The following is a 57,671-nucleotide window of genomic DNA, read 5'->3' on the forward strand; positions in this document are numbered from 1 at the left end:
GTTTGCTATTTTTAGCGGTACATTGTTATCAACGCTGGCGGTATTTTGCGGCCAAACGCGAAGCGTTAACATTGCTCGACAATATTAGTAACGATGCGTTAGCGGCAGCTAGCATCAACCAATTATTAAAACGGGTAACACAGCATTATCAGCCTCACCACCCAGCGTTAAGCCTAAGCATAACGCAATGGCAACATTGGCTCAGCACTGAATGTAACCAGCCCCTGCCGGATTTAAGCCTGCTATTGTATCAACAAGGCCACCATGCTGAAGCGGTAACTCAGTTTCAACAGTTTGCTAAAGCGTGGTTAATAAAATATCGCGGTGCAGCGCCAACCTCTGCCGTCATATCGGAGGTAAGCCATGCTTGAATTTGGTTATCCTTGGCTCGCTTTATTGGTGTTTCTACCTTTATTACTGCGCATAAAGCGCAGTGCGCAAACCGAAGCGGCAATAACATTACCAGCGCTAGCTAAACTTACCGATGCCTCAAGCCAAACGAGTCGGCATTGGCTTAGCCTAAACTCAGTGCTCGCATTATTAATTTGGTTACTGCTAGTCACTGCGGCTACGCAGCCTCGCTGGTTGGGCGAGCCTATTACTATGCCGCAACAAGGTCGAGATCTTATGCTTGCGTTAGATTTGTCTGGCTCAATGGAAATTGCCGATATGCTCTATAATGGTCAGAGCATGAACCGGCTTGATGCGGTAAAACAAGTGGTTAGTGATTTTTTAAAACGCCGTCAAGGCGATAGAATAGGCCTCATTTTATTTGCTGATGCGGCCTACCAGCAAACGCCGTTAACCTTCGATTTAGTCACCGTACAAAAAATGCTTGATGATAGCGTACTACGTTTAGTTGGCACCCGCACCGCAATTGGTGAAGCTATAGGTTTAGCGGTAAAGCGACTTAATACCTATGAAAGCTCAAACAAAGTACTTATTTTACTTAGTGACGGTGCTAACACCGCAGGTAATATTCAACCGTTAGAAGCACTGCAACTGGCCAAAGCTGCAGGAGTGAAAATTCATACCGTAGGCGTGGGTGCAGAACAAATGATCCAACAAAGTGTGTTTGGTCAACGTATTATTAACCCGTCACATGATCTGGACGAGCCACTACTTATTCAACTAGCCGAAGAAACCAACGGCCGTTATTTTAGAGCTCGCGATTTAAACGAGTTGAATAAAATATATCAACTTATTGACCAGCTAGAACCGATAGAGCGTGACGGCGTAACTTACCGGCCACAGCGCAGCTTACTGCATTGGCCGTTAGGCTTAGCCCTAGTGTTATCATTTGTACTTGCTGCCTTTAGCATTAACTGGCGTGGAGTAGCTAAACATGCTGGCTGATTTTCATTTTTTACGCCCATTATGGTTATTCTCATTGCTACCGGCGTTATTACTAGCGGTATTAGTGTACTTTTATCGGCGTGAACAAAGCCCTTGGCATAATCTTATTGCCCCACATTTACAGCAGGCGCTATTAGGTGGCCAGTTGCTGCTAAAACGTCAGCCCATGGCGCTACCTTTATTAGTGGTGTGTTGGTTTATTACTAGCATTGCGCTAGCCGGCCCTAGTTGGCAAAAACTACCCCAGCCCGCATTTGCGCTAAAAAAAGCCAGTGTCCTAGTGTTAGACATGTCACTGTCAATGCGTGCGACCGACATGGCGCCAGATCGTTTAACGCAGATGCGCTTTGCCGCATTAGATTATACCGAGCAGGTAAAAGAGGGGGAGCTAGCACTGCTTAGTTTCGCCGGTGATGCTTATGTTATTTCGCCACTGACACCAGATAACAACAATATCCGTTTACTTATTCCAGACTTAAAACCGGAGATAATGCCGGTACAGGGCTCTAACTTACTCGCAGCATTGCAACAAGCTGATAAATTACTGCTGCAAGCCGGTTACCCACGTGGTGACGTAGTGGTTTTTACTGACGGTTTTGACCGTGAAAGTTACCAAGAAATACTCGATCTTATTAATAAATGGCCTCATCGTTTATCTATTGTCGGTTTTGGCACTGAACAAGGTGCACCCATCCAGCTGGAAACTGGTGAGTTACTAAAAAACCGTAGCGGCGCGGTGGTTATTCCCAAACTGCCACAAGCTCAACTAGCTGCTTTAGCTAAGCGCAGTGGTGGTGTATATACACAAGCCAATATCAACGCTGATGCGCTAGACAGCATTATTAACCAGCCGGCACTGTCCGCTTTAGACCAAGCCGATACCAGTAAGCAAATACAGGGCGATCAGTGGCAAGACAATGCTATTTATTTAGTGTGGTTGTTACTACCTCTGCTACTGCTAAGCCGCAAATATAGCAGTCTGTTGGCTATCGGCTTTATAATGCTGCTGCCCCACCCGGCCAAAGCCATTGAATGGCGGGATATCTGGCAAACTAAACAACAACAAGCGCAGCAAGATTACGCCAATGGTCATTACAACCAAGCACAGCAAAAATTCACCGATCCACTATGGCAAGGCAATGCGGCCTATAGAAATAGTGATTTTAAAGCCGCTGAACAGGCCTTTCGTGATGCGGCAAAAACGAACCCTTCTGTTGATGCCTTGCATAACTTAGGCAATAGCCTAGCACAGCAGCAACGTTATCAAGAGGCGCTAGATGCCTATCAGCAGGCGTTAGAACTTAACCCCGATTTCACTTCAGCCGCCAAGAATGCGCAACTGATGCAGCAACTGCTTGAACAGCAGCAAGAGCAACAACAGCAAGACAAGCAGCAACAAAAACAACAGGATGGTGAAAAACAACAGCAACAAAAGTCTGACGAGCAATCAAAAAGTGAAGATGGTAGCGACTCAGACACTGACAACAATGAAAGCTCTCAAACACAACAAGCTGAGCCTGAACAAAATACCGAGCAAGAACAACAAGCTCAGCAACAAGAGGCTCAAACGCAACAAGCTGCACCAATCAGTGAGCCAGAGCTAACTGATGAAGAGCAACAACAGCAAAAAGCGATTCATGAAACTTGGCCTAATGCCACCAAAGAGCAGCAGCAACAGCTAGATAACTTGCTACGAAAAGTACAAGACGATCCCTCCCTGTTGCTACGGAATAAAATGTATTTAGAATATTTAAAACGGCAGCAACAGCGCTTGCCAACCGGAGCTAATGAACAATGGTAAAAACGTTACTGCTGACGGTAGCCCTACTACTAAGCTTACCGCTACATGCGCTAACTAAACTTAGCGCCAGTGTGGATAAAAACCCAGCGCTTCGAGGCGAAGCTGTAACATTAGAAATAACTGCCGATGCCAAAGTAGCCACTGATGCACTTAACTTTCGGGTGTTAGAACAACACTTTACGGTAATGCTGCCGTCAATTAGCACTAGCACGCAAATTATTAATGGCCAAGCCAGCCAGAGCACGCGTTGGCGCGTGGTGTTACTACCCAAAGCCAGTGGTGACTTCACTATTCCCGCATTTACGTTACAAGGCTTAACTACTGAGCCTATCAATGTGCAAATACTCGATGGCTCGGTAGCAAAAAATGCCAATAATAACCAGCAACTGTTTCTTGAAGCCGAATTAGAACCGCAACAACTCTATGTGCAGCAACTGGGCTATTATCAGGTCACTATTTATTTTAATGGTGATTTACAGCGTGGTTCTTTATCAGAGCCTCAACTGGATGACGCCAGTATTAGCCAAGTGGGCCAAGATGTCGAAGGCTCAAAACTGGTGAACGGCATTCGTTATCGCACTATTACTCGTCGCTATGCTGTTACGCCGCAGCGCAGTGGTAACTACACTATTTTACCCCCCACTTTTAGTGGCGAAATGCTTGACCGCGACAGTGCCCGTTATAATTATTTTGCCGCGACCAAAACGGTACTGCAACAAGCACAACCAATAGACGTTAAAGTTAACGCAATACCCGACAGCTTTCCTGGTGATTGGTTAGTTGCCGGCCTTGTTACTTTAACTGAAGAATGGAACCCCAATATTGACGAGCTAAAACAAGGCGAACCCGTTACACGGATTATTACCTTATCCGCGGTCGATGTAGCAGAAAACCAACTGCCTGAACTAAAGCAAGGCTTCCCCGATGGCCTGCGCTTATATCAAGAACAACCGCAAGCGAAAAGTGCCGAACGAAGTGGCCGTTTAGTGGCGCAAAAAATATTTACTACTGCCGTTATTGCCAATAAAGCCGGTGTATTAGAATTACCCGAAGTTGCACTGCCATGGTGGAATAGCCAAACCAATAAGCTTGATTATGCAAAATTACCCGCTCGTACGTTAACGGTTGCCGCCAGTGCTGTTAGCTCAAGTAACAACGCAGATGTGGCTGACTCGCAACTAACGCAAACAGATAGCCAATCAGTGATCCCAGTTTCGCAACCTAACTACGGTGTTGAGGCGTCATCGTGGCAATGGAACTACCTAACAACGCTAATGCTAGCACTTTGGTTATTAAGCCTATTTATTATCTACGTATGGTTGCAGCTAAAAACACCGGCAAAACAGCAACTTAACTTGCACAGTCGCGTTGCTTTTAATAGTAATGTTTTAAAGCGCGCCTGTGAGCAAGGCGATCCTCAACTTGCTAGAGATGAGTTACTACGGTTCGCCCATCAACAGCTCGATACGCGCTGCTTATCAATTAGCGAACTAAGTAACATCATTACCGCAGCCGAGTTAAAGCAACAATTAACCAGCTTAAATAGTGCGCTCTATGGCAACAGCAACGAAAAATGGCAAGGTGCGCAGTTATGGCAGGCTTGGCAGCAATACCACACCACAAAAACCGCCACCGCACTAAAGAGCAGTTTGCCACCGCTTTACCCAACTTAATTCGTCCCATTTAAGTGGTTATCTAACTTTATGCAGCGCATGCTTTCCGCTTAATACTGGTAAGCATGCAAACAACTTGTTAGCATAAGCTCGACCTCAAAACCTGATGTTATATCAGGTATTTTTTTTACTGAGTTTTGGTTAGACCCGCGTTAACCAAAGCTTAGCGGCTGCTATAAGGAGAAACTGTTTTGGAAACAGGCACACTAATTTCATTAGGTTTATATTTCATTGTTATGCTGGCAATTGGTTTATACGGCTATAAAACCTCAACCAACGACGTATCTGGCTATATGCTAGGTGGCCGCAAATTAGGCCCTGCGGTAACGGCGTTATCTGCTGGCGCTTCAGACATGAGTGGCTGGATGCTAATGGGTGTGCCTGGTGCTATGTATTTATCTGGTATTAGCAGTGGCTGGATTGCGCTTGGACTGCTGGTTGGCGCTTATCTTAATTATGTTATCGTTGCACCAAGGCTAAGAATTTATACTGAAATAGCCAATGACTCGATAACTATCCCTGATTACTTTGAAAACCGTTTTGCTGATAAAACTCGCATTTTACGTATTGTTTCTTCTATTGTTATTGTGTTGTTTTTCACACTATATACCTCATCAGGTGTTGTTGCCGGCGGTAAACTATTTGAAAGCTCTTTTAGTTTAAGTTACGAACTAGGGCTTTATGTAACCGCCGGTGTCGTGGTTGCTTACACCTTATTCGGTGGCTTTTTAGCTGTTAGCATCACCGACTTTGTTCAAGGCTGTATTATGTTAGTTTCACTGGTGCTGGTGCCAGTAGTTGCCTTTGATCACCTTGGTGGATTTAGCGAGGTAATGACCCAAGTTAGCGCAATTAAACCTGAACTTCTAAACCCCTTTGTTGATGCTAACACCGGCAAAGCAATGTCAATCTTAGCTATTATTTCGCTATTATCTTGGGGTTTTGGGTATTTTGGCCAACCGCATATTATTGTGCGCTTTATGGCAATTCGCTCGGTAAAAGATATTAAAATGGCACGTAAAATTGGCATGAGCTGGATGTTTGTCACTTTGTTAGGCGCAGTAATGACGGGCTTGGTCGGTATTGCTTATATTGCCAACACTAAGATGTCATTAACCGATCCCGAAACTATTTTTATAGTATTTTCACAGTTTTTGTTTCATCCGCTTATTTCTGGTTTTCTATTAGCCGCAATATTAGCGGCAATTATGAGTACTATTTCATCTCAATTATTAGTTACCTCAAGCTCGTTAACTGAAGATTTTTATAAAACCTTTGTAAAACGTGATGCATCACAGCGCGAACTGGTTATGGTCGGTCGTCTGTCAGTATTAGCCGTAGCCTTAGTTGCAATTATGCTAGCTTATGATAGGGAAAGTTCTATATTAACCTTAGTTAGTAATGCTTGGGCCGGGTTTGGCGCGGCTTTCGGCCCGTTAGTGGTGTTTAGCTTATATTGGAAACGTATGACATTTGCTGGTGCACTAAGTGGCATTGTCAGTGGTGCCATAACTGTACTAATCTGGATTTACGCGCCGATACTGGATAATGGCGCAACGCTAAGTAGTTTGGTTTACGAAATTTTACCTGGTGTTATTATTAGCAGCCTATGCATTGTTATTGTTAGTAAACTAACCTCTGCGCCGGCGCCAGAAATTACAACCCTATTTAATAACATGCAGCAAAAACTAAAACAGGTTTAAATATAATTAACCGGCGAGGCAAGCTAAAAATTAGTGTACCTCGCTGTTATATTTTTGCTAGATTAGTACTCTGGTGTTCATTTTTGAGATAGAACATTTATGTATTTTTATGCAGCTAGACAGCCAATATTAGATCGCAATAAGCAACTTTACGCTTACGAATTATTATTTCGTGATGGTTTAGAAAACGCATTTCCTGAAATAGATGGTAATGAAGCAACATCTCGTATGGTAGAAGGCAGCCAATTTAGTTTTGGTTTAGATGATTTCATTGATGATAAACTTGGTTTTATAAATTTCACACTGGAAACCTTAGTTAAAAAGTACCCCACTATGCTGCCTAAAGAGCAAGTGGTAGTAGAAATTTTAGAAACAATCCAACCTGGAAAACGCTTACTAGCCGAATGTCAGCATTTAAAGGAACAGGGTTATACCCTAGCGCTTGACGACTATATTCATCAAAATGTTTGGCGCCATTTTTACCCCTATATTGATATTATCAAAATTGATTTTCGCACTACTACTACAGACACGATCAACGAAATAAAGCTAGCTTTAACAGATTTTCCTCATATTAAATTGATAGCAGAAAAAGTTGAGACTAACGAAGAATTCCAACTCGCGATGGAATTAGGCTTTAGCTATTTTCAGGGTTTTTTCTTTTCTAAACCGGAAATGATGCAAAGTAAGGCATTGTCACCTGCACAAATGACGCTGGCCGAATTACTGTATGAAACCTCAAAACCAGAAGTGGATTTAAATAAAATTACTGATGTATTTCAACGCGATGTACATTTGTCGTATAAATTATTGCGCTACAGTAACTCAGCTGTTTTTAAGCGTCGAACCGAAATTGAAACCATTAAACAGGCGTTGGTGGTATTAGGGCAAGCTGAGCTAAAGAAATTTTTATCATTATTATTCACCGCACAAATTAGTAGCGATAAACCAGCAGAATTAATGCGTATGTCAATGACCCGCGCTCGCTTTGCCGAAGGCTTAGCGCAACTGCACGGTAAAGTAGATACCGCTAAGGCATTTTTAACCGGCTTAATGTCATTAATGGATGCTATTTTAGATGAACCCATTGATAGCGTAATGAGTAAACTTCCTCTAGCTAAAGAAATCAAAGCCGCGTTGGTAGAAAAAGAAGGTGTACTTGCCGACTACGTTCAACTGATTAAATTCTATGAAACAGCGCAGTGGCAAGAAGCTAGTCAGGCTATTAGTGCACTGCAGTTACCCAGTGAACAAGTACCCAATGCCTACCATACCGCAGTGCAATGGGCTAACGAACAAATGAAAGCCCTGGGAGACTAGTTCCAGGGCTTTGTTGTCGTATTGCGTTAATTAAAACTCATATAAGGGCTTATTTTAGCCGCCAACTTGTCACCAATACCTTTTACTTTAGTTAACTGCGCTTGATCTTTTATCGGGCCATTTTCCGCAATATAATCTCGTATCGCTTGAGCTTTCTTTTTACCTAAGCCAGGTATTGCTTCTAACTGCTCTAACGACGCAGTATTTACTTTTACTTTTTCTATCTTATGTTCTGCTGCACTCACCTTAGTTAACTTATCAGGTGCCGGCGCATTAGCCATGCAGACATTAGCCGTTAACGTTAATGCGGTCATACCTAAAGCTAATAGTAATCTTTTCATATTAATCATCCTTAAAGTGGCTCTCTTTCCCTGATGACAACCTAACCACCAGCTGGCTTATCTGGGTTGGCGCAGTAACCAAAAAGACAAACTATAACAATCAGTACCAGAGAGCCCTACTGCCAACAACTTTAAAATAGCCAATATCCTTACATTTGCAATATTTTAATAACATTGTTGCGCTAAAATATTAAAAGAACATTCAGCGCTAATTAAGTCTTAACTGGTTATCTTTCCATAAAATAAACCCCGTTATTTTAACCTCACGGGCATTACATCTTAGACACGCCACCTAAGATAATTGCTGCTTCATTAATAGTTAGGTAAAGTACGGCTGTATATTGGAGAGAACAATGCTTAACATCAGAGTTTTTTTGCTTGCAATAGTGCTATTGTTCGCTAGCTCGCCGCAAGCCAAAGGGCAAGCAGATAAGCCAGCAGTGAGCCGTGAACAAGCTGCAGCGTTAGCGCAAGAACGCTATCCAGGTAAAATTGTTAAAGTGCAAACCGAAAATAAACAATATCGGATCAGAGTGTTACAGGCCGATGGTCGAGTAGTAACAGTATTAGTCGATGGCCAATCGGGCCGGGTTAAAAGGGATGGAATTTAATGCGTTTACTTGTAGTTGAAGATGAAAGTCTATTAGCGCAAAAAATTAAAGAGCAGTTACAACAACAACAGTTCAGTGTTGATGTTGCTGTTGATGGTGATGATGGTTGGTTTAAATTGTCAGAGTATCCTTATGATCTCGCCATTATTGATATTGGTTTACCCAAGATGGATGGCCTGTCGTTAATACGTAAAGCTCGGCAAGCCGGAATAAAAGCACCCATTATTATACTTACTGCTCGCGGTAGCTGGCAGGAAAAAGTGGAAGGCTTAGATGCCGGTGCGGATGACTACCTCACTAAGCCTTTTCATACTGAAGAGTTATTAGCCCGCTGTAACGCCCTAATCCGAAGAGCAGCAGGACAACCCGAGCCAACCTTATCATCCGGCCCTATTTCATTAAACAGCCGCACACAGCAAGTATGGCATAAAGAAGATGAAGTAAGCCTAACAGCCTATGAATACAAAGTACTAGAGTACTTTATGCTGAACCCAAACAAAGTAATTTCTAAAACCGAGTTAACCGAACATATTTATGATCAAGACTTTGATTTAGATAGCAATGTAATTGAAGTTTTTGTTTTACGTTTACGTAAAAAGTTGGATCCTGACGGCGAGCTGAAACCCATTGAAACGCTGCGCGGTCGAGGCTATCGTTTTACGCTAACAGTAGCTTAATATGTCGTTATCTTTAAAGCTGCGGCAGATATTGGTCAGTATTTTTTTACTGCTGTTTCTGCTGCCTAGTTCTTTCGTTGCCATAGACCGTGCATTTTATACTCAGCTATTAACCAGCGCTGAGCAAAAAATGGAAGTGCATATGTACGCTATTTTATCTGAACTTAGTGTGTCAGAAGATAAAGTAGAATTATTAAATAATGCACTTACTCCGGATTTTTATCGGCCAGATTCTGGCCTTAGCGCTTACATTACTCATGAACAAGAAGTTGTATGGCAATCTGATTCGTCATTAAATCAGCATTTCTTCCCGCCAGTAGAAGGCTTGCCACCAGGCGAGCATTTATTCCAGAACATGCAGCAAAATACTAACGATTATTGGGTATTATCTATTGCGCTTTTATTTGATGCAGAAGAATACACCCGACCATTAACCGTACACGTTGTACAAACGAATCAACGGCTGATAGCACCACAATTAGCGTTTAGAGCCACGTTAATTCAATGGTTTATCGGTATAGGACTAATGCTATTATTATTAATGCTATTGGCTTATTACTGGACAACTAAACCACTTTCACGCTTAGACCATGAGATCCGTCGCGTTGAAAATGGTAGCCAAGAACAGCTAAATGCAAACTATCCAGCAGAGCTTAGTATTATTAAAGAAGATCTTAATTTATTACTAGCAAACCAAAATAGGCAAAAACAACGTTATCGTCACCATCTGAGTGACTTGGCCCATGCACTTAAAACGCCAGTAGCGGTGTTAAATACCTCGGCGCTAAGCCAACAACCTGAATTAAAAGAGCAACTCGATCGTATTACTGCGATGATCGAGCATCAGTTAAAGCGAGCTGCAAGCTCTGGACAAGATATTTGGAAAAAACAAATAGCCATAAAACCGCTAGTTGAAAAATTAGTGTCGGCCCTGAGCAAAATTTATCGAGATAAGAATGTGCACATACAAGTTAATTGTGCCGACGACTGCATGTTTCGTGGTGATGAAACCGATTTAATGGAAGTTCTAGGTAATTTATTAGATAACGCCTATAAAGCTTGTCGCCATAACGTTGCCGTTAATATTAGCCAAAAACCACAATTAGTGTTGTGTATTGAAGATGACGGCCCTGGTGTTGCAGTAGAAAAACGCAAGCAACTATTTGAACGCGGTACCAGGCTAGATACTTATCATGAAGGCCATGGCGTCGGTTTAGCCATTGTTGCCGAGTTAGTAGAATCCTATTCGGGAAATATTCAACTAGATAGTAGCGATTTAGGCGGTGCGCGCTTTCGTATACAATTTAATTAAGCTTTACTAGCCCTTCTGATCGAAATATCTGATCCTTACGTAAAGCATTGCTAGCATTAATATTTAGTGGAATTAAAAATGGAATTAAATAATTTAGCCGTAATTAAAATTAAAAATTTACGTTTACGTACATTTATTGGCATTAATGAAGATGAAATAAACAATAAACAAGATGTAATTGTTAACGCTAAAATTCATTACAGCGCAGTAGCCGCAGTCACCACAGACAATATGGATAACGCGTTAAATTACCGTACTATTACAAAAAAAATTATTGCGTTAGTTGAACAGCAACGTTTTTCATTACTTGAAAAACTCACTGCCGATGTTCTAGCCATTGCTTCTGAGCACCCTTCAGTGCGCTACGCCGAAGTTGAAATTGATAAACCTTATGCGCTTCGCTTTGCCGATTCAGTATCACTGACACTCTCCGTAAACAAATAAGCTCTATACTACAGCTTAGGTAAACGTCTATTTAAGGCAACGGGGCTAACATGCACATATTACTGACCGGTGGCAGTGGCTTAATTGGTAGCCATTTGGTGAAACAATGGCAAGGCGTACATAAGCTTACTGTACTAAGTCGTTCGCCTGAAAAAACAGCAAGTCAACTGGGTAGCAATATCATCGTCGTGTCTAGTTTATCTAATATCAACCTCAACCAGGTTGATGCAGTAATAAATTTAGCCGGCGAACCTATTGTTGGTAAACGTTGGTCAGAGCGACAAAAGAAAGTGTTATGTGATAGCCGCTGGCATGGCACTGCGCTGCTTGTCTCTGCCATAAAGGCCGCGAGTACCCCTCCGAAAATATTTATTAGTGGCTCGGCCATTGGTATCTACGGTGCCCAAGACGCGCAGCTTATTACTGAAGACTATACCCATTACCATAATGATTTTGCTCATCAGCTATGCCAACAATGGGAAGCCCTCGCTCTAGAGGCTGAAAGTCCAGCGACGCGCGTTTGTATACTGCGCACCGGTATAGTATTAGCAAAACACGGTGGCGCATTGAAGAAAATGCTATTGCCATTTCAATTAGGCCTTGGTGGACCAATTAGCAGTGGCGAGCAATATATGTCGTGGATCCATATCAATGATATGGTAAGACTGATTGATTTTATGTTAAACCACCCTACCTTACAGGGTATATTTAATGCGACAGCCCCTACACCAGTAACCAACGTCCAGTTCAGTAAAACCTTAGCTAAAGTGTTACATAGGCCCGCGTTATTGCCTATGCCTGCATTTATGCTGCAGTTGATATTCGGCGAAATGGCAGAGTTATTATTAACTGGCCAGCGCGTAATACCGAGCAACCTAAGCAAGGCCGGTTATGAATTTCAGTTTTCTGAACTAGAACCGGCACTATGCGCGTTACTAAGATAAACTGTTTAGACTTAACCTTGTAATACCCGACGTATTAACTGGGCACTCGGGATACGTAATAAGCGTTTTAACTGCCACCAGCCCAATGCTGTTACCAATACCACACCTAACATTGGCCCTATCCACCATAAATTATAGTGTAAGTTAAAGGGCAAATTAAACACCCGTTGTTGCAGAACAAACAACATTATTTCGGCCAATATTGTGGCAAACAGCCCAGCCATTGCACCCAAGAACACGAACTCTAGCACTAACGCGTTACGTAAAAATATATAACGCGCCCCCAGAGTACGTAATATTGCTAGCTCTTGTTCGCGTTGTTCTAACGTTGCCTGTACCTGAGCCACTAAAACCAATGCTGCAGCCAAACCGATAATAAGCAATATAAAGCTAAGCGCTATGGTTACTTGGCCAATAATGCTATTTACCTGAGCAATAATACTATCTACGCTGATCACTGTTACTGTAGGTAATAGGCGTACAAGCTGATTAAGTAACACACTTTGCTCTGGCGCCAGATAAAATGCATTGATATAAGTTGCTGGGAAATTTGCCAACAAATCAGGGCTTAAAATCATATAGAAGTTTGGCTGCAAGCTATTCCAGTCAACTTTTCTAATGCTGCTTACGTTTGCACTAAGTTCTTGACCACCAATAGAGAACGCTAGTGTATCGCCTAGTTTTATCGCCAGCCTTTGTGCAACCTCCGCCTCAACAGATACTTCGGCGTTAGCTTGCACGGCAAACCAGTGCCCAATGGTTAGCTGATTATTTTGTGGTAAATCAGATAACCACGTTAAATTAAGTTCTCTACCAATACCAACACGCTGCGCCGAACGATCGTCTTTAGTAACTTCCTGTTGTACCTGTTCATTATTGATAGCCGTTAAGCGACCACGAACAACCGGATAATACTGTCCAAGCTTTAATTGATGCTGCTTAGCAAAACTATTAAGCGTATCGCGCTGCGCCTCGGTTATATTAACTAAAAAATGATTAGGTGCGCCTACAGGGATTTGCTTCTGCCACTGTTCAATCAATTCTGAACGCAAAAAATATAGCGATAATGCTAAAAATATCGCCAAGCTAAAGGTGATTAACTGAAAACTATTCGCCCATAAACGCCGTCTTAAATTTGCCATTGCTAGCTTGCGCGCGCTGCTCTGCCCTGCAGCAACCGGTTTAACAAATTTAACTAACACCGCCGCAAAAACCATAAGTACCGCAGCGAATACGGCACAAATCACAAACAAACCAATACTGAGTACCAATTCGCCACTAAATAGCCACATTAATGCCCATATTGCCGCCGCACCTACAACCCACTGCACAACATCAAAGCCTAAGCTAAGCGACGGCTGTTTTAATACATCTATTGCCGCTGTACTAGCTAAGCGCCACATAGGCCTTGCTGCAAATAATAGGGCGCAAATAACGCCGGTTAAACAACCTAACCATAATGGCCGCCAGCTAAACTCAGCGTGATAATCATTTAGGTAATATTTTATTCCCCAATGCGCAGCGTCAATGGCTAACTGCCCCGCTATCACACCTGTTACTAAACTAAATAAGATAACCAAAAATAAATGGCTACCATAAAGTAGGCGTACTTGCTGAGTTGTTGCGCCTAAGGCTTTAATTACTGCCACAGCTTGGGTATTGCGCTGGCTATAACGCGTTGCTGCAACTGCTGCGGCACAAGCGGCTAAAATAATGCCGAGCAACCCAGCCAACAATAAAAAACGCTCTGCGCGTTCTAGCGCGCTGCCAATAGCAGATTCATTATCAAGCTTCTGCCAACGCTGATGTGAACTAAGGTTCGGGGTTATTGCTGATTCAAACTTAGCTAAGTTCGTTGCATTACCAGCGAACAAGTAACGATAGGTAATTCGGCTACCTGGTTGAACAATTTGTGTCGCAGCCACGTCATCGATGTGCATTAAGACGCGCGGTGCCCCGCCAAATACACTTAACGGCGCATCAGGTTCATTCGCTATAACACCACCGACCGTTAACTTAGCCATGCCCAATTCAATCTGATCACCCACTGATAGTTTAAGCAGATCAAACAAGCGCATTTCTAAGTACACGTCACCTTTATTAAGCGATACTGTTTTACCTTCAGCTATTCGAGAGGCGCGCTTCAATAACAACTCGCCCCGCAACGGATAGCTATTATCAACCGCTTTTATTGTCACCAGCTGCATAACATCAGCGGCAAATAGCATTGAATCAAATTGCATTTGTCGCGCAGTTTGCACCTTTAAATTTTCAGCTTGGGCAAAAATAGCCTGATCAAATGGCTGACTAGAACGCAATACACTGTCGGCCGCGGAAAACTGTGCACTTCGCTGCATAAGTGCGCTTTTTACCCCTGTGGTAATGCCGCTTAAGCTAACGACTGAGCCAACAGCTAAAAACAGTGCAAATGCAATAACCCAAAGCTCACCGCGGCGTAGCTCGCGCCAAAATAAACGCCAAGCAATTTTAGCCAACATGTTGTGACCCTTGCATATCCGTTTCAATAAAACGTCCCGCTTGCATTTTATATTGCCGCTGACAGCGCGCAGCTAAATCATTATTATGCGTTACTAACACTAATGTAGTGCCCTGCTCGGCATTAAGCTTAAACAGTAAGTCTTCTATTTTTAACCCTGTAGTCGCATCTAAATTTGCCGACGGCTCGTCAGCAAAAAGCACATCCGGCTTAGTGATAAAGGCTCGTGCTATCGCAACTCGCTGCTGTTCTCCGCCTGAAAGTTGAGCCGGGAAAAAGTCGGCTCGCTCGGCTAAACCAACTTGCTGCAGTAGTGCTAACCCCCGCGCAGTTGCATCTTTAATGCCTGCGAGCTCAGCCGGTAGTGTAATATTTTCTAGTGCGGTTAGGCTGGGCAATAATAAAAATGATTGAAATACAAAACCGACATGCGCTGCTCGCACCCCGGCTCGTTCGTCTTCAGACAGTAAATGTAACGGATATTCAGCCAAAAACACTTCACCTTGGCTTGGAACGTCTAAACCAGCTAACAAACTAAGTAACGTTGATTTACCCGAACCAGAAGCACCAACAATAGCAACCGATTCACCACGATTGATCAACAAACTGATATCATGCAGTATGGTTAATGAACCGTCAGCAACTTTGACACTCTTAGTCAGTCCAGTCGCTTTAATATGAATTTCAGGTGCTATTATCATGCGTATTATCTTCTTTCTCGTTTTAGGTTTATTTAGTCAAGGCGCTATTGCACAAAAACTGCTGATCCTTGGCGACAGTTTAAGTGCTGCATACGGCATGCAACAACAGCAAGGTTGGCCACAGTTATTACAAAGTAATACTGACTGGCAATTAGTTAACACAAGTATTAGTGGCGAAACAACGGCGGGAGGTTTAGCTCGCCTACCAGCGCTGCTTAAACTACATCAACCCGACGTAGTACTAATTGAACTTGGTGGTAATGATGGTTTGCGTGGTTTTACTATTGATTCCATTCAAACAAATTTAAGCAAAATCATTACACTTACGAAGCAGCATAAAGCTACGCCAATATTAATGCAAATACGCATACCACCTAACTATGGACCACGTTATGGTCAACTATTTAGTGATATTTATCCACAGTTAGCAGAAAAACATAAACTTAGGTTATGGCCGTTTTTTATGGATAACATTGCCGTTGATAATACATTGATGCAAGAAGACGGAATTCATCCGAATAGCAAAGCACAACCGCTAATTAGCGATTTTGTTGGAAAGTTATTATTAGATTTGAAAACTGAGTAACAGTGGGATGTGTTTTTAATTAACTAATCAAACTTAATTACTGCGCTAGTGACGCTAATGGCGTCCCCTAGGGGATTCGAACCCCTGTTACCGCCGTGAAAGGGCGGTGTCCTAGGCCTCTAGACGAAGGGGACACAGTAGATAAAGCGTTGAATGAGATGAATTGGCGTCCCCTAGGGGATTCGAACCCCTGTTACCGCCGTGAAAGGGCGGTGTCCTAGGCCTCTAGACGAAGGGGACGCTGTGACATTCATTCAAAAAAGTGTGCAGATTTATTGGCGTCCCCTAGGGGATTCGAACCCCTGTTACCGCCGTGAAAGGGCGGTGTCCTAGGCCTCTAGACGAAGGGGACGCACTGTAAAATCTTGGTGGAGCTAAGCGGGATCGAACCGCTGACCTCTTGCATGCCATGCAAGCGCTCTCCCAGCTGAGCTATAGCCCCACACTTTTATATTCATAACTAATTACATTAGTGCTGAACACGGGGCGCATTCTAGGGTGCCACTCAAAATGTGTCAACAGTTTTTTCTCCGTCACTGTTTGTTCGCACGTTTTTTAAACGCAAAGATTATATTGTCAGCAAAAAATTCAAAAACAGCTGTTTTCTAGTGGCTTAGCTAGCTAAAAATTAAGGTATTGCCTCGACCAGAATAAAAAACTCAACCATGATAAGATAGCATATCTCGTGTTAAGGTCAGTTTTTGTATAAAATAGCACTGCCCTACCAGCCTAAATTTGTAAGCTAGCTATTATTAAAGGATTATCAGTAATGTACGAGAAGTACTACGGACTAAAGGACCGGCCATTTCAGCTCACTCCGCACCCTAATTGGTTTTATGCTAGTAAGTTGCATAAACGTGCGCTCGCCTACCTGCAGTACGGTTTATCGCAAGGTGAAGGTTTTATCGTTATTACCGGCGATGTAGGCACCGGTAAAACTACCATTGCTAACCAATTAGTCAGTCAGCTAAATCAAGATGAGATAATAGCCAAGCAAATTGTAACCTCAAAGTTAGAACCCGATGATCTGATTAGAATGATTGCATCCAGTTTTAATCTAGCTGTAACCGAGCACACCAAAGCAAATTACTTAGACGCGATATACAATTATCTAAAGCGCTTACACTCGCAACACCGACGCGCGCTGCTACTGGTAGATGAAGCTCAGAATCTACCTTTAGACTCTATTGAGGAGCTGCGCATGCTGTCTAACTTTCAATTTAACGGCAAACCGTTACTACAAAGTTTTCTATTAGGCCAAAATGAGTTAAATGCTGTTATCCAGGCTCCTAATATGGAACAATTTAGACAACGTATTATTGCTTCATCAAATTTATCAGCGTTACAAGCAGATGATACTAAAGCCTATATAGAGTATCGCTTAGTTCAAGCGGGCGGCGACAGTTCTATAATCCAAGAAAATTGCTACCCGTTAATTCACCAGCAAAGCCGGGGTATTCCAAGAAAAATTCACACCTTAATGGACCGAGTATTACTATATGGTTACTTAGAAGATAAACGTCAATTAACGATGAGTGATGTGCAGTTAGTTATAGATGAAATAAACCAAGAAGTTGCCAACCTAAGTCCCAATGTCAAACCGGTTGAACAGCACGTAGATCACTATCAAAATAGTATTTCTGCTGATTTAAACAAAGCAATTGAAGATAAATTGAAATTGTTAAAAGAGATGGATGAACTACTGAATAAACAATATAAGGCATTACAACAGCCTGATAATAAACATCAATAATCAGGCTGTTAACTATTTACTACTTACTTAAAAACGATAGGCGTAACTTAACCAAACTCGGTTTTCTTGCATATCAAACTGTGTTTGATTAGAGTTACGCTCTACTCTCCTGATATTAACAGCTAAATCAGAACGCTCATTCAGCTCAACCTTAACTCCTGCCTTTAACTGCATGTTTTTATCTGTTCGTTGCTCTACAGAGTACTCAAGCTCATACCAGTTAATTTCTGAGGTTAATGTCATCAGAGGCGATAAACGCCACTTAGCATTAAGTGACATCGCTCTTGTTCGATTTAACCTATCACTTTCAACATATATATCCTCGGTCCGTGTTACATTTAAACCTAAGGTTAAACGACTTTTATCGTAAGCTAAATTTAACGAGCCGCCTTTACGCAACACCACGTTCTCGGTAATTTCGATATCGGCAACAACAAAGTTTTTCAACGACTCTCCTGCTGCTAGCTGATAGTTTGCTGACGGTGGCACAAAACAATCGCCGATGTTGGTAAAACTACCAGGACAAACGAAGAAGCCTAAATCAACCAGTTCTTGCTCTAGACCATTATTTACGGTGACGCGCTCGTTATAGGTTAATCTAGCCGATAAATGTTGCAGTCTATAGTTGCCTGAAACTTCAACTGAACGGCCGTAATAGCGTCGATCTAGTGTCACCTGTAATGATGAACGGCGCGTTGGAGCCAACAACATATCAAATGCCCAGTAACCATCACTAGTTTCTTCAAGTTGCTGTTGGGTATAGCGGTTATAAGTGGCGTTAACATACGACACATTACCAAACCTATACTCAAGCCCGGTGCCTATAGAACGAAATTCATTGGTATAACTTGTTAAATCGTTGGTTTCATACCTTGCTCGATTTACCCATGAAACACTGCGATGTAGAGGGAGGCCCACACTAACATCAGCATTTTTCGAGGTCAAATTACTACCAATATCTCTTTCGTTTTGTGAATACGAGCTATTAAGTTGCCAGTAAAATTCGTTACCACGTCGTTGCTTGCCAACAGAGAGCCCTGCCGCATAAAACTCATTATTAAAGTTACCTAGATCATCACTATTTTCTGGGCTATCAGATTTAATTTGTCGCGCGGTTAGATTCAACGATGTTTGGATTTTATTATGCGCCGCTGAGCGCAATAGCAGCGACGTACCGAGACTACTGGTTTTACTTAAGTCGGCATAGCCGGTTATTTCATCAGAAAAAATACCACGTTGAGAATTCCTTACGCGATAATCTTTATTTGCACTGACACTCCAAACTAATCGTTTATCCCAAGCGGATAAACGATTATCAAAATTTATATAATCGAGAGATTTGTCAGTGCGTTGCTTATCATCGTAAAATATATTTTTTTGCTGCCAACCGAAAATAGATACTAAGTTTTTGCTATCGTAAAGTAGCGCAATATCAGGCGTTAATACCGCTGCCGCGCCCTTATCCCAAGCATCGTTAGACTCTTTTTTTAACTGGTAAGCATAAGTATCAAGCAGCAAGCTTGGTTTTAACTGCCAATCACCGGCGGCAGCACTAGCGCTTACCAGGCCGAACGTTATCAATAAAGATAACGTCGATATCCGATATTTAGGCACCACCATAATAGTACCCATATCCATAGTCTCCTGCTTGAGCACGATGAGCCTTGTTAATCACAAAACCTACAGCTATTTCAGGTGGGATTAGCGCTATTGATTGTTCAATTTCAGATAATTTAGATTTATTTTCTTCAACCACAATAATAGCTTGCCCACACATGGTGGCGACTACTGCCGTTTCATTGACGCCAAGAAGTGGTGGTGCATCAAATATTACTATTCGATCTTTATAACGCGTAGCAAACTCATTAGCTAATTCAGCCATTTTTTGGCTTGCTAACAGCTCTGTTGATAAGTGATGAGCCCTACCCGCCGATATTATTTTTAAACGCTCAACGTTTGTAGATAAAATAATGTCCTGCACATCTATGTTGTCTGATGACAAATAATCTGTAAGGCCAAGGTTGCTCTCAAAACCTAATGTTTTAGACACCTGAGGTCTTAACACGTCAGCATCAACTAGCAGTACCGTTTTGTCTTGTTCAAGCGCAATACTCAACGCAAGATTAATCGAAGTAAAGGTTTTCCCTTCACCCGGCCTTGAGCTACTGACTAAGATTAAATTAGGGTGTTTCAGTGAGCGGCTTATCGGGCCAAACGCATTACTGATCAACTTACGTTTGATAACACTAAATTCTTCATTGATTACCCGACGTTTCGCTGATAAAGACACAAAATGGCGCTGTTCTAAATCGGCTAAATCTAACTCGATGCAAGTAGAATGTGTGCTTGTGGGTTCGACAGCACCCTGTGTCGCAGAACTAGTATGCTTTTTATAGTCTGCATGTAATGGCGGCTCTATGCTTTCAGCGCTCACTACTTTTTTAAGTGGTGTTGTCGACGAGTCTTTGTTTAATAGCTGCTTATCTACTGCTTTTTCTATAATGCTCACTTAAAGACCCTCGATATGGTTTCTGCTGTACCACCAAAAAATAACTCGCTGACCATTATCATTGCGTAGATTGCAACTAAGGTTCCCGTTAGCAACATAAAATAGATAAAGTGCACGCGCATATTGCGAACTAACTGTGGCTTATTGGTATGTGAAACAAAACCGAATACTGGAATTTCTGATATCGTTTTCAACTGTGAAACAGAGATTAACGTGGGCGAAATTTGGCTACGGATAAAAGCTACCATAATACCTAAACCACAACCTATTAATAACACTAAGCTATACAGCATTAAGCGTTTAGGTCCTGATGGTGCAATAGGTACACGTGGCGGGTCTATCACCCTAAATTGTACATCCTGCTCTGACACATCCGCTTTTCTTGCTAACTCAGCAGCTTCTCTGCGCGTGAGTAATGCTTCATACTGCGCCCTATTTATCTCGTAATCTCGATTTAAACCCGTAAACTCAGCCTCAATTTGCGGTATTTGGCTAAGCTTACTTTCAAATTCCGCGACCTTTTGCGTATAAGCATCAACTTTAACTTTCGCCGAAGCGGCTTGCGATTCCAACGCCGAAATATTCAACTTAAGTTGTTGTACGTACTCGTTAGCAGTACCAATATTTTGCTCACCTGCTGCAAGTTCCGCTAACATGTCTGCGCGTTGTTGCTTTAAAAAGCCCAGTAGTCTTTTACTTTCAACTACATCAGGGTGATTTTCGGTAAACTTAATAAGTAAGTTATCTAAGCTGGTATTGAGCGCGGCGATGCGTTCGTCAAATGGCGTAACAAAATCAATTGGAACGGCATTATTACCGTTCTTAGAGGCAGGGTCTAACCGAGTACGAGCTAGCTGCAACTGAGTTTCTAACTGTTTTAACTCTAAGGTTGCCGCTTCTAAATTTTGCTTTTCAACACCTAACCGAACGTAGTAATTGCTTTCAGCACTCGGCATCATAAACATCTTATTCTTCTTGAATTCGGATAGTTTACGCTCTGCTTCAATTAAACGTGTTTCATACTCAGCAATTTGCTCGCTTAAAAACTTTTCCGCGCCTTTAGAATCGGCTCTTGACGTACCTAAACGGTTCTCAACAAAGGTATTTAACGTCGCTTGCACTACTTTTAATGCGAGCTGAGGTGAACGGTTGTGATAACTAATAACATAAATATTTTCGCGACCAGATGACGAAATTTTAATGTTTTCGGTTAACGTATCGATCAGTTTTTCATATTGCTTATCGTTCACCGCTTCAATATCTAAATCGGTTTCTCGAGCAATTTTCTTTAAATTAGGTCGGCTCAGTAACGTTCTGGCTAGAAGTTTAATTTCTTGATCGGGATTGTTTCTGATCGCAATCCCTTTAAGAAGGGGTTCCAGCATAGTTTGTGTTTCTACATACAACTTTGACTCAGCTTGATAAACAGGCGGAAGCTGATGCACGATATACCAACCTAAAATACACGCTAGCCATGCCGTTATTAATGCATAGCGTCGATGTATCCATATACCACGAATATAGGTTGTAACTTGCTCAATGGCTTCGTTGAGTTGTCTCATTTGTCACTCCATGACGGTACTACTAAATTTGCAATTATTTAAAACCAAGCTTCAGGAATAATAACGACATCACCAGGTAAAATATCAACGTTGGCGCCAATGTTACCATCTCGAATCAGATCATCTAGTCGCAGATTATAAGTCAGTTGAGTTCCATTTGATACACGCACTAGTTTTGCCGAATTACCATCAGCAAACTCAGTTAGACCACCTACGGCAATCATTAAATCTAATAACGTCATATATTCTCTATAACTAATCGCCTGTGGATTAGCTGCAGCGCCTATTACCCGAATTTGCTCACTGTAAGGGCCAACAAAACTATTCACCGATACGGTTACTACGGGATCGCGAATATATTTACTTAATATGTTTTCCATTTCACGCGCTAGTTGCGTTGGCGTTTTCCCACTTACTGGCACATCCTCTACTAACGAGGTAGAAATTTTACCATCTGGGCGTACAATAAAGCTTCCAGATAGCTCAGGATTACGCCAAACAAAAATACTAACATTGTCATTTGGGCCTATAAGATACTGGTAATTATTGACTGAGGTAGTCAAAGAACTCTGCACTGTGGCTTTGGGCAGGTAAACCGCACTACAACCGGCCAACAATACAAATAAAAACAGCACTACGCCATTTTTGGTTAATTTTGCTAATTCCATAATAATGCTCATCCTTTTGCAAACGCATTCTGGTCTAACGCATATATTCGCGCTTTTACGGTGTAGATTGCAAATTAATTTTACATTTCGTTCTACAAAAGTTACATAAACTAGGTTAAGCTATATACAGATGGGTAGAACAAACTATGTAATAGCCTAATTGCAATGGATGCACAAGGATGTGGTCAAAATGAATGCTAGTCGCTATGGAAGGAAGTCTATTGCTGACAAACTTTTTTTATTGGGTGAGCTGTCCCTGCTCTGCCTATCTAGCTGGTTAGCTAGCACTTTAACTAACATCAACAATACCGCCGTTCCGCTCGAAATTCGCTTACTAAACGTTGTTATTTTTGCTGCAGCAGTAATGTTGTGCGCGTTGTCTGTTGGCTTATATGACCACAAACTCCGTGAAGGCAGCAAAGGTATTGTGAAAAGAGTAGTTATCACGCTAGTGTTTAGCGCAATTCTACTTGAGCTAATTATATTTCAGTTATTTTCGTCAATTCATATCAGTAGCTTGTATCTACTTTGGGCATCACTGTTTGCTGCAGCATCAATATCAGGGTTTAGAGCACTCTGCCATTACCAAGATATTAATCGTTTGAGCCGACGCAGAGTATTGATATTAGGTGCAGGTGAACGCGCATCCATTATTGAGCGCAGAATGCGGCGTAACGTTGACCGCCGCGATTTCGAAATCATGGGTTATGTTCGTATCGAAGGTGATAAAGATGCGGCCATACTGCCACACCGTCAGCTGAATGTTGACTACACTAATGACTTATTTAAATTCGTTATGGATAACGAAGTAGACCAGCTTGTTATTGCCTGTGACGAACGTAGAAACAAATTACCAATCGAAGATTTGTTTAAGTGTAAAACCCGTGGCGTTGACATTATTGAAATATTAGATTTCATTGAGAACGAAACTGGGCAAATTGCAGTTAACCTAATTTACCCAAGCTGGGTTATTCATTCTAATGGCTTAATGCTTAATAACGGTTTTAAAACCAGCTTAGGTTATGTGCTAAACGTAGTGTTAGCGATACTTCTATTAGCCGTAACTTGGCCGCTTATGCTGTTAACCGCATTATTAATTTATCTTGAAGATGGCCGCAAAACTGGCGCGTCGGTGTTCTATAAGCAGTTACGGGTTGGTATTGACGGTACTCCATTTTACATTCTGAAGTTTCGCAGTATGAAACCCGATGCAGAGAAAAATGGCGCGCAGTGGGCATCCACAAATGATAACCGCGTAACTCGTGTTGGACAGTTTATTCGTAAATACCGCATTGATGAACTACCGCAGTTACTTAACGTGCTAAAAGGTGAAATGGGTTTTGTTGGTCCGCGCCCTGAGCGGCCTGAATTTGTAGTGCAGCTAGCTAAAGACATTCCCTACTACAATAATCGCCATAACGTGAAGCCTGGTTTAACAGGTTGGGCACAGCTTAAATACCCTTATGGTGCGACGGCTGAAGATGCACAAGAAAAACTTAAATTTGATTTGTACTATATTAAGCATCGCAGTTTGACGCTAGATTTAGTTATCTTGATTAGAACCGTTGAAATTGTATTGTTTGGTCGAGGCCGTTAAGCGACCGTTATTGGCAACTTGAACGCTGTCGCTATCTGCAGCGTTTACTAGTTTTCTTATTCAACTTGCTATCAAGCATCCCGCTTTACTTAGCCCATAATAGGCGCTCTTAATCAGAATGACAGAAAATAATGCGCTAAAAACCAAGGTGCTGCACTCATTAAAATGGGTTGCACTAGGGCGAGCAACGACACAAACTTTACGTTGGATCTTAACATTTTGGGTTATCCGGATTTTAACACCTGAAGACTACGGTATTGTGGCAATTGCTGACATCTTGTTCAGCCTGTTAATGACGATTGCCTCAACCATTGCCATAAGTCCTCTGATACAAGCGCGGAATTTAGAGCAAAAAGCCATATCTTCGTACTTTGGCATTACGCTCTGTATCTATTCACTTTTATTCTGTGGTCAATATTTATTAGCCGACACCATCGCTAATTTGTATAACAATGCGTTCGTTGCTGATGTATTAAAAGTTAATGCGTGGTGTTTTCTATTATTAGCTCTTGAAACTGTGCCGACAGCACTACTTCGCAGGGCGATGGCCTTTAAAAAGTTAGCGCTGATTTCTGCAGTATCTAACATTGTTGCCGCAATAAGCACCCTACTACTGGCAATTTATGGTTACGGTTTTTGGGCGCTAGTCTATGGTGAAATTATTGCTATAGCGCTTAGAGTAGCCATGGTACTGATTTACCATCCCGCGCCGTGCTTGCCTACATTTCGCATTAAAGACAGCCTACCGTTAATTCGCTTTGGTGGTTTAATGTCGGTCTTCACATTAATTTGGTATGTATTTATTCATCTTGACGTTACCATCGGTGGCCTACTGCTTACCACAGCAGAAATTGGTATTTTCACTGTCGCATTAAACTTTGCATTAATGCCACAGAAAAAGATTTTGCCGTTAATCAAAGAAATATCTTTCCCAGCATTCTCTCAGCTACAAGATCAACCAGAAAAAATCACTCATTTTATTGTCAAAGCACAGCGTTTAGGCCTTATTTTTACACTACCCATTTTCTGGGGCTTAGCCTCGGTTTGTGATTACCTGTTGCCATCAATTATTGGCGTAAAGTGGAGCGCCGCTATTTTACCAACAACGTTGGTTTTAATACTGATGCCGCTGCGTTTTAGCGAGGAATTATTTCAGCCCGCAGCTAAAGCATTGGGATATATAAAATATCTTATTATAAACACCCTCTATATGGCGGCATTTGTGTCAGTAGCGCTTTTTGCCTTAAGTAAGTTTGGTGCTACGGGTCTAGCCTTAGCTTGGCTTGTAGGTTTTCCGTTAGCCTATGCCATAGTGCTATATCGTTACAGTAAGCTGTTTAACTTTTCGATGTTGATATTTCTCAAAAGTATCAGCAAAATCATGTTTTGTGGCGTAATTATGGTTGCGATAGTCTGGTCACTAAAACTCTATTTAACCGAGGTTAACGTAACAAACCTACTATTATTGATTGCTGCTGGCACACTAAGCTATGCGTTAGGCCTGCTGCTGTTAGAGCGCCGTACAATACGGGAACTGCAGCAAGCCATATCATCACGCTAGTTATAGCAAAACTTTAATAATGATAAAAAATGCAAACACACTCAATATCGTAAACCAAAAAATACGTACCATAATATGCTTAAGAGATGGTAACGATGACAAACCATTATGCTTTGCCGCTTGAAAGTACTGAGCAATAGCTATTCCGGCAAATACGTAGGCCACTAAGGCGTAAGTTCGACTAAGAAAAAATGCAGCGGCGGCAAAGCCAACCATAGAATAAAACAGACAATCGCTAAGCCATTTCTGATTTTTAATTTGCTCATACTCTTTAGTAAAGGCAACTTGCTCGCGATACGACGCAAAATTTTCAGGTATCGTCGGTAAGGTAATTACGTTAATTTTTCGCTGTGGATATACCATATATAACGTTAGTAGTAAGAACATCATCCATAAACAGTAACCACTAATGCCTAACTCAGCTAAAGCTAATACGTATGAGTTATGCGCAGTAATATTGTGATGCTCGATAAAATTACCCTGGCCGACACCTAATAGTGGTTTCCATAAAAATAGTTGCATACCTTCATACCAAGAATCGACTCGACCTGCAGCAGACTCCTCGTCTACATCAATAGAGCGGAACTTCATAAAGATAAATATCAGTGCCGGTGATAATAACACCGCACTTAAAATCGTTTTAAACTTACCCCAATTTAAATAACTAAATAAACCGGCCATCGCGACAATTGACAGCAAGGCGCCACGGGAGTTAGTTAAATAAACACCATATAAAATATATGCTGCACAAAAGCCAGCTATACACTTTGTTAGCACGCCACCGCGTATAAAGAATAGAAAGACAAAAGGTAAGGTCATAACAAAAAACATACCTAAGTCATTTGGATCGTTAAAAAAACCAACATAGGTAATACGATCTAGCCAAGACAACGCACTGCCCGACCAGCCTATACCAACAGGGCTATTTTTTTGTGAAATACCGTTATTAACCATTACCATAGCCGCAGCAATAGCTATTAACATTAAAATTCTGGTACGAGCAACGGTGGTGGTTAAACCGCTAAAAATAATGATCGGTAACACACCTGAAATAATAAAATTATTAGCGCTGTTAATACCTCCGGTGAGCCAGCCATTGCTTATACCCGACAAAAACATAACCGGCACTAGTAAAATACAGCAGATTACTTGCGGCGGTAATTTTTTATCTTTTTGTAAAACAAGATAACTTGCAAATGCGAGTAATAGCGCCAAGCGGATAATGGGTAAATCTTTAAATTGTTCTAGCCATTCTTGAGGACGCACCAAGATAAGCAACATATAAATACAGAGAAATAGAAAAGGTAATAAGGCGTCGGTCAGTTTCGGTGCCACTAAGCGACTATTGTTAGGTACATCTATCATTTATAACGTCCTGTCATTCTTTTTAACGTGTTTAAACATACTTGCATAACTGCACGCATGCCAAAGTACACCTCCAACTGGTAACAGGCTTCTTTGGCATTACCTAATTCTTGTTTATAACTGATATTTCCCCCCATCATAAAGTCATAATTAGCACAGTGCGAATGCTGTGCCGTCCATAAGTGCAACATCGCAGAGGGGGATAAACTGGCATAGGTTGCCGACCAACCAGCCTGATAAAAGTGCAAACAGCCTGCACTTTCCAAATAATAGTGAATTGCCGCAGGTTCATTATCAATTGTTAACACACTCATATAGCAACACTCTGGATGCTGTGTAATTAGCGCCATGTGAAATGCATTAAAGCTGTTACAACTAAATGCACCTAGTTTGCCCTGCTTTTGCCAGCGTAACTGATGCAAGCGTTTAAGCTCTGGCCAAAAAACTGCAGCCTCGTCTTGTCTTAACCAAGAAAAAACAGCTTTCTTATTGTGTTCGTAGCGCAATATTTTTTGCCATTTACGCTTAATCTGTGATGACAATGTTAAATCTATCTGTTTGCAGTTTTTATATCTAAAACCAGAACCACGAATACTTGCAAAACGAAGCAGCCTTGCTAAATGTAAAATACTGGCGTTAGCACTAATCGCGCGCCACGTAATTTTAGTAACATTAGAGGCATTAATTTTATTGGCAAGTTCAGGCAATAACCTAGCTTGCCAAGCGGGTAATATCAGCAAATCAACAAACTCAGAGGCAACTTCACATTCTTCTGGTTCACCTTGCCCCAAGGGATAGAGCACGCGTCGCTTAGCATTGGCCGCTAGCGGCTGGCTATAGCAAGGTAACAGTGCCACCAATTCACCATTACTAACAAAAACCCATACCTCTAATTGCCAATCAGGTTGCCAATAACAAAATATCCAGTGTATTAACCATGTAGGAGAGCAAAACAGCACGTCACCACACTGTTTATTCAATATATACCACTGTTGCTTAATGCTCGTTAGCTGTTCAAGCGTTGATAACTTAGACCAACCATTCTGTAGCTTATTAATTTCTAACCGCTCCAGCAACATGCTTCATTAAAGGCAAAGGAGAAATATGCCATTGTTTAGCTAGCAGATACAACCCAGCAAGAGTCCACGCCATTTCCGCATTATCTAACCAACTATTTGGCACGTTAAAAAATTCAGCAGCTTGTTGAGTTAGTGGCTTTAGTGGTTCGCTAAGCCAATATTTATGCGGCACCGGAAAGCCAAACTTAGGTAGATACATTAGCTCAGCGGTATAAAACTTTTCACCTAGCGCTCTTAAAACGGGCTTAACAAATTGCTCGCCAAAATAAAGCGCATCAGGCAATTGAGCGGCATACGACATAACCGGCCAGCAGGCAAACGGACTGACTAACTGGATTTTCGCAGCCGATGCTAGCGTATAAAGCTCATAAAAATGATTGACTACGTCGGTAGAGAATAGGCTTTGCTTTAGCATGCGGACATTAGCGTCAAAACCATCTAATAGCGCAACATCAGTATTAAACTGCTGCAATAAAGTTTTTGGCTGTAACGTTAGCGTATTAGCTAGCGACGAATATATATCTTCAGATAACGTCAGTGCTATTTCTTCAGCAATAGCAGTATTGGTATCAAAATTGACCAGCGCTTTTACTTTAGTGCCGATGGGTAATAACGGTATTACCGTATTCACCCCAGGCAACCAATTTAGCACCTTGCGCACGGCTCTATGCTTGTTGTATCTATTGCCAAAACGTTTTACCGCACGAGAACCAAATAAGGTATCAGCACCTTCACCGTACAGAACTTTATTAAACTCACCTGACAGCTGCTTAACAAGCAACTGCAGTGATAACGCACTGTGACTTCGAGGCGCCGACGCTAACTGTTGTACAACCTCGGAAAATAACTGCGTGATGTCAGCATTTTGTATCGGGATCACTCTATGCTCAACGCCCATCTCTCTTGCGAAGGCTTTTGCGGTTTCTAGCTCTGGATTATCATGATGTTCATGCACAGGAGTTATAGCAACAACATCTAACTGTAAATAACAACATATCGCCAGCAGCACTGCTGAATCAACTCCGCCACTAAGCAATACTGCGATCTTATCGCCGGGTGTAATTGAGGCAACAATATTGTCAGCAATTAACTGCTGCACGTGCTCAACATGCTCAGCCATTGATTTACTAGTTTGTTTAACCTTAGCTGGCAATAAGCCGAAACGCATTATAGTAACTGGCGAATGAGATAGCGATAATTGCATCACCGCAGCGTGAGGCATCTTCTTCACGTTTTTAACCGCAGTATCAGTGCCGGTAAGCCAACGAAAATGCAGAGTCTCCATCACGCCGTTAGTATCAAAGTTTTTTGTTGGCAATAAATCCGCTATTACTGAAAACTCTGTGCTTAACCACAACTCAGTATTGTTTTGGTGATAGTACAGTCGTTGCCCGCCCAGCCGATCGGTAAATACGCTGCAGCGCCCATCTGCCTTATTAAACAGGACTAGATTATAAGCACCATCTAGCCGATTAAGCTCGTGTGTTAACGTTGGTGTGGTCCGCTGCAGTAATTCAAGCCAAAAGGCGGGGTCAGTATTAAAATCGGCATTATAAATGTAGCCATAAAGGATCATTACCGCCTGTTCATCTTCCCGGTATAAGCTGGCGCCACTAACGCGCAACCAATAACCTGCGGCGGAAAATAATTGCTGCGTTGGATCCTGCACAGGTTTGTTACGACTAAGATAAAGATTACCGGCGTTCAATGTACTTTAACCTTATTAACCAACGCATTAAACAGCCGTTTTAGCTGAATTTTCAACATATGAATAGAGGGTTTTGCGTCCCACCAAACATGATAAATAAAAACGTGTGGCTTAAATACATTACGTAAATAATCGATAACAATGCGCACCGTGTGTTCACCGTCTTTACGGCGAGAGAAAAAATCTTCATATAAGCTGAGAAAAACCACACCACTTTTCATCTGCACGTTGTAATTAAGTGATTGCTGGCTAAGTAACTGATAATAGGCGGCAGCATTATTGACACCACAACGAGTATCAAAATAATTGCACATTCCTAACCGCGGGTTAAGTTCGATGTATTTATAGGCTCCATCGCGAACATCAAATTTAAATTCAAGCATCGCGGCACCTACATAGCCTAGCGCTTTACCTAGCTTTTTACTTAGTGCTATAACCTCAGCGTTATACTGACTTATGGCGTAGCTCGTTACGCCATAATGTGACGGCGACAACCGTAATCGATTAAAACTAAAAGCTTGAACTAATTCGGAATCATAATCAAAAAAACAGTTACAAACCCACTGGCAACTATCATCCCCGAGTATAACTTCCTGCGCAATAAGCTGCCCAAGTACCGTGCTGAACTGTTGAAAAAACTGCTGAACGTCTAGCGGATTATTAAGTATGCGGTTTTTACTGTTAAGCACCATATGTTGGTGTGAGCGAGGCTTAATAATTATCGGTAATTTTAATACTTCGAGTAAATCAGCTGAATTGGTTAATTTTTGCACCGTTTGGGGTAGTGGTAATATCGCTGCTATTTTTTTTGTTTCCAGAGCTTTATCAATCAACATCGTAGTTATGTCAGGTGACGGCAACAAAAAGCGAATATGCGCTATTAACATATCGTCATTTTCAGCTAAAAAACTAACAAACCAGTCTGATGTTGGAATAACAATAGTGCCCTGTGGCAACTTAAGTAGCTGTTGTTGTAAAAACTCTGTGCTGTTTTCTCGAGGTAAAACTATTTTTTCGCTGGGTAAACGAGAAAAGTTAATAACGTCATCTGGCGCACGGCTTATAACTATCGGGCGCACGCCAATAAGATATAGGCTTCGTGTTACACCAAGACCGTTTGGTCCTGCGCTAAGCACAACAACCATCGCTGTCATTAATTTACCGCCCACAGATCAAAACGTCGATTAACCATTTGCTTAAGGCGCCACACTGAGGATTCCTCTTCAATAGGAAAACGGCGCAATTGAAAACAATTACTCACGTTAAGCTCCCTATTAATGCCAGATACAAATGAAAACGCTAACTGGTAACCAGCTTGTTGTACCAAACGTTGTGTTTCTGGAGTAAAAGAATTGTGGCCACCAACTGGATACGCCAATGAGATTGCTGGTCGCTCCAACATAGTATCCAAACGCTGCTTTGATTGCGTCAGCTCAACTAGTTGTTGCTGGGCGGTTAAGTGCGAAAGAATATTATGCGACAGCGTATGTGATCCAATATGCATGCCATGATCGGCCATCTCTTTTAACTGGGCCCAGTTCATGAATAACTCAGTGGATTTGGGCATACTGACATTTTCAAGCTGAAGTAATCGTTTAAGCTGCGCCAGTTTCTCGGACATCACTAAGCTATTATCTTGCTTTACTGCTTTTAACAAACGCCGAACTCGCGCTGAAATAGAGCCATGCGCTACGTTAATAGGCTGCGGCCAATGTGGTAATTGAATGCTTCGCGCACCAGCATGGCGCACGATCCAGCCAACCTCGTCCCACCAGGGGATTTCTGGCTTATCGATATAATCGGTTGAAACAAAAAAGCTAGCGAAAACTCCCGCTGCTTTTAGTATCGGATAAGCAATCAGATAATTATCAATATAACCATCATCAAAGGTAATAAGTGCCAGCCGCTCTTTGATTTTACGGTTTTCTGACTGCAACCTAATAAGATCTTCAATACTAACAACATCAAATTCTTGTTTATAAAAGGCTAAATGCTGTGCAAAGCGCTCTTCAGAGCAGCTAAATACATTAGGGTCAAACTCGGAGTCTGCTGCCCTGCCAATTCGGTGATAATTAAAACAGTACAGACCACTTGGCCGACGCTGCCATTTTAAAGCCATATGTCCAGATATAACTTCAAGCATAGCTCGGCTATAACCCTTAATGCTCATACTACATTCCTTTGCCAGCCATTTCCTTGTCCTGCAATGGCTTATAACTTGGTTTAGCAATAACGTAATCTCTATAATTATTAGGATTTCCGCTTTCACCAGCTTCAGCAGCCTTTGCGATATTGTACATTTCTCTTGCACTTACATAGTGCAAAACAAAGTTCTCACCATCGTTATATTTAGTTTGTAAATGCTGACACATTTTTGCAAATGGCGCGCCAAGCAAGGTGTCCATATCTTCTTCTTGCGTGCCATGGGTATGCACCTTGATAAAAATCCATTCAGGCCGGCCTTTGACATGAATATTTGATTTTACCCAAAGATCAACACGCTCTGGTGTTGGTGGCATACTTGTGCGTACATCCGCATTTTCAATCTGTGGAAAAATGCCCTTTTTCCGAACTTTCCAATTAAGCCCTATTGGCCCAGTGATTAACATTAAATCACCCCAAGGCTTACCATTTACGCTAACTGGCCGGCCGGTATTATGCGAATTAGGCTGACCTGGGTTGTCTTTAGCATAATACAATGTATTGACCATAGCAGGTTGCGTATCACTTGGCGCTGATGGGAAGGTAAAATCAGCATAACAACCAGTTTCTTTTAATATAATTAACTCGTCGTTAACACCGCACCATCGGCCATCGTGCCGGCAATTATTTAAGCTCCAATTACCGTGAATAAAGCTGTAACTTAATTTTCCAGTTACGTCATCTCGAACAAAGGCACCATGCTCACGATGCAGCATTTCCGTAAAATTAGTTAAGGTTTGCCGCAAATTGTCGCTAGTGTCATTGTCATGATGTAAATGTACTTCTATTTCACCAAAGCCTCGGTAGCATAAATCAGAGATTTTCGCTAAATGTTCGTAGCGATACTCTTCTTCTGGATAATAAAAACAGTGTTGAGGGAAACAGCCATCTGCATCAACAAACTGACCAGCAACGGCAGGATAATCATTAAACCAGCGATCTACTCGGGCCCGTTCTTGCTCAAGTGGAATATTGCGTCCCCACTGCGGCTCATAGTGATCAACAAAACAAAATAAAATATGTTTCGGACCAGTTACTGTTTGAGGCTGTGTCAATGTATGGCGAATATAATTACCTAACCAATTTTGCATGTTTTTTTTGCGTACTATAGCTACAAATACTAGCCAAGCTGCCACTGCGCCAATTATTAATAACACCCACATCACCGTTCGGTCCTCTGCCAATTACCTTGAATATTTGTCGAAAAATAACGTATAAAGCCTACGCCGAGGGCGTAATTCATTGATACAAAAAATACAATTAAAGACAGCAACATAGACAGCTGCTTACCTTGTTTATGCTGACGATAGCCATACATTGCCAGTGCGTAGAATGCCAATTGCATAACAAATAATATGGCATAGCTTGTGTGCTTAAGCAGAAACATATTGCTAAACAGTGCTATTAGCATTAAATGCGGCACGAACCAGCGCAATACTTTATGGCTGACATAGCTAAACAAGCGTATGCCATTTTTAGGATGAAACATCCAACTCATTTGAAATAGTGCTTGATAGTTGCCTAAGCCGATACGAATGCGCCGCCCCATTTCACCCGTAATTGTCGGAGCGCTTTCTTCTAACGCAATCGCCTCGGGATCGTATTTTAAGCGATAGCCGCTGCGGGCTATTTCCATGGCAATTTTATAATCATCAACTACTGTATTCGTTGGTAATGGCTGATATAGCGCATGTCGAATAGCATAATTGGCACCATTGGCACCTAATAACGCATTAAGACGAGACTCGTGAAACTTTAACACCCGCTCATAGCGCCAATAAATGCCGTCACGGTTATTGCCGCTTTGTGCATCAACAAGTTGTAACTCACCACATACGGCGCCAACATTTGGATCAGAAAAATGTCGAACTAAACGGCGAATTGTATCGGGCTTAAATTCAGTGTTAGCGTCAGTTAACACTGTAATGTCAGTACTAACTTTACTCATTAAATCATTAAGAACACTAACTTTTCCTCTATTTTCGGTAAATAAGTAGGCAGTTAACCTTGGGTCTGTTATCGCAGCTAAAATTTCTGCAGTATTATCTTTACTGCCATCAGACCCAACTAACAACGTAAGTTTGTCGGCAGGGTAATCCTGACTAAGAATATTTTTTACTCTATCAGCAATACAACTCTCTTCGTTATAGGCTGCTATAACCACGGTTACAGCAGGTAGCGTTTCATCCGAGATTAAAGGCGCGGTGCGGCTGTTATTATTTCGCCAAATATAACGATTATCTCGCCATAGTTGTACAACACCGCTGATGCACATTAAAACGATAGGATACAAAAAGTAGCTATAAAGTATTATTAAAATACTGCTCCAAAACACCCATTCCATGGTAATACTGCCTTCCTTATATTAATTCAGCGTAAATACGGTTTTGCTGGAATACCAAGCATAGTCGCACCATCTGGAGCAGACTTAGTCACTACGGCATTCGCACCTACTTTAACGTTATTACCAATATGTACCTGGCCGATTATTTTTGCACCGGTACCAATAAAAATATCATTTTCTAGTTGGGGTGAGCGGCCTTTGTCGTCGCCGATGACAACAGCGCTCTCAATAGTAATATTCGTACCGCCACGTACCTTAGAGTTTATTACTACGCCAATAGGATGCATTAGCACTAACCCTGGGCCGAAATCTGTACCGACACCAATAACGCAGCCATTTAACAGTTTATTCAGCTGATAACAAACATAGGCCAACGGCGACAGACGAATGTACATAAACCAACGCATTAAGCGATACAGTATGTTGGCACAGGTGCCGTCTGCCATAATAATTCTTAGCATACTGACGTCAGCACCGTCTTGTTTAAATATTTGCTGCTTACGCTTTAAATCTGCTTTTAGGTTGTTCATCAAGGCAACAACCCTAACAGTTGTTCTGCGTTGTGCGTCCACTGACGATGCTGCTCAATGAAGGTACGAGCGTTTTTGCCAACCTGATGTTGCTGTTGTTTATCACTCACCAACGCAAGGGTACGCGCTATACACGCCTGCCTATCATTGGCGGGGAACAACCAACCGGTTTTATTATCTTCAACTACTTCGGCAACGGGAGAAAAATCAGGAACAACCATCCCCTTAGCCATTGCCATAAACTCAAACAGTTTCATCGGCGAACCGTAGTCGTTTGAATCCGGCAAAATGCCGTAATCCATAGCACCAATATAGGTGGCAATTTCTTTATGATCGACACGCCCAGTAAGAATAATTTGCGACGTAACACCCGCCTGTTCAATACGCTGTTTAATTGGTTCGAAACTAACACCATCGCCCACTAATAACAAAACTAACTGTGGATAGTCTTTAATTCGTTCGACCATTAAATCAACAAACCAGTCAATACCATGCCAGTGTACAAAGGCGCCAACATAACCTAGCACCACCTTGTCATCGATATTTAGTTGTTGTCTTAACTTTTTAGCGCCGCAATCATCCAATACAAATTGTGTTAAATCAGCGGCATTAGGCGAGATAACCGAAGGTGCAATCTGTTGGTGTCCGGTTAACGCGACCTGCTGAAAGTGGCCAGAAATAAATACTAAACCAGTCGCATTTTTAAAAATCCACGCTTCTATTTTGCGCGCAATGCCGGTGAAAAAAAGCGGACGCACTCGATGCACTAAGCAGGAATCATTGACCTCAAGTATTATGGGTTTACTATTGCGCTTTGCCCACCACACCGTAGCAAACATAAACAAAGAATAGCGCTCATAAATCAGTTCAATATCTTTACTTTTAACCTCTTTACGCAAGCGCCACAGTGCAGGTAAGTTGTAAGCCAACTCAAATAGCTCGAACACCGCTTCTGGCACATAACGGGTTAAATCGAATAACCAGCGAAGTACTGGGCTGCCTTGTTTAGCCTTGGTATTGGCGACAACAGAATCAACAGCTGCAGTCGGTGCTGGTGCAGCTTCAGGGTCTGCACCTGGCAGTGATAATAAGTGTACAGTGTGCCCTAGCTGGCGTAAGCCATTGGTAACACCCATAATATGCACACCTTCTGCGCCCTTACCTCGTGTTCTATGATGAAACAGAATATTCATATTAGAACTCCAATGGCTTAAGTTGAAATCCCTGGCGCTGCCACGTAGGAATTAACTCTGCTAAAGCATCAATACAACAATCAGCATCGTCGTGAAACAACACAATATCGCCGGCTATTACGGGTTTATCTAGCAAATTTTTAACTATTTCTCTCGGTGCCAGTTTTTTATAATCAAAAGAATCACGGCTCCAATGTACGGCTTTGATGCCCATTTTCCGTAACGACATTAGTACTCGTACCGTCCACATTCCCCTTGGCGCACGAAAAAACACGCAAGGCTGTTGCAAGATTGATTCGATAATATGCTTACTTTGATTTATTTCATCTAATTGCTGCTGGAGGTTTAATTTCGGTAACAACAGATGTTGATAACTATGATTCGCTACCGTATGACCACGCTGTGCTATTTCGCGCACCAGTTCTGGATACTGATTTGCATTTACACCAATCAGGAAAAAACTAGCTTTAGCATTAAAGGTGTCAAGCAAAGCAAGTAATTTTGGCGTAACATCAGGATGTGGGCCGTCATCAAAGGTTAAATATAACGCTTTTTGCGCAGGCGAGTATTTTCGCCGCAAAATAGTTTGAGGGATCAGCTTTCTGAGTCGCTGCGAAATGTCACTAACCGGCATTAATTGTTGTCTCCGTCTTCATTTATCGCCACCTTGGCTTATTAGCAACCACTCACCAACGGGCATACGCCGTGGTTATACACTATATTACACTGGCGTTTTAACCTAATATCTGCTTCATTTGGCTTTTGTTTTTTTGCCAATTAAATTGTAACGCGTGCTCTCGTATCGCCTGATGATCCCAAGATTTACCTAATGCCGTTTCCAAAGCAGCCGTTAAATCAAGCACATTAGCGGGCGTTACTAAAAAGCCGGTAACATCGGGTTTTACTATCTCGGGTATACCGCCAACCGCAGTGGCAACCACTGGCGTGCCGGCAGCCATAGACTCGAGCAGCACGTTAGGCACACCCTCATGATAACTAGGCAGCACAACTAACGTTGCATGCTGCATTAATGACGGCAATTTTGCATGCGCAACATTGCCAAGCATCATAACGCGCCCGGTTATACCTTGTTCACCAATATAGCGCAGCATTTGTTCTTGCATTACACCCGCACCCGCTATCACTAAGACATATGGCGAAAATGCCGGTGCTAATGCCGTAAACGCCTGCAGCAACTCCATCACGCCTTTATCTTGCTTTAGATTACCAACAAAAAGTAAGTATGGTGCACTAATTTCACGCTGGCACTCGTGATTAAACAACACATGATCAACGCCATTATACACAACCTGAATTTTCTTGGCGGCAATACCCATTGTCATCATATGGTTACGTAGCTCTTCTGATACAGAAATAATAGCTTGAGCTTTGTTTGCCGCGCTAACTATCTGCTTCGCTCTTGCTTTAACATTGCCATGTAAATGAATATCGGAACCATGTACTTTGAAAAAAAATCGACAGCCAAATAACGTAGCTAACCAACTGGTTGCAACAGCATCGGGAAACGCCCAACTAGCCAACATAACATCGGGCTTTCGCTGCTTAAGCCAGAATCCTGAGTGCAATAATAGTGATAAAAACATTGAAACCGAATAAAAACGCCTGCCAACTTTGGGCGTAAAAAAGAACGGCACATAGCGTAAGTGTTTAGTTTGCTTAACCTGTTTAATATGCTTAAACCAATCAATAAAGCTTACCGGCACCAAAATTGATAACTCGTATTCTGACTCCAACAAAGCAAATTGCTGACGATTAAAGCTCGCCCGCCCCAGCTCCCACGGCAGCGGATATAAATTAGAGATAATAACTAATCGTTGCGGCGACATTAGTTTAAACCTCGCATACCGTTACCCGGTACTTACCACTTATTGTCAGAGGTATCTCATCAACAATCTCAAAAGTAATAGCAAGCTCACCGTTGCTGTAGCGATTAATTTCGTTACTTATCGCATTCTTATCAGCATCACTAACCCCGACTTTAGTAACAAGACTAATAGTAATGGCATCAAGTTGGTTTTGCCGCACTTGAAACTTATAAATACTAACAAACTCTTTGAATAAATGCGGGAATAACTCACCTGGTATTAATTTACCAGAGCGCGTTTTAATAACATCGAGTTTACGGCCATCGACGCTGGACATAATAGGTAAAGGGTTACCGCATTCACATGCACCGCTATGTAGCGTTGCTTTATCGCCATTTTGATAGCGTATTAGTGGCATACCGTAGTTATATAAATCGGTTAATAGCACATCGCCACTCTCACCAACAACATTTGCACCAAACTCATTAATCGTTTCTACCACTAAGTGATCGCTATTAATGTGTAACTGCTTACGTTGTTGGCACTCGGCCGCTATTAGCATCACTTCTCTGCAGCCATAGGTATTATAAACACTGCAGTTAAATGCTTGCTCAATTACCGCTCTTTGATAAGGATAAAGTGGCTCAGCGCCGGTAAGGATACTAGTAGGTTTATGCACGGGGATCTTGTGCTCTAATATATATTGCGCCAGTTCATACAACGGATTAACGTAGGCCACCATAGCATCTGCCCGATAGGCATTCATTTGCGCAACATATTGCGACATATTTTCTGGTGACATTGAAAACGAATTCAGCATCTTACGGTTATACAACCAATGGTAAACTTGCTCTTTTATTCTGCGGGGCAATGACGCCTGACCAATACTTGCGCCCCACAAATATAATGTGCGCTCCCCTAACCCAGCACCAAGCCAACTGTAGCCGCGCCACATAACTGCTTCTCGCCTCACATTGCTGTCTAGGTTTAATTCAATAGTAAGAGGTTGCCCGGTAGAGCCACCGGTTGACTTAACGATATTATTTTGAAAGTTTTTAGCTTTAATTGCGTCGTAGTTAAGGCGAATGTCGTCTTTGGTGAGCACCGGTAATTGGCGAAACTGAGCAAGTGTATCCACAGTACGAATATCATCTATTCCGGCTTGTTGCCAGCGCGTTCGATAATAGGCACAGTTATCAAAACTATGTTTTAACAAATTGCTTAATGCTTGCCATTGCAAACGTTCTAGCGACTCTGGGCTGAGTTTTAGATTGTCGGTATATTGGTTAAGATAACCTAATAATGGTTTTTCCTTTACCATTGCCATAGCAGGCAACACGACACCACGAAGCAATTGTGGGTATAGTTTCATGTATTACGCATCCATTCGCAATTTTACAGAGTTTTAACGCTTGTTCTGCTCAGTTTAACCTTAAGCGAGCACAGAGTATAAACGAAAGCACGCGTTACAACCAACAGTTGATTATTAATGGCTTACACGTCAAACTCGGATAAAACGCGAGACGACGTTTTATTGCGCCCCAGAGAATAGCCGTTACGGAGTGTCATGGATGACCATTAAGCATGCTAATACCTTGTTTCTTTTACTTATATTATTTTTAAGCTACAGTATTTTTCTTTATCCGCAAATTATTTCTGATTGGCGCACCTACAGCTTTGATGATGGCACTTACTCACATGCTTACTTAATGCCGTTTGTTATTGCCACCTTGCTTTGGCAGCAACGCAATAATTTAAAAATAAAATTTAATGTAGTTTATCTTATCGCGGCTATCACCTTGGCTTTGGTATTAGCCATTAGCATTACTGCACAGCAAATTAGCTTAACTCGGCTTATTTTTCCGCTATACGTTATTCTGTTATTTTGTAGCCTACTTAAACCTTCGACTGCCTTCATAGTGCCTCTGGCATTATTATGGTTTATTTCGCCATTTTGGGGCAGCTTAGTTGCGCCATTGCAATATATTGCTGTACTTATTACCACCTTTTGTATGCAATTAACCCATATCCCTATATTTGTTGACGGCAATTTTATTCAAATTCCTCAGGGCGTTTTTGAGATTGCTGAAGGTTGCAGCGGCCTACGCTATTTTATTGTGTCTCTAGCTCTTAGCACCCTGCTGTGTCATCTGCACTTACGCAAATTGCGCAATATGTTGCTGGTTACCTTGTTTGCCATCGTTGGGGCTATAGTGGTAAATGGCATTCGTATCGTGCTTATTATTCTTATTGGCTATTACACCGATATGCAAAGCTCAATTGTAAAAGATCACAATATGTTCGGGTGGTTTTTATATATACCCTTTATTATTATTTTATTTTATATCGTTGGTAAGCTCGAGCCATTACCAGAAACCAAAGAACAAGCTTACGTGCCATTAAAACTTCCGGGGCGTGGCGTTTTTGTTGTCATTGTCAGTAGCCTAATTGTATCTGGTATTTCATTAAAGCTAGTCATGCAGCAATATCCTCTATTCGATTATAGCGTCGCAGAAATTACTGAAGTAGACACCAATACTACCCCTGCGGCAGCTATTGCGTCATACAGCGAAAAGCAGCGCGAAAACATACAAATTAATGGTATTGACGTGATAATAGAGCACTATAAATTTGCGGGACGACATGATGCTGACCGCGCCGATTATTATCTAAACAAACTTATTCCCAACAGCTGGCATAAAACAAACAATCAGCTAACAGCCAATAGTCAGCTACTTTGGTTAAGTGATGGCAGTGGCAACACAGCATTATTACAATACTGGTATGAGGCTAACGGTCAACCTACCGGATCAATTAAAGAATATAAACGTAATCGCATAAAACAGGCGCTCAAGCTTGATGCAACCTCTGCGTTACATTGGCAGTTTGTTTACTGTAAAAGTGTTCAATGTCGTGACGAGGTGGCAATATTAAAACGTTATAGTAATAACGTTAAGAATTAAAAATTAGCCTCTCAGTAAATATTGAAGCTAACATTAATACGTTATCATTAGCATAATGAGATGTTGTAATTCAATTTGGCATTACTGCCAAAGAAATATCTGGATAACTATATCAACACAAGGAACGGGATATGAAACGCTTCACCAGACTTAGCACTGCAGTTATTATCGGCCTATCTCTAACTGCATGTGGCCAAAAAAGTAGCGAAGAACACTTTCAAGCCGCGCAAAAATTCTTAGCTAACGATCAACTTAATAGTGCTCTAGTCGAGCTAAAGTCGGCATTACAGCAAGATCCTAAACGTGCAGACTACCGCTTAGCATTAGCTGAGCTCTATGTTAAAGCCGGCGCAATAGACGATGCGATTAAAGAATATCAGCGCGCTAGTGAATACAGCGACAATAATCAAAAATTTATTCAAGACTATATCAACATTTTATATCTGAATACTAATTACAGCAGTATTTTAGAGCTAACTGACAACATTCAAGCTTACCCAAAACCACTACAAGATTACTTACTGATATATAAAGCGTTAGCCGAAGCTGAACTAGGTAGTACAGAAAATGCAACGATCTTGTTTAAACAGTTAGCACTATCTGAGCAAGAGGACGTGGCTAATTTTGCTAACGGTTTTGAAGCTTTAGCCAAAAACGAGCTCGATGATGTAAAGCGGCATTTAACCGCAATCCCCGCAGCGTCACCTTTATATTTGCAGTCTATTTATATAAGAAGTAAATTAGCGCTAACCGAGAACGACACCATAGGTGCTATTGCACTACTTGAAGAATACTCAAGTGCACAGCCTTATCACTTATTGCCCCAATTACTATTAGCCCAGTCCTATGTGAAAAGCGGTCAACTTAAGCAAGCAGATGAAATGCTACAACCCTTGCTTAAAAAAGTGCCTCAGCAACCCTTAGTAAATTATTTTAGTGCTATTGTTGCCTATGACAAGAAAGACTACCCCAAAGCCAGAGACTATATTGATAAAGCAATTAGTAACGGCTTTAGTACGCCACCTGCGCGAATACTCGCGGCATTAATTGCAGTTAACTTGCAGCTAGAAAACGTTGCGTTAAATCATTTAGAGACTATTAAAAACACATTAAGCAGCTATCCAAGCATTGAAAATTTGTATGCTAAATTAATGCTTAACGCGGGCAACACCGATGTTGCACAACAGCTTCTGTCAGAAAAAGAGTTGCAACAGTCTGACATTCAGCTGCTTGCTGCTACCGCTTTTGAACTGACCAAACAAGGCAGTGTTGAAGCGGCACAAAATTTATTAGCCCAATACCGCACTAACGAACCACTATCAGCTAACGAACTGACCACACTTGGTGCCATTCAACTTAGAATGTCAGGTCAACGTGACACTGCGGTACGCTCACTTGAACAGGCGCTGCAACTAGACCCAGAGAGCGATCAAGCAAGGGTATTATTGTTAAGTGCTTATGTAAAACAACAAGAATACACCAAAGCAATGGCATTAGCTGACGAGTGGATAGCTGATGAGGAGCATCGCACCGCAGGCCGCAACATGAAGGCCTATATCGCAATAATCAGTGGCCAACTAAAAGTCGCTGCTGAGCAAATAGATCAAGTGTTAGCAACGTCCCCAAAAAACAGTCTTGCACGTTTGCTGCAGGCCTCACTGGCAGCTGAAGAAGGTAATACGAAACTATCACAACAAAGATTTCAAGCGTTATTGGATGACGAACCGCAAAATATCCAAGCGTTAGAGCAATACCTGGCACTTAGCAAACGTCAAAGTGATGTAGCCGACGCAACCCTGCGCATAAATAAAGCTCACAGCGCCGAGCCACAGAATTACAATTTAACACTAACCTTAGCCACACTTAAACACGGTACTGCTGATTATAAAGCCACGTTAGATTTGCTAAACAGCATTAAAGTCGGGCAAAAAGACTGGTTGCCCGCACATTGGGCTTATCTAATTGATTCGCTACTGCGTCTTAACAACCCAGCTCAAGCATTACAAAGTGCACAAGCTTGGTACACTAGGCAGCCAAATTCAAATATGGCCGCGCAAGCCTACATGCAAACGCTATATGCAAATAAGGACTACGAGGCGGCACTTAAAATTGCTGATAAACTATTACTAACGCAACCTGAGCATTTAAAGTTTATTGGTATAAAATTACAGATGTTAGATGAGGGTAATTTTAATCAACAACTGATTAATTACAACAACACACTGCCTGATCCAATACAGCAACGACCCGAAGTTCTGTATTTTCTTGGTAAAGCGTTAGCAAAATTACAAAAGTATGACGACGCAGAACGTATATTATTGCAAAGTTATACCAAACAACCGCATATCAAAACGGCTTTATTTCTTGCCGAGTTATACGGCCGCCAAAACAACGCCAACAAAGGTATAAGCTTTATTGAGCAGCATATTAAGCTGCAAGGTGATGCACCGCCATTACAAGCAATGCTGGCACAGCTATCTTTAACAACAAACGCTGAACTTGCTATAACAACCTATGAAACCATGCTTAAAGAGCAACCCGATAATGTACTAGCACTGAATAACCTCGCATGGTTAATGCTTGAAAAAGGCGAAACCCAAAGCGCGTTAAAATATGCAAAGAAAGCCTACGAACTTAGACCCAGCCATCCTGACGTATTAGACACCTACGGAAAAATTTTGCTAGATACTGATGATGCTCAACAAGCAAAAACCATGTTTGAAGCATCACTTAAAGCTCGACCAAATAGCCCAGAAGTGCAAATGCATTATGCTGAAGCGCTAGTAAAGACAGGCAATAAAGAAAAGGCAAAAAATCTGCTAGAACAACTGGCAGATAGCACTGAGCAGGCCGCGAAAGTATCGGCGCTAATTAAGAAGTTGGGCTTATAATAACGGTAAAAAAGCCACCGCAATGCGGTGGCTTTCAATTAGTAAATACTAACTATTTAATAAGTTTACGACGATTTAACAGTAATAAACCTAAACCTAAAATACCAAGTGTTGCTGGTTCTGGTACCTGTGTAGCGGTTACTCTAGCTTGCACAAACAAATTATTCGTTGCCGACTCACGAGTATAAAGCGTGTTATCAGCAACAATAAAACCTACACCACCAAATAAACGAAATTCTATATTGTAAGTGTAACCATCAATAGTAAAGCTAAGTGGTGCTGGTAAACCAGAGATCTCAAAAAAATCATCACAAACAGAACCTAATGGATTGGGTGCTGGGCAAGGGTTAGTATTCGTGGTTTCAGTAAATTGAATACCAAAATTACCAAACGCAGGTGCCGAGACAAACGGCGATACAATTTGAAAAGATGACAGTAGGTTCAAATCTCTAAGCGTGGTTGCCGGAGACGGTAAGACATAATTTCTATGCGTAATCTCACCGGTATTTACCCAGCCTCCATTCGTCATTAATGTATCTGAAATGGACGCAATATCTAAGCCACTTGGGCCTGCGCCACCATTACTAAACCAATCAACCGTAGTATAACCATCAGGACCTAATTCTTGCGCGCCAGAAAAAGTTAAGCCACAGGCGTTAACGCCAGGTAATGCGCCAGAATTACAATTTGCTGAAGTATTGGTTTGTGAATTGTACGTTGTCGCAGTGCCATCGGCTAACCAGCCACTTGCTGTAGCAAAGTCGAATGAGCCAATTAATGCTGCCTGCACGCTACCGCTGAGTAATGCTAAACCTCCAACGGTTGCGAGCAAAGATTTTTTGCTGTTCATAACGCCTCCATTTGTTATTGGGTTTATGCCAGCCACCTAATACTGCACTTCACGACTGGTACAGCATTAAAGGTGCATATACTAGACCAGTTTTAATTTATCAATATTATTATATACTTGTTAAATCACACTCGGGAAAAATTTGCACATTTGTAAAATAAATGGACGTTTCTTGGCTATTTCGAGTTTAATAAGCGTAATTTTAAATCCGTTATTATTACTGCAATCTGCTTTTTAATTTGCTTCAGTAGCTGTTTCCTGTCGTAAGCTTTACAAAGCTTAGCAACTTCTTTTGCTAACCCGGCCTTATTGTTTTGCACGGCGCTGTCATAAATATCTTGCCACATATGGTATATGCCCGGCGTCCATATTTGCACTGCACGTAATTTTCTTGGCGCTAACACGGGCAACGCCGCAGATTGTTTATCAAGAGTTGCAAGTGCAGCCATGGTACGTAAACATTTTTCGCACTCTCCGCAGTTAAATTGGCTAGATGCATTACACACCCTTAAATAATTTAATGCTTGATCAGAGTTAGCAATAGCTGCAGTTTTTTTCATCCGACTGATCATGCCATGATGAATGACATTGGTCAGGGCATTTGACAATAAGGGGTCAGTCAAAGGATGAGTAATAAAGGGTTCTAGTTCGCGCGCATCATGGCTAGCGGGTACATATAAGTTACAAAGGCCTAGCGCCAAGCTATAGCTGATAAGCAAAACTATTTGGCAGCGTTTTGCTGATAACTCAGGAAAAGCGTCTCTAAAATTTGTCTCCATTACAATAAGGTTTTTATCATAATGCAGCGCAAACTGTTGTGCTGCACTTAGTGCTTTTTCACAACGTTCATGCTCACCTAATTGGATATCTAAACCAAGACAAAAAATAAGATGATTAATATTATTTTTTAGTTCAAAAAATGAATAACTTGCATCGACACCGCCAGAATAAAATACGGCGTTATCGCTTGGCGCAACAGTATTGTCGTGCAGCTGTTGTTCGGGAATGAGTATGTTGACCCATTGTAAATCATCAAACCAAGACACAAAATACTGCTGAAACTGCGCTAAGTTGCTTAGTAGCGCTTTACTAACATTAAAGCTCTCATCAACGGTTAATTCTTCACCAAGCAGCATGGCTGGCATTAAACAACTAGCAAATGCAGCATCTGCAGCTGCAGGCAAGCTACGTTCAGTGCCGCTGAAGGTTAATTGAAGTGCGCGGTTATCTGCTTTCCAGCTCATTACAACGCGGTTGCCAATGGTCTCTAAAGTTAAAGCAGATAATTTCATCTTATTAAACCCTTAATATGCTATGACATAGATCTATTATCTTGTAGCTTTACCTTACCTTATAATACAAAAAAGCCAGCAAACTGCTGGCCTTTTTAGTATTCGTTTTATTACGCTTTTTTACGACGGCCGCTTAGCATTAATAAACCTAAACCTAACACAGCAATGGTAGCTGGTTCTGGTACAGTTACTAAGCGAGCTTGTACAAATAAATTGTTATCAGAATTTTCTGCCGTACGTAGCATGTTGTCATCAATTACAAAACCAGTATTCACATCACCCCATAAGCGGAATTCAATAACGTATTTCTGGCCACCAAAGGTAAAGGTAATTGGTACCGGAATACCAGAAATGTTGAAGTAATCATCACATGGTGTAGTTGAAAACTGTATATCTGGATTACAGTAACCGCCTTGATCGTTAAATGTTTCAGTAAAGTTTATACCAAACACCGAACCAGTTTGCGCCATAAACGGGCTAACAATATCAAACATAGTGAATAAGTTTAATTCAGCTAATGTTTTAGTACCCGCTACTACTTGACGGTTACGGTGCGTGATCATACCGGTGTCAACCCAACCAGCATCAGCGTCTAACACACCATTATACGATACGATATCTAAACCGCTAGGCTGACCCGCAACACGCGGAGTACCCCAGTTGACAGAGGTGTAAGCATCATTAATTCCGGCAGAGGCGTCGTAAAACTCTAAGCCACAACCATTTAACGCATTAGTTGCACCAGCTGCACAATTATGTATTGTTTCTACGCCGTTTTTTTGACGAGTTTTAGGTGCGTAGCCATCGTAAGTTAAACCGTCAGCTAACCAACCGCTAGAGGTTTCAAATGTAATACTAAATGCTGCTGCCGATACTGACGCACTACACGCTAATAAAGCTGCACTTCCAAGTGCTGTTACCAAAAAACCTACTCTTGATTTCATGACATCTCCGTTTTACTTAACTTATTATAATTATGCGTGTAACACTAACACACACTACTCCTAGCATTATGCAGCTACCGTGCCAAAACAAAAAATCGTTTTTTAACAATAACTTATCGCTTGCTTCTGTATTGGGTAAAATGTAAGTGTAAAAAATACCTACAGTTATTGAGTGGCTATATAACGCCCAGGCGATAATATGTTGTCGGTATCGAAGGTGTTTTTTAATAGCTGTAGTACATTTTCATACTCTAACGAGCTGTATTCAGACATAAATTGCGTCATATTTATATCTAGTCGATAGGGGAAAAAACCCTCTTTTAATAACTGCTCGTACAATTGGCGACGGCATGCTAGCGCTTTGCTATCCCAATCGATGCCATCATTTGATTGGCGGTTAAAACCGATACTAATTACGGCGTCTAAGCAACGTTCATTTAGTAAAGTGAAGGTTATTCCAGCTTCAAAACCAAACGAGGTTAAAACCCTGCTTACTATGGTTTCGATATTACGTGCGCATTGACCATCAGCGGGAGCGACCACGGCACACCAAATTAGCCCGACGCCATCTTGATCAAGCTTAAAGTCGTTATCTGGTAATGTCGGCATCCGCCAGTAAGCACTAGCCAGAAAATTATCGCTAGGCTTGCCTTGCATCATCATATGTACAGGTTTAAGCACGGCTAGCACTCTGGCCATATCTCGGCGTAATAACTTTGACAGCAGCCATTGATATTTTTCAATTAAACTCAACAAAGTATCACTAATAAAATTAAGTTGTGTTTTGTTAAAGCGCCGACAATGTGCTTTCAACGCAGCTTTGGCCAGCTTTATCTGCCCCTTTGTGCCATACAGAGCACCAGAGACGTTCCAACGTCCGACTTGCCATTGATTTTTTAAGCGGCTTAAATCTTGCTCAGGTAATGGATATGTCTGCTTTGCGGCTACGTCAGCAGGAAACTGCTGCAACCCTGGCAATACTCTAAACGCATTGGCGATATGCGGTAAGCTGGTTAGATAGCCTTGACGTTTTAATTGGCATAGGCTTTCAACTAGCTGTTCAAGGATGTCTTGCTCAGTTGAAATATAAAATGCCAAAAAACACTCTGGCTTGGGCATTAACCATAGTGTAATGCTTAGCACTATGCCCAAATTCGATTGAAAAAATAACCCGTCTAACGCTGGGCCTAAACCGGCCTGATAAACACCCGCAGCTTTAGCGTCATTAAAGCGATGCAAGCCCGTTTTAATAACCTGCCCACTAGCCAACATTACTTCAATACCACACACGTACTTAACATGTTCACCGTAAGCAGTATGTCCAAACCCTCGCTCCACTGTGTTACCCACTACACTGCAACTTGCACTAGAACCGGTACAATCCATCCAATGTTTGTCACCTTGTTCAAGTAAAAACTGCGCCAGCTCAGCCTGAGTAACGCCCGCCTCTACAGTTACAACACCCTGCTTTTTATCATAATTAGTTATTCGCTTTAGGCGACTAAGATTAACAATAACGCTATCTGAACTTACTGGCACCTGTGAGCCATAACCCCAGTTTTTTCCTGAGCTAATGGTATACAGCTGTTGCTTATATTGCTTGGCTATATTTAAACACGCGGCGAGCTGATCGCGCTCTGGATAAAGTACTGCCAGTACGCTAGATGTCGTAGCAAAGGTAGCGGTTTCAGCTTTACGTATACTCGGTGTATCAATCACTACTTGCTCAGCAGCAAGCAGTTGCTGCCATGCAGCTAGCGCAGCATTAAACTGGGAACAGGCCATAGGAAGCTCTCGATATTGATTAGGAAAACCGCAAACCCCAAGTAAATTTAAAGAATTTTCGTTTTAACCGGCGAGCCTGCTCGTTTGGGTACAATTCACGTTCTATAGATTCGAGTAACTTAATATAACCCTCAGATAAATTTTCTCTGAACATCTCAGGATTTATATAGTACGCCGCTCTCTTGCCATGGTACTCAACAGGTGGCCCAAGTTGTTTAAATACAATACCAACAAAGGTAAGGCTTCTTGCTAGCCGTGGCTCCATCATCACAAAACAATGTTTTTTATTATTATGTAATGCCATTAATGCCGCCGACAAATACAAGCAAATAGCGATATAAGGAAAACAACGCAACTCGCGTTCAGAAAAAAGCACTTCATTAATAGCACCAGTTGCCGCGCCTTGAAATTGGTCAAGTTTTCTGCGTCGGAAAGTTTCGGGCACCGCTAAACGCGAGATTTCACAAATTTCATTTCGAGGAAACGATGCCGGAGTAATATCAAGATCAGTTATTGCGTGCATACAGTGCACTTCTATTGGTAACTGATCGGTATCTTGCTCAGCAGTAATTAGCCTTACTGTACCCGCTACTCTATTTGTTGTGACATGGCGAATTAAGCTATGATAAGAGTGACTATCAAATTCATCTTGTTCCAGTCGATTGGTATTTTCGTCTTCAAAATGTAACTCTTCACAATAAACTTGGTGGCGAATATTAAATACTTCGGCTTTAAGTTCATTATTACTCGCTAATTCTGTGCGCAAAAATTGTGAAAAGTGATTCGCTATTGAGCTCGCATCACTACTAGCAAGATGAGATATTGTCTTGTTGATTAGGTGTTTTAGCACAGGTACTTTTTGCATGAACTTAAGATATTTCATCTCTCACCTGCGATGCTGTGCCGAATAGATGCGTCTATATTCTGAAAAATAACCAACTGAGTTAACGTTAGCACAAGATTTCCTTTTCTGTGGCTGCCATTACAACTTTATATAACGCGATTGCAACGTTTAGTGTTTTAATCTCAATGTTAAATGTATAACGCTATCGCCTTAAAATTGCTAGCTCTAACCAAGGTAAGTCGCTAGTGGTTGAATATTCCCAGCCAAATTTACGAGCCGGACGCACTTGCCAGTAGAGTTTATTATCATTTAGTTTGTTTGACTTGCTTTTACACGGTTCCAGTAGCGACAAAAACACTGTTTTTTCGTGCTTTGATATCGTGTCAGAAACATACAAGGCTTTACCTAGGAGCGCGGCGACGTCACAACTGTGCTGAACATCATTCCATGGATTAATATCCTCCATTTGCTTATTGTCAAACACCACGAGATATTTTGGTAGATACTGACCAGAAAACTTATTTGTGCCAACGTAAGTGCCATGCTCGACGATAAATCGGCCAAACTGTTGTAACAGTTGTATCGCAGTTTTTGAATCCGTTATTTGGCTGTATCGCCAGATTGGGTCGGCAAGCAATGCCAACATCCACGGTGAACATACTGCAGATTGATCAGCACCACCCTCGTGAGATTTAAAACTGTGTTGCGGACAGCCACGTTGCGGCCAATTAGCCTCAGGTTGCATGGTCATTTTTAGTGTCGCTGCTAAAATAGTTTCAACACGTTGTTGCGCAGCTTTATCTTCTGTTAACTCATAATAGGTGAGCGCGGCTTCAAGCGCAGCAGCTTGGTTACGCTCGGTCCAAAAGCCTTGGCCTGAATAACTTGGTTTCCAATTTAATGACGCAGTGTAAATGCGATCAATTGCGTCTTTAGCCTCGGTATTACCCGTTAATTGATAATAGTAAAATAGCCCTCTGGGCATTGAGTATTTAATATCTTTATTTTCGATAAGAGAAAAATAGCCGTCATCGTTAAGGTGCGCAATATAGTATTGACTAGCATTAATTGCTTGCGCTCGCCATTTTTTGTTACCGGTTAATAAGTACAGCTGGAACAGTGCCCTTGGCCTGTCATACAAATATTGGCTGGCTTTATCCGGCGCAATATTATCTGCGGCAAGTAGCTCCGCGTTGGTAATATAATTCGCGTAGCGCACCATAGGCTCTACATACCAAGCAGTGTCAACTTTGCCAGCAACATGCTCAGGCCCCCATAATCTCGGCTCAGCCTGAACCTTAGGCACCATCAAATAACTACAACAAACTAGAATACATATTATATAACGCATGTTAGTTGCTCCATCTAACCAACACCGGCCGATGATCGGCACCTGGTAAGTTAAACACTTCAGCACTTAAAGGGGAAAGTGCGCCCCGATACAACTGGTGATCAATACGAATACCATGCCAACGGGTGAATTTTGTATATTTCACCACATGCTGTGATTTTTCTGATAATGCATTACCTAGCATAGAAAAATACTGCTGATAAATTGGCGACAACACCGGCATGTTAAAGTCACCGGCAATAATGAATGGCAAGGTTTCAGCTTGCGCCCACTCACTAATTATCGTTGCCTGTAATGCTCGGTCTTGCTGTAAAATGCGCATTGCTGCGCTATTTGGCCCTAATTTTAATACTGACTCTAACGCTGAGCGCGGCGTTTCAAAATGCACATTAGCGATTAAAAAGCTGTTATCGGCCAAGCTAATGCGATAAAACTGAGCAAAGTTACCATAACCTTGAAAAATATTGCGTGATACCGCCCTCTCAATCTCAAAAGGTAGTTTGCTTGCAATGCATAGTCCAGCTTCGCAATGCTTTTGCCAGCTTTTTATTGGCAATGCTTTAAGCTTTTCTGGTTTCGCCTCTTGAAATAATGCTATAGAAACATTGTGTTGCTCTAATAGCCGAGCCAAACTTTCAGCGTCACTCATATTTCCTAAGTTCGCTGATAATGTAATTAGATTTGCGGGGTGTTTGGTGTTTTGCGACGGCCAACTGAAATCAAGCAGCTTTAGGCAGATCATTAGCACCGGCGCTAACATCAAAAACTGCCATACCCCAACCGAGCGCCAACCTATAACCCACGGTATAAGTAGCCCGAAACACCACCACGCAGGTCCATAGAGTAATAACAATTTAAGCCATTCAAGCCAGAGCCATTGCGGCCAATAAGCCATACCTGCAATAGATAGAACAATAGCAAGCGAAAATAACCTAAGCCAGTGCCAGCAATGCGGTATGCTAGAGCGCACGATATAGCTCTTGATAACAAGTGGCTGTGCGCTCTAAAGAATAATACTCAGCTACCCATTCTCTAGCTTGCAAACCAAACTTAGCCAAGAGTTGCGGTTCATTAACGGCGTTAGTAATTAACTCAGCTAACGCCGAAATATCGTTATATTCATACAGCCAGCCGGTTTGTTCGGGTTTTACTAACACGGGGTTGCCACCAACGTTAGTGGCAATAACTGGCTTGCCATAGGCCATAGCCTCTAAAATCACCATAGATAAACCCTCAGTACTAGAGGTAACCACTAGAGCATCGATATGTGGATAAATATTTTCTCTATTTATCTCTACACCGTGAAAGACCGTTTTTGCTTTGACGTGTTGCTCGGCGTAAGTTTCAAGCTCGACCCGCAGTTCTCCATCGCCAAAAAAATGTAGCTCAACTTGCTGTTGCCGGGTTTTACTTAACTGCGACACTGCTTTTAGTAAACTAATTTGGCCTTTTAAGCCAACCATGCGACCAACCGAACCAAGCTTTAATATACTATTGTTGTTACTAAAAATCTCGTTTGCTAATGGCAGTACTACCCCGTTATCAATAACTAAATGCGGTACATTGTGCCAAGCATGGTAACCAAAATTTTGTTTCGCTTCTGCTGAAACAAAGGTGACATAATTAATAAAGTGACGAGCAATGCGATGCACGATTACCCAGTGTAGTTTATCTAGTGGCAACGCACCATGACGGGTATAAATAAGCCGCTTGTGGCGTAAAAAAAACAAATGAAAAACCAAGCTTTTTAGTACTGCGGGCGAGTGAATATGAATGACGTCAAAACCGGATAACAACGCCAGCCGACGCTTTTGTTCCTGCCAACTTTTGCCTTTTATAACGGTGAGAGGGATCTGTTTAGTATCACAAACATCCACTAACGTATCCTGCACGCTGCCAAAGGATAAAATAGCCGGAGTAATATGTTGCGCTAACTGCTCTTGACACAAATCAATAACAAATCGTTCGGCACCACCAACATTTAAACTACTAACTATGTGAATTACCGACAACTTAGCGGTACTCGACATATCAATTCCTTCTGATATCGACCTTTTTTCAGAATTATACAATTTACTAGCCTGTATGCTAGACTTTGTGAGTTATAGTTTTAAATTTATTTACATTCATCACTATGCTAGGGAGAGTATAAGGTGAGAAGTCGCGGCGATTTGCGCATTATGGAAGTTGTACAGAGTTTGGGGAAAGGTGGTCGCACGGTAAGGTTTTACGATACCGTGAATGCGCTTAGTCAGTCAGGCTACCAGGTTATTGCTGTTTGTTTTAGCCCATTTGAAACACACCCGTCTGCCACAGAAAATGTGTATCTTAAAAGAGGCAAAGGTAAAAGCGTTGCGTTAATTTGGCAACTGGTTAAATTAATTCGTAAATATAACATCGACATAGTCCATGCACACTGCGAATCTAGCCAATTATATGCGGGATTAGCGGCAAAACTGTGCCGAATACCTGCAGTAGGTACATTTCATCGCTCTAGGCTTGAATGTTACAACCCGTCCCTTTGTAATAGCTTTATCAACTTTGCACTATCACACTCAATTGCCGTCTCTGAAGACCGCTTAAAGCGCCTGACTAACACTATGGGGTTACCAGAGAATCGGTGTAGTGTCGTTTATGGTGGTACTGCTTTTCTATCTATTCCACCTCGCAACAAAGCGCAAGCCAGAGCTGAGCTCAATATAGCTGACGAAGGTAAAATATTACTTAGCATTGGTCATTTAGGCGAAATTAAAGGGCATCAAGATACGTTACGTGCGCTTGCATTACTAAATCGGTCGAATGTTTTTCTTTATATAGCAGGCACAGGTAGTGAGCAAGAACGTGTTAAATTAATAGAGCTTAGCGCTCGGCTGAACCTAGAAAAGCAGGTGACGTTTCTTGGCCAAATAACCGATAGCGCGCAGTGGCTTGACGCCTGTGATATTTTTGTTCAACCCTCTCACGAAGAAGCTTTTGGTTTAGTATTTATTGAAGCTGGTGCTAGGCGAAAACCTGTCGTTGCTACCCATGTTGGTGGAATTAAAGAAATTATACAGCACGGCGAAACGGGGTTGTTAGTGCAACCAGCATCGCCACAGCAACTAGCTGATAATTTAACTAGGCTACTCGATAATGAACAGTTATGTCAGAATATGGCTGACGCCGGCTATATTCGTGTACAGCAAATATTCTCTATTCGGGCAATGACTGACAGCTATCAGGCTATTTTTAATCAACTTTTGCAAAAAGAAGGATCTTAATCATGTTGCAAGCCCGTGTTACTGTAGTAATAAGCCCTCGTGACCGCTACTCGGGTATTATCGAATGTATTGAAAATCTTTATCTGTGCACACCTGAACCCTTTGTTTTAAAGGTATTAGATCTTGATTACCCTACACACCTTAAAAGCCAGCTCTATTCACTTCTTCGCAATAAATCTAACGCAGAAGTAATAGAATTAGGTTTGATTATTCCTATGGACGCGCTTAATCAGGTACGCGACAGTATAACCACACCTTATACCATGCTGTTAGATAATGACTCTAATGTTACACCCAATTGGTTAGAGCCTCTTATCGACACAGCAGAATCAACAGGTGCAGCGGTTGTTAACCCATTAACGTTAGAGAAAGAAGGCGTTGATGAAGGTGCATTACTGCGCAATCATTTATACACTAACGCAGTGCAACTAGTTGATGTAAATGGTAAAGACTATATCATTGAGCATAAGTCTTATCGACGTGCCTTGCCTAATGATATTCCCCAGCAAGTTGCACCAAGCGATATGTTTGAATTACACGGCGTGTTATTTCTAACTAAAGCCCTGCAACAAATAGAACTCCCCTCAATGGTTATTCGTGAGCATATCGATATTGGTATTCAACTACGTCAGCTAGGTTATAAAATATTAAGCCAACCCAAATCGGTTATTATTTTTGATAACTTAGGTACCCGCATGAGTTGGTTCGATATTCGTTTTTTCTTTTTCCGTTGGAACTCATCATTAACTTATAACTCATCACGGCTTTTCGAGCAGCGTTGGCACTACAACTTTTATGCGGAACAAGCGATGTATCATTGGGTGTTTCGTCGTAAAGTATTTTTACTTTGCCGTTGGTTACACATACCCATTTCGTTAAGTAACAAAGTGGTAAGATTAGTCGCTAAAGTTAAAACACTATTCAAGCCGGTTTGGAACCCACTATCAAACCCCGATGCAACGGCGCGCCCTGCTGCAATTGAGCAATTTAACCGTCAAGTACAGAGTTAATAAACCTATGCGATTATTTAGTTATGCTTTAACGCTGTACGCGCTAGTAGTAGGCCATTCGGTTATGGCCGTTAATTTACCCGAGCATATAAAAAACATTAAACCCTCTATTGTTGCGATAGGTTTGATGAACCCTACGGCATCACCGCGTATTCAACTACTCGGTACGGGTTTTGTGGTGGGTAACGGCAAGCAGGTCGCTACTAATTTCCATGTTGTTGCCAAGCGCGCCGACACCACTAAGCTAGAACAATATGTTGTGTTATCAGGCCAAGGTGAAAAAATTGAAGTACATCCGGTATTACAAACTAGCGAAGACATAGCCCACGATATCGCCCTACTTTCTATTGAAAAAGCTTTACCAGCGTTACGTTTAGCACAAGGCGCAATGCTAGCTGAAGGCAGCACTATTAGCTTCACCGGTTATCCTATAACGTCAATACTTGGGCTTTATCCAGCAACGCATCAAGGTATTATTGCTGCCCATACACCGGTTGTTATTCCAGCTCAAAATTCCAAAGAATTACAAACACGAACCATACGAGCATTAAAAGAGCCCTATTTAGTATACCAACTTGATGCTACGGCTTATCCGGGTAATAGCGGTAGCCCTTTGTTTTCGCTAGACGATGGCAAAGTGATAGCTATTATCAATCGAGTGCATGTTAAATCGACTAAGGAAGCGGTGCTGTCTAACCCTAGCGGTATTACCTATGCAATTCCGGTTAATTATTTACAAATATTATTAGAGAGCAGTAATAAATCTTGAACGAAAATAGCGTTGATTTGGTATTAAATATAAGCGCTATCGGCTTTGGTTTAGCCATATGCTGTTACTTGTTTTTATTTTTGTTGTTATTAACTGACAAGGCAGCAAATAGAACTAAGAGCTTATTACTTACTTTTGCCACGGCTCAAGTTGTTTGGGCGGCATTTTACTTATTTTTTAGCAATCAACCTTTTATTAGTGCTAACTCGGTTGTTATTGAATCGGTACGTCATGCTGTGTTGCTGTTATTGCTGTTTTCTTGTCTAAGCAACAGCAATAAGCATTGGCGGCCATTTTTAAGCCAAACTCCGGTGAAATTAATGCTACTTGGCATATTCATTTGGGTTGGCGTAAACATTTTTATTTCGCTCGATAGCAGCGTTACGTTTAGTATTAATTTATTGCTTTGTATCGGCCAACTAGCATTGCTTGAGGCACTGTATCGCCAAGCTGGTCGCTTTGTCTGGCAGTTTAAACCACTCGTACTTGGGCTGGGTTCACTAATACTGTACGACTTTATTCTGCTGGCTGAGGCCGCCCTATTTAGCCGTATTGATCCAGAACTTTGGGCCGCTCGCGGCTATATCGCCGTATTGGTATTACCGTTATTAGTTATCGCTATTCGCCGTATTCGTTCCTGGGAAATTAACGTTTATGTGTCCAGAGAGATTGTTGTCAACAGCACCATCGTTTTACTGGCCGGTATTTATCTTAGTGCGCTCGCTTTAGCTGGTTTTTCGATCAAGTTATTTGATCTTAGTTGGAGTGGTTTAATACAGGCGGTATTTGTTGCGGCCGGTTTTTTGCTGCTTGGTGTAGTTGCGCTATCAGGTAAAATACGCCGTAAATTTAAGGTGTATATTGAAAAAAACTTCTACGCTAATAAGTTTGATTACCGCAGCAAATGGCTAAACCTTACTCAATATTTAAAATCAATAAAACTACAACAAGATATTGATTATAAATCATATTTGACAGCATGGCTTAGTGCTACCGGCTATCAACGTGGTGCATTAGTTAGGGTGTTTACGCCAGAGCAATTACAACCTCTTGCCTATATTCACCGAGAAGCGGTTAACCCAGACGAACTGAGTTTACTAACCCAATACTGCCTAAGTTATATTCGACCTGGTTGGATCACTGACTTGTCGGATACCAATGATAGCTTCGTGCAATTTAAAGCTAATAAGCTAATCGATGGCCATCTTATTATCCCCATTTATGACGAGCAGCAGTTATGGGGCTTGTGTATTATTAATACTCCTAATTCTGAGCGCTTAAAGCTTAACTGGGAACTAAGAGATTACCTCACCATTATCACTGAGCAAATAGGTAGCCATTTGCTACTAACTCAGGCGAGTAAAGCGTTAAGTGAAAATGCGCAATTTGCGGCTTTTAGTAGAATGTCAGCGTTTGTGGTACACGATTTAAAAAATGTAAAAGCGCAATTAGATTTACTGCTAAATAATAGTAAAAAGCATATGCAAAACCCTGAGTTTATTGCCGATAGTTTTGACACGCTGGCAGCGATGCAACAACGGCTTGGTAATATGCTATTACAATTAACGGATAAACGTACAGACACCAACACTAGCAGTCGGTTTTCTGCAGCTGATGAGCTAGAGCAGGTTATTACGCTAAAATGTGCAGTAAAGGCGCCAGTACCCACATTACAAATTAAACAAAACGGCATCTTGTCGCTAGATAAAGAACGCTTTAGTAGTGTGCTTTATCATCTAATTGACAACGCGCAACATGCAACGCCCGACAGCGGCTCAGTATCTATCACGGTAGATGTAACCGACGATACGTTATGCCCAATGCTATGTATTAGTATCGCTGACACCGG

48 protein-coding genes and 4 tRNA genes (2 of these 52 cut by a window edge) are annotated in these 57,671 nt (G+C 41.7%); 21 read left to right on the forward strand and 31 right to left on the reverse strand.

The window, feature by feature from the left end; genetic code table 11:
- The 6 genes from MN199_RS06965 to MN199_RS06990 form a co-directional block, all read left to right on the forward strand.
- Positions 1–371, forward strand: the 3' portion of a protein-coding gene (locus MN199_RS06965; RefSeq protein WP_335738877.1) for a DUF4381 domain-containing protein. 115 nt of this gene lie to the left of the window's left edge; 371 of the gene's 486 nt are visible here — the last part of the coding sequence; the start codon falls outside the window, past its left edge; its stop codon occupies positions 369–371.
- On the forward strand, positions 364–1,356 hold the full coding sequence (locus tag MN199_RS06970) for a vWA domain-containing protein (protein WP_335738878.1): 993 nt from the start codon (positions 364–366) through the stop codon (positions 1,354–1,356). The genes MN199_RS06965 and MN199_RS06970 overlap by 8 nt, the downstream gene beginning before the upstream one ends.
- A complete protein-coding gene (locus MN199_RS06975) occupies positions 1,346–3,157 on the forward strand; it encodes a VWA domain-containing protein (protein ID WP_335738879.1) in 1,812 nt (603 codons plus the stop codon). The genes MN199_RS06970 and MN199_RS06975 overlap by 11 nt, the downstream gene beginning before the upstream one ends.
- Positions 3,151–4,830, forward strand: coding sequence for a BatD family protein (locus MN199_RS06980; protein WP_335738880.1), 1,680 nt, complete (start codon positions 3,151–3,153; stop codon positions 4,828–4,830). The genes MN199_RS06975 and MN199_RS06980 overlap by 7 nt, the downstream gene beginning before the upstream one ends.
- Positions 4,831–5,021: 191 nt before the next feature.
- The gene (putP, locus tag MN199_RS06985) at positions 5,022–6,533 is read left to right on the forward strand and encodes a sodium/proline symporter PutP (RefSeq protein WP_132583787.1); all 1,512 of its coding nucleotides are present in this window, start codon (positions 5,022–5,024) and stop codon (positions 6,531–6,533) included.
- 99 nt (positions 6,534–6,632) lie between these two features.
- Positions 6,633–7,853, forward strand: a complete 1,221-nt coding sequence (locus tag MN199_RS06990) for an EAL and HDOD domain-containing protein (protein ID WP_132583789.1) — start codon at positions 6,633–6,635, stop codon at positions 7,851–7,853.
- A gap of 26 nt (positions 7,854–7,879) precedes the next feature.
- Here MN199_RS06990 and MN199_RS06995 read toward each other — a convergent pair whose 3' ends face one another.
- The gene (locus MN199_RS06995) at positions 7,880–8,194 is read right to left on the reverse strand and encodes a ComEA family DNA-binding protein (RefSeq protein ID WP_132583791.1); all 315 of its coding nucleotides are present in this window, start codon (positions 8,192–8,194) and stop codon (positions 7,880–7,882) included.
- A gap of 353 nt (positions 8,195–8,547) precedes the next feature.
- Here MN199_RS06995 and MN199_RS07000 point away from each other — a divergent pair, with 353 nt between their 5' ends.
- The 5 genes from MN199_RS07000 to MN199_RS07020 all read left to right on the forward strand — a co-directional run bounded on the left by MN199_RS07000 (position 8,548) and on the right by MN199_RS07020 (position 12,182).
- A complete protein-coding gene (locus tag MN199_RS07000; protein ID WP_132583793.1) occupies positions 8,548–8,805 on the forward strand; it encodes a PepSY domain-containing protein in 258 nt (85 codons plus the stop codon).
- A complete protein-coding gene (locus tag MN199_RS07005; RefSeq protein ID WP_132583795.1) occupies positions 8,805–9,482 on the forward strand; it encodes a response regulator transcription factor in 678 nt (225 codons plus the stop codon). Before MN199_RS07000 ends, MN199_RS07005 begins: the two co-directional genes overlap by 1 nt.
- A 1-nt stretch (position 9,483) precedes the next feature.
- A complete protein-coding gene (locus MN199_RS07010) occupies positions 9,484–10,794 on the forward strand; it encodes an ATP-binding protein (RefSeq protein ID WP_132583797.1) in 1,311 nt (436 codons plus the stop codon).
- 78 nt (positions 10,795–10,872) lie between these two features.
- Positions 10,873–11,238: a dihydroneopterin triphosphate 2'-epimerase gene (gene folX / locus MN199_RS07015; RefSeq protein ID WP_132583799.1), complete on the forward strand. Its 366-nt coding sequence runs from the start codon at positions 10,873–10,875 to the stop codon at positions 11,236–11,238.
- Between the two features lie 50 nt (positions 11,239–11,288).
- Positions 11,289–12,182 (forward strand): TIGR01777 family oxidoreductase, encoded by an 894-nt coding sequence (locus MN199_RS07020; RefSeq protein WP_335738881.1) that lies wholly within the window; start codon positions 11,289–11,291, stop codon positions 12,180–12,182.
- 11 nt (positions 12,183–12,193) lie between these two features.
- Here MN199_RS07020 and MN199_RS07025 read toward each other — a convergent pair whose 3' ends face one another.
- Together MN199_RS07025 and MN199_RS07030 are read right to left on the reverse strand one after the other, a co-directional pair.
- Complete coding sequence (locus MN199_RS07025; RefSeq protein ID WP_335738882.1) at positions 12,194–14,680, reverse strand: ABC transporter permease; 2,487 nt, start codon at positions 14,678–14,680, stop codon at positions 12,194–12,196.
- Positions 14,670–15,380: an ABC transporter ATP-binding protein gene (locus MN199_RS07030; protein WP_335738883.1), complete on the reverse strand. Its 711-nt coding sequence runs from the start codon at positions 15,378–15,380 to the stop codon at positions 14,670–14,672. The genes MN199_RS07025 and MN199_RS07030 overlap by 11 nt, the downstream gene beginning before the upstream one ends.
- On the opposite strand from MN199_RS07030, the gene MN199_RS07035 reads away from it, so the two are divergent.
- On the forward strand, positions 15,379–15,966 hold the full coding sequence (locus tag MN199_RS07035; RefSeq protein WP_335738884.1) for an arylesterase: 588 nt from the start codon (positions 15,379–15,381) through the stop codon (positions 15,964–15,966). The genes MN199_RS07030 and MN199_RS07035 overlap by 2 nt on opposite strands.
- Positions 15,967–16,024: 58 nt before the next feature.
- Here MN199_RS07035 and MN199_RS07040 read toward each other — a convergent pair.
- The 4 genes from MN199_RS07040 to MN199_RS07055 form a co-directional block, all read right to left on the reverse strand.
- Positions 16,025–16,100, reverse strand: a tRNA-Glu gene (locus MN199_RS07040).
- Positions 16,101–16,130: 30 nt separating this feature from the next.
- Positions 16,131–16,206: transfer RNA gene (locus MN199_RS07045), tRNA-Glu, on the reverse strand.
- A 36-nt stretch (positions 16,207–16,242) separates the two neighbouring features.
- Positions 16,243–16,318, reverse strand: a tRNA-Glu gene (locus MN199_RS07050).
- Between the two features lie 14 nt (positions 16,319–16,332).
- Positions 16,333–16,408, reverse strand: a tRNA-Ala gene (locus tag MN199_RS07055).
- A 327-nt stretch (positions 16,409–16,735) separates the two neighbouring features.
- On the opposite strand from MN199_RS07055, the gene MN199_RS07060 reads away from it, so the two are divergent.
- The gene (locus MN199_RS07060) at positions 16,736–17,719 is read left to right on the forward strand and encodes an ExeA family protein (protein WP_132583809.1); all 984 of its coding nucleotides are present in this window, start codon (positions 16,736–16,738) and stop codon (positions 17,717–17,719) included.
- Positions 17,720–17,746: 27 nt separating this feature from the next.
- On the opposite strand, the gene MN199_RS07065 is transcribed toward MN199_RS07060, so the two are convergent.
- From MN199_RS07065 to MN199_RS07080, 4 genes are read right to left on the reverse strand one after another with little or no spacing between them, the layout of a single operon-like run.
- The gene (locus MN199_RS07065; protein ID WP_335738885.1) at positions 17,747–19,357 is read right to left on the reverse strand and encodes a TIGR03016 family PEP-CTERM system-associated outer membrane protein; all 1,611 of its coding nucleotides are present in this window, start codon (positions 19,355–19,357) and stop codon (positions 17,747–17,749) included.
- Positions 19,326–20,228 carry an XrtA-associated tyrosine autokinase gene (locus MN199_RS07070; RefSeq protein WP_132583813.1) on the reverse strand — a complete coding sequence of 301 codons (903 nt, stop codon included), beginning with the start codon at positions 20,226–20,228 and terminating at the stop codon, positions 19,326–19,328. Before MN199_RS07070 ends, MN199_RS07065 begins: the two co-directional genes overlap by 32 nt.
- Positions 20,225–21,790, reverse strand: coding sequence for an XrtA system polysaccharide chain length determinant (locus MN199_RS07075; RefSeq protein WP_132583815.1), 1,566 nt, complete (start codon positions 21,788–21,790; stop codon positions 20,225–20,227). Before MN199_RS07075 ends, MN199_RS07070 begins: the two co-directional genes overlap by 4 nt.
- A 38-nt stretch (positions 21,791–21,828) precedes the next feature.
- Positions 21,829–22,458, reverse strand: coding sequence for an XrtA/PEP-CTERM system exopolysaccharide export protein (locus MN199_RS07080; protein WP_132583817.1), 630 nt, complete (start codon positions 22,456–22,458; stop codon positions 21,829–21,831).
- A gap of 190 nt (positions 22,459–22,648) precedes the next feature.
- Between MN199_RS07080 and MN199_RS07085 the strand changes: the two genes are divergently transcribed.
- Positions 22,649–24,055: a TIGR03013 family XrtA/PEP-CTERM system glycosyltransferase gene (locus MN199_RS07085; protein ID WP_132583819.1), complete on the forward strand. Its 1,407-nt coding sequence runs from the start codon at positions 22,649–22,651 to the stop codon at positions 24,053–24,055.
- A 118-nt stretch (positions 24,056–24,173) separates the two neighbouring features.
- Positions 24,174–25,616 (forward strand): oligosaccharide flippase family protein, encoded by a 1,443-nt coding sequence (locus MN199_RS07090; RefSeq protein WP_335738886.1) that lies wholly within the window; start codon positions 24,174–24,176, stop codon positions 25,614–25,616.
- Here MN199_RS07090 and MN199_RS07095 read toward each other — a convergent pair whose 3' ends face one another.
- The 12 genes from MN199_RS07095 to MN199_RS07150 form a co-directional block, all read right to left on the reverse strand.
- Complete coding sequence (locus tag MN199_RS07095; RefSeq protein ID WP_132583823.1) at positions 25,617–26,981, reverse strand: O-antigen ligase family protein; 1,365 nt, start codon at positions 26,979–26,981, stop codon at positions 25,617–25,619.
- Positions 26,978–28,060 carry a GNAT family N-acetyltransferase gene (locus MN199_RS07100; protein WP_335738887.1) on the reverse strand — a complete coding sequence of 361 codons (1,083 nt, stop codon included), beginning with the start codon at positions 28,058–28,060 and terminating at the stop codon, positions 26,978–26,980. Before MN199_RS07100 ends, MN199_RS07095 begins: the two co-directional genes overlap by 4 nt.
- The gene (locus tag MN199_RS07105; protein ID WP_335738888.1) at positions 28,035–29,729 is read right to left on the reverse strand and encodes an asparagine synthase-related protein; all 1,695 of its coding nucleotides are present in this window, start codon (positions 29,727–29,729) and stop codon (positions 28,035–28,037) included. The genes MN199_RS07100 and MN199_RS07105 overlap by 26 nt, the downstream gene beginning before the upstream one ends.
- Positions 29,730–29,764: 35 nt before the next feature.
- On the reverse strand, positions 29,765–30,922 hold the full coding sequence (locus MN199_RS07110; RefSeq protein WP_335738889.1) for a carboxylate--amine ligase: 1,158 nt from the start codon (positions 30,920–30,922) through the stop codon (positions 29,765–29,767).
- Complete coding sequence (locus tag MN199_RS07115; RefSeq protein ID WP_132583831.1) at positions 30,922–31,938, reverse strand: polysaccharide deacetylase family protein; 1,017 nt, start codon at positions 31,936–31,938, stop codon at positions 30,922–30,924. The genes MN199_RS07110 and MN199_RS07115 overlap by 1 nt, the downstream gene beginning before the upstream one ends.
- A gap of 1 nt (position 31,939) precedes the next feature.
- Positions 31,940–33,061, reverse strand: a complete 1,122-nt coding sequence (locus MN199_RS07120) for a hypothetical protein (protein ID WP_335738890.1) — start codon at positions 33,059–33,061, stop codon at positions 31,940–31,942.
- 71 nt (positions 33,062–33,132) lie between these two features.
- Positions 33,133–34,314: a glycosyltransferase family 2 protein gene (locus MN199_RS07125; protein WP_132583835.1), complete on the reverse strand. Its 1,182-nt coding sequence runs from the start codon at positions 34,312–34,314 to the stop codon at positions 33,133–33,135.
- 26 nt (positions 34,315–34,340) lie between these two features.
- Positions 34,341–34,844 carry a serine acetyltransferase gene (locus MN199_RS07130; protein WP_132583837.1) on the reverse strand — a complete coding sequence of 168 codons (504 nt, stop codon included), beginning with the start codon at positions 34,842–34,844 and terminating at the stop codon, positions 34,341–34,343.
- The gene (locus MN199_RS07135; protein ID WP_335738891.1) at positions 34,844–36,037 is read right to left on the reverse strand and encodes a glycosyltransferase; all 1,194 of its coding nucleotides are present in this window, start codon (positions 36,035–36,037) and stop codon (positions 34,844–34,846) included. The genes MN199_RS07130 and MN199_RS07135 overlap by 1 nt, the downstream gene beginning before the upstream one ends.
- A gap of 1 nt (position 36,038) precedes the next feature.
- Complete coding sequence (locus tag MN199_RS07140) at positions 36,039–36,671, reverse strand: polysaccharide deacetylase family protein (RefSeq protein ID WP_335738892.1); 633 nt, start codon at positions 36,669–36,671, stop codon at positions 36,039–36,041.
- Positions 36,672–36,771: 100 nt separating this feature from the next.
- A complete protein-coding gene (locus MN199_RS07145) occupies positions 36,772–37,884 on the reverse strand; it encodes a glycosyltransferase (protein WP_335738893.1) in 1,113 nt (370 codons plus the stop codon).
- A gap of 4 nt (positions 37,885–37,888) precedes the next feature.
- Entirely contained in the window at positions 37,889–39,235 is a 1,347-nt protein-coding gene (locus tag MN199_RS07150) for a phenylacetate--CoA ligase family protein (protein WP_335738894.1), read from the reverse strand.
- Positions 39,236–39,434: 199 nt separating this feature from the next.
- On the opposite strand from MN199_RS07150, the gene xrt reads away from it, so the two are divergent.
- Together xrt and prsT are read left to right on the forward strand one after the other, a co-directional pair.
- Positions 39,435–40,826, forward strand: coding sequence for an exosortase (gene xrt, locus MN199_RS07155; RefSeq protein ID WP_132583847.1), 1,392 nt, complete (start codon positions 39,435–39,437; stop codon positions 40,824–40,826).
- A gap of 131 nt (positions 40,827–40,957) precedes the next feature.
- The gene (prsT, locus tag MN199_RS07160; RefSeq protein WP_335738895.1) at positions 40,958–43,717 is read left to right on the forward strand and encodes an XrtA/PEP-CTERM system TPR-repeat protein PrsT; all 2,760 of its coding nucleotides are present in this window, start codon (positions 40,958–40,960) and stop codon (positions 43,715–43,717) included.
- A 52-nt stretch (positions 43,718–43,769) separates the two neighbouring features.
- Here prsT and MN199_RS07165 read toward each other — a convergent pair whose 3' ends face one another.
- The 8 genes from MN199_RS07165 to MN199_RS07200 form a co-directional block, all read right to left on the reverse strand.
- Complete coding sequence (locus MN199_RS07165; protein WP_335738896.1) at positions 43,770–44,567, reverse strand: THxN family PEP-CTERM protein; 798 nt, start codon at positions 44,565–44,567, stop codon at positions 43,770–43,772.
- A 176-nt stretch (positions 44,568–44,743) separates the two neighbouring features.
- Complete coding sequence (locus tag MN199_RS07170; protein ID WP_335738897.1) at positions 44,744–45,859, reverse strand: hypothetical protein; 1,116 nt, start codon at positions 45,857–45,859, stop codon at positions 44,744–44,746.
- Between the two features lie 110 nt (positions 45,860–45,969).
- Positions 45,970–46,803 carry a THxN family PEP-CTERM protein gene (locus MN199_RS07175; protein ID WP_335738898.1) on the reverse strand — a complete coding sequence of 278 codons (834 nt, stop codon included), beginning with the start codon at positions 46,801–46,803 and terminating at the stop codon, positions 45,970–45,972.
- A 165-nt stretch (positions 46,804–46,968) separates the two neighbouring features.
- A complete protein-coding gene (locus tag MN199_RS07180) occupies positions 46,969–48,588 on the reverse strand; it encodes an FAD-binding oxidoreductase (RefSeq protein ID WP_335738899.1) in 1,620 nt (539 codons plus the stop codon).
- Between the two features lie 19 nt (positions 48,589–48,607).
- Entirely contained in the window at positions 48,608–49,471 is an 864-nt protein-coding gene (locus MN199_RS07185) for a PEP-CTERM/exosortase system-associated acyltransferase (RefSeq protein ID WP_335738900.1), read from the reverse strand.
- A 163-nt stretch (positions 49,472–49,634) separates the two neighbouring features.
- The gene (locus tag MN199_RS07190; RefSeq protein ID WP_335738901.1) at positions 49,635–50,783 is read right to left on the reverse strand and encodes a glycoside hydrolase family 88 protein; all 1,149 of its coding nucleotides are present in this window, start codon (positions 50,781–50,783) and stop codon (positions 49,635–49,637) included.
- Between the two features lies 1 nt (position 50,784).
- Positions 50,785–51,678 carry an endonuclease/exonuclease/phosphatase family protein gene (locus tag MN199_RS07195; RefSeq protein ID WP_335739193.1) on the reverse strand — a complete coding sequence of 298 codons (894 nt, stop codon included), beginning with the start codon at positions 51,676–51,678 and terminating at the stop codon, positions 50,785–50,787.
- Positions 51,679–51,742: 64 nt separating this feature from the next.
- Positions 51,743–52,813 (reverse strand): glycosyltransferase family 4 protein, encoded by a 1,071-nt coding sequence (locus tag MN199_RS07200; RefSeq protein WP_335738902.1) that lies wholly within the window; start codon positions 52,811–52,813, stop codon positions 51,743–51,745.
- A gap of 150 nt (positions 52,814–52,963) precedes the next feature.
- On the opposite strand from MN199_RS07200, the gene MN199_RS07205 reads away from it, so the two are divergent.
- The 4 genes in view from MN199_RS07205 to prsK are tightly spaced (at most 7 nt apart) and all read left to right on the forward strand, a layout consistent with a single transcriptional unit that may run on beyond the window.
- A complete protein-coding gene (locus tag MN199_RS07205; protein ID WP_335738903.1) occupies positions 52,964–54,043 on the forward strand; it encodes a glycosyltransferase family 4 protein in 1,080 nt (359 codons plus the stop codon).
- Between the two features lie 2 nt (positions 54,044–54,045).
- Positions 54,046–55,053 (forward strand): glycosyltransferase family 2 protein, encoded by a 1,008-nt coding sequence (locus MN199_RS07210; RefSeq protein ID WP_335738904.1) that lies wholly within the window; start codon positions 54,046–54,048, stop codon positions 55,051–55,053.
- Between the two features lie 7 nt (positions 55,054–55,060).
- Positions 55,061–55,822 (forward strand): S1 family peptidase, encoded by a 762-nt coding sequence (locus MN199_RS07215; protein WP_243695480.1) that lies wholly within the window; start codon positions 55,061–55,063, stop codon positions 55,820–55,822.
- Positions 55,819–57,671, forward strand: partial view of an XrtA/PEP-CTERM system histidine kinase PrsK gene (prsK, locus tag MN199_RS07220; protein ID WP_335738905.1) — the 5' portion only. 202 nt of this gene lie beyond the right edge of the window; 1,853 of the gene's 2,055 nt are visible here — the first part of the coding sequence; its start codon is at positions 55,819–55,821; the stop codon falls past the right edge of the window. Before MN199_RS07215 ends, prsK begins: the two co-directional genes overlap by 4 nt.

The organism is Rheinheimera metallidurans (assembly GCF_036983985.1).
In the GTDB taxonomy this organism is placed as follows: Bacteria; Pseudomonadota; Gammaproteobacteria; order Enterobacterales; family Alteromonadaceae; genus Alishewanella; species Alishewanella metallidurans.

Bases quoted from the DNA above. Each gene is read 5' to 3' on its own strand.
- MN199_RS06970 (WP_335738878.1), top strand. From the start codon at position 364: ATGCTTGAATTTGGTTATCCTTGGCTCGCTTTATTGGTGTTTCTACCT.
- MN199_RS06975 (WP_335738879.1), top strand. From the start codon at position 1,346: ATGCTGGCTGATTTTCATTTTTTACGCCCATTATGGTTATTCTCATTG.
- MN199_RS06980 (WP_335738880.1), top strand. From the start codon at position 3,151: ATGGTAAAAACGTTACTGCTGACGGTAGCCCTACTACTAAGCTTACCG.
- MN199_RS06990 (WP_132583789.1), top strand. From the start codon at position 6,633: ATGTATTTTTATGCAGCTAGACAGCCAATATTAGATCGCAATAAGCAA.
- MN199_RS06995 (WP_132583791.1), bottom strand. From the start codon at position 8,194: ATGAAAAGATTACTATTAGCTTTAGGTATGACCGCATTAACGTTAACG.
- MN199_RS07000 (WP_132583793.1), top strand. From the start codon at position 8,548: ATGCTTAACATCAGAGTTTTTTTGCTTGCAATAGTGCTATTGTTCGCT.
- MN199_RS07005 (WP_132583795.1), top strand. From the start codon at position 8,805: ATGCGTTTACTTGTAGTTGAAGATGAAAGTCTATTAGCGCAAAAAATT.
- MN199_RS07010 (WP_132583797.1), top strand. From the start codon at position 9,484: ATGTCGTTATCTTTAAAGCTGCGGCAGATATTGGTCAGTATTTTTTTA.
- folX (WP_132583799.1), top strand. From the start codon at position 10,873: ATGGAATTAAATAATTTAGCCGTAATTAAAATTAAAAATTTACGTTTA.
- MN199_RS07020 (WP_335738881.1), top strand. From the start codon at position 11,289: ATGCACATATTACTGACCGGTGGCAGTGGCTTAATTGGTAGCCATTTG.
- MN199_RS07025 (WP_335738882.1), bottom strand. From the start codon at position 14,680: ATGTTGGCTAAAATTGCTTGGCGTTTATTTTGGCGCGAGCTACGCCGC.
- MN199_RS07035 (WP_335738884.1), top strand. From the start codon at position 15,379: ATGCGTATTATCTTCTTTCTCGTTTTAGGTTTATTTAGTCAAGGCGCT.
- MN199_RS07030 (WP_335738883.1), bottom strand. From the start codon at position 15,380: ATGATAATAGCACCTGAAATTCATATTAAAGCGACTGGACTGACTAAG.
- MN199_RS07060 (WP_132583809.1), top strand. From the start codon at position 16,736: ATGTACGAGAAGTACTACGGACTAAAGGACCGGCCATTTCAGCTCACT.
- MN199_RS07065 (WP_335738885.1), bottom strand. From the start codon at position 19,357: ATGGATATGGGTACTATTATGGTGGTGCCTAAATATCGGATATCGACG.
- MN199_RS07075 (WP_132583815.1), bottom strand. From the start codon at position 21,790: ATGAGACAACTCAACGAAGCCATTGAGCAAGTTACAACCTATATTCGT.
- MN199_RS07080 (WP_132583817.1), bottom strand. From the start codon at position 22,458: ATGGAATTAGCAAAATTAACCAAAAATGGCGTAGTGCTGTTTTTATTT.
- MN199_RS07085 (WP_132583819.1), top strand. From the start codon at position 22,649: ATGAATGCTAGTCGCTATGGAAGGAAGTCTATTGCTGACAAACTTTTT.
- MN199_RS07090 (WP_335738886.1), top strand. From the start codon at position 24,174: ATGACAGAAAATAATGCGCTAAAAACCAAGGTGCTGCACTCATTAAAA.
- MN199_RS07095 (WP_132583823.1), bottom strand. From the start codon at position 26,981: ATGATAGATGTACCTAACAATAGTCGCTTAGTGGCACCGAAACTGACC.
- MN199_RS07100 (WP_335738887.1), bottom strand. From the start codon at position 28,060: ATGTTGCTGGAGCGGTTAGAAATTAATAAGCTACAGAATGGTTGGTCT.
- MN199_RS07110 (WP_335738889.1), bottom strand. From the start codon at position 30,922: ATGACAGCGATGGTTGTTGTGCTTAGCGCAGGACCAAACGGTCTTGGT.
- MN199_RS07115 (WP_132583831.1), bottom strand. From the start codon at position 31,938: ATGAGCATTAAGGGTTATAGCCGAGCTATGCTTGAAGTTATATCTGGA.
- MN199_RS07120 (WP_335738890.1), bottom strand. From the start codon at position 33,061: ATGCAAAATTGGTTAGGTAATTATATTCGCCATACATTGACACAGCCT.
- MN199_RS07125 (WP_132583835.1), bottom strand. From the start codon at position 34,314: ATGGAATGGGTGTTTTGGAGCAGTATTTTAATAATACTTTATAGCTAC.
- MN199_RS07130 (WP_132583837.1), bottom strand. From the start codon at position 34,844: ATGAACAACCTAAAAGCAGATTTAAAGCGTAAGCAGCAAATATTTAAA.
- MN199_RS07135 (WP_335738891.1), bottom strand. From the start codon at position 36,037: ATGAATATTCTGTTTCATCATAGAACACGAGGTAAGGGCGCAGAAGGT.
- MN199_RS07140 (WP_335738892.1), bottom strand. From the start codon at position 36,671: ATGCCGGTTAGTGACATTTCGCAGCGACTCAGAAAGCTGATCCCTCAA.
- MN199_RS07145 (WP_335738893.1), bottom strand. From the start codon at position 37,884: ATGTCGCCGCAACGATTAGTTATTATCTCTAATTTATATCCGCTGCCG.
- MN199_RS07150 (WP_335738894.1), bottom strand. From the start codon at position 39,235: ATGAAACTATACCCACAATTGCTTCGTGGTGTCGTGTTGCCTGCTATG.
- xrt (WP_132583847.1), top strand. From the start codon at position 39,435: ATGACCATTAAGCATGCTAATACCTTGTTTCTTTTACTTATATTATTT.
- prsT (WP_335738895.1), top strand. From the start codon at position 40,958: ATGAAACGCTTCACCAGACTTAGCACTGCAGTTATTATCGGCCTATCT.
- MN199_RS07165 (WP_335738896.1), bottom strand. From the start codon at position 44,567: ATGAACAGCAAAAAATCTTTGCTCGCAACCGTTGGAGGTTTAGCATTA.
- MN199_RS07170 (WP_335738897.1), bottom strand. From the start codon at position 45,859: ATGAAATTATCTGCTTTAACTTTAGAGACCATTGGCAACCGCGTTGTA.
- MN199_RS07175 (WP_335738898.1), bottom strand. From the start codon at position 46,803: ATGAAATCAAGAGTAGGTTTTTTGGTAACAGCACTTGGAAGTGCAGCT.
- MN199_RS07180 (WP_335738899.1), bottom strand. From the start codon at position 48,588: ATGGCCTGTTCCCAGTTTAATGCTGCGCTAGCTGCATGGCAGCAACTG.
- MN199_RS07185 (WP_335738900.1), bottom strand. From the start codon at position 49,471: ATGAAATATCTTAAGTTCATGCAAAAAGTACCTGTGCTAAAACACCTA.
- MN199_RS07190 (WP_335738901.1), bottom strand. From the start codon at position 50,783: ATGCGTTATATAATATGTATTCTAGTTTGTTGTAGTTATTTGATGGTG.
- MN199_RS07195 (WP_335739193.1), bottom strand. From the start codon at position 51,678: ATGGCTTATTGGCCGCAATGGCTCTGGCTTGAATGGCTTAAATTGTTA.
- MN199_RS07200 (WP_335738902.1), bottom strand. From the start codon at position 52,813: ATGTCGAGTACCGCTAAGTTGTCGGTAATTCACATAGTTAGTAGTTTA.
- MN199_RS07205 (WP_335738903.1), top strand. From the start codon at position 52,964: ATGGAAGTTGTACAGAGTTTGGGGAAAGGTGGTCGCACGGTAAGGTTT.
- MN199_RS07210 (WP_335738904.1), top strand. From the start codon at position 54,046: ATGTTGCAAGCCCGTGTTACTGTAGTAATAAGCCCTCGTGACCGCTAC.
- MN199_RS07215 (WP_243695480.1), top strand. From the start codon at position 55,061: ATGCGATTATTTAGTTATGCTTTAACGCTGTACGCGCTAGTAGTAGGC.